The 57671-nt window shown below is 54.0% G+C and carries 36 protein-coding genes and 1 tRNA gene (1 of these 37 running past the window's edge); 15 read left to right on the forward strand and 22 right to left on the reverse strand.

Annotation, left to right across the window (positions count from 1 at the left end):
• The 6 genes from E0L35_RS13795 to hutI form a co-directional block, all read right to left on the reverse strand.
• On the reverse strand, positions 1-8892 hold an 8892-nt coding region (locus E0L35_RS13795), incomplete at its 3' end, for a malectin domain-containing carbohydrate-binding protein (RefSeq protein WP_249362142.1).
• Positions 8893-9969: 1077 nt separating this feature from the next.
• Positions 9970-11316 (reverse strand): Na+/H+ antiporter family protein, encoded by a 1347-nt coding sequence (locus tag E0L35_RS13800; RefSeq protein WP_022524079.1) that lies wholly within the window; start codon positions 11314-11316, stop codon positions 9970-9972.
• A 76-nt stretch (positions 11317-11392) separates the two neighbouring features.
• Entirely contained in the window at positions 11393-12928 is a 1536-nt protein-coding gene (hutH, locus tag E0L35_RS13805; RefSeq protein ID WP_022524080.1) for a histidine ammonia-lyase, read from the reverse strand.
• Between the two features lie 65 nt (positions 12929-12993).
• The gene (gene hutU, locus E0L35_RS13810) at positions 12994-14673 is read right to left on the reverse strand and encodes a urocanate hydratase (RefSeq protein ID WP_138800563.1); all 1680 of its coding nucleotides are present in this window, start codon (positions 14671-14673) and stop codon (positions 12994-12996) included.
• 83 nt (positions 14674-14756) lie between these two features.
• A complete protein-coding gene (gene hutG / locus E0L35_RS13815) occupies positions 14757-15704 on the reverse strand; it encodes a formimidoylglutamase (RefSeq protein ID WP_138800564.1) in 948 nt (315 codons plus the stop codon).
• Complete coding sequence (hutI, locus tag E0L35_RS13820) at positions 15694-16908, reverse strand: imidazolonepropionase (protein ID WP_138800565.1); 1215 nt, start codon at positions 16906-16908, stop codon at positions 15694-15696. The genes hutG and hutI overlap by 11 nt, the downstream gene beginning before the upstream one ends.
• A 313-nt stretch (positions 16909-17221) precedes the next feature.
• Here hutI and E0L35_RS13825 point away from each other — a divergent pair, with 313 nt between their 5' ends.
• The gene (locus tag E0L35_RS13825) at positions 17222-18544 is read left to right on the forward strand and encodes a YjiH family protein (protein ID WP_138800566.1); all 1323 of its coding nucleotides are present in this window, start codon (positions 17222-17224) and stop codon (positions 18542-18544) included.
• Positions 18545-18629: 85 nt separating this feature from the next.
• Here E0L35_RS13825 and hutC read toward each other — a convergent pair whose 3' ends face one another.
• Entirely contained in the window at positions 18630-19343 is a 714-nt protein-coding gene (hutC, locus tag E0L35_RS13830; RefSeq protein WP_089692053.1) for a histidine utilization repressor, read from the reverse strand.
• Positions 19344-19723: 380 nt separating this feature from the next.
• Positions 19724-20032, reverse strand: coding sequence for an Arc family DNA-binding protein (locus E0L35_RS13835; protein ID WP_138800567.1), 309 nt, complete (start codon positions 20030-20032; stop codon positions 19724-19726).
• Positions 20033-20259: 227 nt separating this feature from the next.
• Here E0L35_RS13835 and E0L35_RS13840 point away from each other — a divergent pair, with 227 nt between their 5' ends.
• Together E0L35_RS13840 and E0L35_RS13850 are read left to right on the forward strand one after the other, a co-directional pair.
• Positions 20260-20721, forward strand: a complete 462-nt coding sequence (locus E0L35_RS13840) for a hypothetical protein (RefSeq protein WP_138800568.1) — start codon at positions 20260-20262, stop codon at positions 20719-20721.
• Positions 20722-21638: 917 nt separating this feature from the next.
• Complete coding sequence (locus E0L35_RS13850) at positions 21639-22343, forward strand: hypothetical protein (RefSeq protein WP_138800569.1); 705 nt, start codon at positions 21639-21641, stop codon at positions 22341-22343.
• A gap of 820 nt (positions 22344-23163) precedes the next feature.
• Here the strand turns inward: E0L35_RS13850 and E0L35_RS13855 are convergent.
• Entirely contained in the window at positions 23164-24339 is a 1176-nt protein-coding gene (locus E0L35_RS13855) for a Fic family protein (RefSeq protein ID WP_138800570.1), read from the reverse strand.
• 831 nt (positions 24340-25170) lie between these two features.
• On the opposite strand from E0L35_RS13855, the gene E0L35_RS13860 reads away from it, so the two are divergent.
• Entirely contained in the window at positions 25171-25467 is a 297-nt protein-coding gene (locus tag E0L35_RS13860; RefSeq protein WP_027958990.1) for a type II toxin-antitoxin system HigB family toxin, read from the forward strand.
• The gene (locus tag E0L35_RS13865) at positions 25467-25826 is read left to right on the forward strand and encodes a transcriptional regulator (protein ID WP_138800571.1); all 360 of its coding nucleotides are present in this window, start codon (positions 25467-25469) and stop codon (positions 25824-25826) included. The genes E0L35_RS13860 and E0L35_RS13865 overlap by 1 nt, the downstream gene beginning before the upstream one ends.
• A gap of 563 nt (positions 25827-26389) precedes the next feature.
• Here the strand turns inward: E0L35_RS13865 and E0L35_RS13870 are convergent.
• From E0L35_RS13870 to E0L35_RS13885, 4 genes are all read right to left on the reverse strand, one after another.
• The gene (locus E0L35_RS13870; RefSeq protein WP_138800572.1) at positions 26390-26824 is read right to left on the reverse strand and encodes a GNAT family N-acetyltransferase; all 435 of its coding nucleotides are present in this window, start codon (positions 26822-26824) and stop codon (positions 26390-26392) included.
• A gap of 659 nt (positions 26825-27483) precedes the next feature.
• Positions 27484-27560, reverse strand: a tRNA-Arg gene (locus E0L35_RS13875).
• A gap of 77 nt (positions 27561-27637) precedes the next feature.
• Positions 27638-28585: an AEC family transporter gene (locus E0L35_RS13880; protein WP_027958987.1), complete on the reverse strand. Its 948-nt coding sequence runs from the start codon at positions 28583-28585 to the stop codon at positions 27638-27640.
• A gap of 144 nt (positions 28586-28729) precedes the next feature.
• Complete coding sequence (locus E0L35_RS13885) at positions 28730-30697, reverse strand: diguanylate cyclase (protein ID WP_138800573.1); 1968 nt, start codon at positions 30695-30697, stop codon at positions 28730-28732.
• 327 nt (positions 30698-31024) lie between these two features.
• On the opposite strand from E0L35_RS13885, the gene E0L35_RS13890 reads away from it, so the two are divergent.
• The 8 genes from E0L35_RS13890 to E0L35_RS13925 all read left to right on the forward strand — a co-directional run bounded on the left by E0L35_RS13890 (position 31025) and on the right by E0L35_RS13925 (position 46603).
• Positions 31025-33031 (forward strand): capsular polysaccharide biosynthesis protein, encoded by a 2007-nt coding sequence (locus tag E0L35_RS13890; protein WP_138800574.1) that lies wholly within the window; start codon positions 31025-31027, stop codon positions 33029-33031.
• Between the two features lies 1 nt (position 33032).
• Positions 33033-34274, forward strand: a complete 1242-nt coding sequence (locus E0L35_RS13895) for a capsular biosynthesis protein (protein ID WP_138800575.1) — start codon at positions 33033-33035, stop codon at positions 34272-34274.
• Complete coding sequence (locus tag E0L35_RS13900; protein WP_230804088.1) at positions 34271-35104, forward strand: SDR family NAD(P)-dependent oxidoreductase; 834 nt, start codon at positions 34271-34273, stop codon at positions 35102-35104. The genes E0L35_RS13895 and E0L35_RS13900 overlap by 4 nt, the downstream gene beginning before the upstream one ends.
• Complete coding sequence (locus E0L35_RS13905; protein ID WP_138800576.1) at positions 35097-36707, forward strand: LTA synthase family protein; 1611 nt, start codon at positions 35097-35099, stop codon at positions 36705-36707. Before E0L35_RS13900 ends, E0L35_RS13905 begins: the two co-directional genes overlap by 8 nt.
• Positions 36704-44146, forward strand: a complete 7443-nt coding sequence (locus E0L35_RS13910; RefSeq protein WP_138800577.1) for a type I polyketide synthase — start codon at positions 36704-36706, stop codon at positions 44144-44146. Before E0L35_RS13905 ends, E0L35_RS13910 begins: the two co-directional genes overlap by 4 nt.
• Positions 44143-45465 carry an aminotransferase class I/II-fold pyridoxal phosphate-dependent enzyme gene (locus E0L35_RS13915; protein WP_009288306.1) on the forward strand — a complete coding sequence of 441 codons (1323 nt, stop codon included), beginning with the start codon at positions 44143-44145 and terminating at the stop codon, positions 45463-45465. The genes E0L35_RS13910 and E0L35_RS13915 overlap by 4 nt, the downstream gene beginning before the upstream one ends.
• Positions 45466-45500: 35 nt before the next feature.
• Complete coding sequence (gene rfaH / locus E0L35_RS13920; RefSeq protein WP_022524098.1) at positions 45501-46022, forward strand: transcription/translation regulatory transformer protein RfaH; 522 nt, start codon at positions 45501-45503, stop codon at positions 46020-46022.
• 71 nt (positions 46023-46093) lie between these two features.
• On the forward strand, positions 46094-46603 hold the full coding sequence (locus E0L35_RS13925; RefSeq protein WP_039860446.1) for a transposase: 510 nt from the start codon (positions 46094-46096) through the stop codon (positions 46601-46603).
• Between the two features lie 206 nt (positions 46604-46809).
• On the opposite strand, the gene E0L35_RS13930 is transcribed toward E0L35_RS13925, so the two are convergent.
• Positions 46810-47094, reverse strand: a complete 285-nt coding sequence (locus E0L35_RS13930; RefSeq protein WP_138800578.1) for a hypothetical protein — start codon at positions 47092-47094, stop codon at positions 46810-46812.
• A 307-nt stretch (positions 47095-47401) separates the two neighbouring features.
• Here E0L35_RS13930 and E0L35_RS26280 point away from each other — a divergent pair, with 307 nt between their 5' ends.
• Positions 47402-47578: a hypothetical protein gene (locus tag E0L35_RS26280; RefSeq protein ID WP_171051153.1), complete on the forward strand. Its 177-nt coding sequence runs from the start codon at positions 47402-47404 to the stop codon at positions 47576-47578.
• A gap of 177 nt (positions 47579-47755) precedes the next feature.
• On the opposite strand, the gene E0L35_RS13935 is transcribed toward E0L35_RS26280, so the two are convergent.
• The 6 genes from E0L35_RS13935 to E0L35_RS13965 all read right to left on the reverse strand — a co-directional run bounded on the left by E0L35_RS13935 (position 47756) and on the right by E0L35_RS13965 (position 53647).
• Entirely contained in the window at positions 47756-47995 is a 240-nt protein-coding gene (locus tag E0L35_RS13935) for a DUF2442 domain-containing protein (RefSeq protein WP_022524100.1), read from the reverse strand.
• Between the two features lie 317 nt (positions 47996-48312).
• The gene (locus E0L35_RS26285; RefSeq protein WP_171051154.1) at positions 48313-48606 is read right to left on the reverse strand and encodes a hypothetical protein; all 294 of its coding nucleotides are present in this window, start codon (positions 48604-48606) and stop codon (positions 48313-48315) included.
• Positions 48607-48988: 382 nt separating this feature from the next.
• Entirely contained in the window at positions 48989-49762 is a 774-nt protein-coding gene (gene cysQ, locus E0L35_RS13950; RefSeq protein ID WP_138800580.1) for a 3'(2'),5'-bisphosphate nucleotidase CysQ, read from the reverse strand.
• Positions 49763-49899: 137 nt separating this feature from the next.
• Entirely contained in the window at positions 49900-51804 is a 1905-nt protein-coding gene (gene cysN, locus E0L35_RS13955) for a sulfate adenylyltransferase subunit CysN (RefSeq protein ID WP_027958949.1), read from the reverse strand.
• Positions 51804-52706 carry a sulfate adenylyltransferase subunit CysD gene (gene cysD, locus E0L35_RS13960; protein ID WP_027958948.1) on the reverse strand — a complete coding sequence of 301 codons (903 nt, stop codon included), beginning with the start codon at positions 52704-52706 and terminating at the stop codon, positions 51804-51806. The genes cysN and cysD overlap by 1 nt, the downstream gene beginning before the upstream one ends.
• 200 nt (positions 52707-52906) lie before the next feature.
• Positions 52907-53647 (reverse strand): helix-turn-helix domain-containing protein, encoded by a 741-nt coding sequence (locus E0L35_RS13965; protein ID WP_027958947.1) that lies wholly within the window; start codon positions 53645-53647, stop codon positions 52907-52909.
• A gap of 184 nt (positions 53648-53831) precedes the next feature.
• Between E0L35_RS13965 and E0L35_RS13970 the strand changes: the two genes are divergently transcribed.
• Positions 53832-55559 carry an SLC13 family permease gene (locus tag E0L35_RS13970; RefSeq protein WP_138800581.1) on the forward strand — a complete coding sequence of 576 codons (1728 nt, stop codon included), beginning with the start codon at positions 53832-53834 and terminating at the stop codon, positions 55557-55559.
• A 257-nt stretch (positions 55560-55816) separates the two neighbouring features.
• On the opposite strand, the gene E0L35_RS13975 is transcribed toward E0L35_RS13970, so the two are convergent.
• Together E0L35_RS13975 and pgm are read right to left on the reverse strand one after the other, a co-directional pair.
• The gene (locus tag E0L35_RS13975; protein WP_138800582.1) at positions 55817-56437 is read right to left on the reverse strand and encodes a phosphoribosyltransferase; all 621 of its coding nucleotides are present in this window, start codon (positions 56435-56437) and stop codon (positions 55817-55819) included.
• Positions 56438-57150: 713 nt separating this feature from the next.
• Positions 57151-57671, reverse strand: the final stretch of a protein-coding gene (pgm, locus tag E0L35_RS13980) for a phosphoglucomutase (alpha-D-glucose-1,6-bisphosphate-dependent) (RefSeq protein ID WP_138800583.1). 1075 nt of this gene lie beyond the right edge of the window; the window shows 521 of its 1596 coding nt (coding positions 1076-1596); its start codon lies beyond the right edge, outside the window — the gene reads right to left on this strand; its stop codon occupies positions 57151-57153.

The raw sequence follows: 57671 nt of genomic DNA on the forward strand, positions 1-57671 counted from the left end.
GACGGTGTAATTGGTCGCTGCGGTAAAGTCCTCGGCCTGGAGGCGTATGGGTGTTGTTGGCGCGACCTCGTCATCCTCTGTCACTGTGCCCGTTGCCGTCGCAGCAGCGGGATCGATAGCAAACGCCGCGTCTGCAATCCCATTCAGGATGACACTGACCTGCTCCGGACCATTGGCTTGATCATCGTTGGCGACGTCAACCGTCAAACTGCCGACGCCGCCGGTGAAGACCACCGTGCGGGGCTCGACCACCCCATCAATATCCACGCTCAAGGCCACCTCGCCGCTAAAGCCTTCCGAGGCGGTAAGGCCGAAGCTTAGCGTGGTGGAGCCCTCGTCGCCGTTTTCGACCATTGAACCGGCGTCGGTAATACCGATTACCGTTTGGCCAACATCATCTTCTGTCACTGTGCCCGTTGCCGTTGCAGCCGCGGGATCGATAGCAAACGCCTCGTCTGCAATCCCGGCTAGGATGACACTGACCTGCTCCGGGCCATTAGCTTGATCATCGTTGGCGACGTCAACCGTCAAACTGCCGATGCCGCCGGTGAAGACCACCGTGCGGGGCTCGGATGTACCATTAATAGTGAGATCCAGAGCCACCTCGCCGCTGAAGCCTTCCGAGGCGGTAAGGTCGAAGCTTAGCGTGGTGGCACCCTCGTCGCCGCTTTCGACCATCGGATCAGCATCGGAAATACCGATCAAGGTCGGCGCCGGTGGCTCGACAATTCCCGCGGGCACAAACTCGATATAGTCGATGCGCGCATATTCAAAGGGTGCCGCCGTGCTTGCCAGGTCCAGAGTAGCGTCGTCACCCACCGTGACGTTTTCGAAAGTCACCGTGCGGAAGCTTGCTGCCTGAGCAGCATTGCCACTGGTGGCGTCGTTATCGAAGATCCAGTCGCCGCTGAAGCTCTGACCCTGGGCATTACCGATGCTCAACTGCGCCGTACTTTCGCCGTCGTTTTCGTCAAAATACCCGACAATCACGGTATAAGTGCCCGACGCAACCGCACCGGCTAGCGCGTAGCTGGCCGTGCCCGACTCACCGCCCTGCAGCCGGATGCCTTGACCCTCATCCGCTGCGCCGATGTTCTCGACGGTGTAATTGGTTGCCGTGGTAAAGTCCTCGGCCTGGAGGCGTACGGGCGTTGTTGGCGCGACCTCGTCATCCTCTGTCACTGTGCCCGTTGCCGTCGCAGCCGCGGGATCGATAGCAAACGCCTCGTCTGCAATCCCGGCTAGGATGACACTGACCTGCTCCGGGCCATTGGCTTGATCATCGTTGGCGACGTCAACCGTCAAACTGCCAACGCCGCCGGTGAAGACCACCGTGCGGGGCTCGACCACCCCATCAATATCCACGCTCAGAGCTACCTCGCCGCTAAAGCCTTCCGAGGCGGTAAGGCCGAAGCTTAGCGTGGTGGTCCCCTCGTCGCCGTTTTCGACCATTGAATCGGCGTCGGTAATACCGATTACCGTTTGGCCAACATCATCTTCTGCCACTGTGCCCATTGCCGTCGCAGCAGCAGGATCGATAGCAAACGCCTCATCTGCAGTCCCGGCTAGGATGACACTGACCTGCTCCGGACCATTGGCTTGATCATCGTTGGCGACGTCAACCGTCAAACTGCCGACGCCGCCGGTGAAGACCACCGTGCGGGGCTCGGATGTACCATTAATAGTGAGATCCAATGCCACCTCGCCGCTGAAGCTTTCCGAAGCGGTAAGGCCGAAGCTTAGTGTGGTAGAGCCCTCGTCGCCGTTTTCGACCACCGGACCAGCATCTGTTATGCCAACCAGTACCTGAGGTGTGGCCTCTTCGGTCGAGGACACCTGGAGATAGTCGTAAGAAATGTCGAAAGTATCAGGCGACTGACCGCCGGTGGATGTTTGTATAAAGCCTACGCTGACGCCCTGAGCTTCATCCTTAATTGCTGAAGCCAACGGATCAGTCAGCGTTATTTCTCCCGAAGCACCGTCAATTATATTGGTATTATTCAACGTCAATACAGAGCGAGTGAGTGCCTTAACTTCGCCGGATGTAGTATCTACGACTATTTCAAGCATCAGCTTCACTGAAGCTATGTCGCTGTAGACAACACCACTCGGTAAGGCAAAGGTCGCGCCTGGAACAGCAGGTGTTGCTCCCTCTACCTGTTTATTTTCATGGGCGAGCTGGAAAGCAGCGGTACCGTTCGCACCGAAAATCCATTTCACTAGATTGTCTTCCGAAAGACTGACCGCAACACCACCAGCCTGGTAGTTAAGTGGTGCCTGCAGGCCCTCTTGCTGATCATCGAAGTCCGGCATAGCAAAACTTGTCTCAACGATAAAGCCACCAGGATTCTTCACCCCTACCGCATATGCATCCTTCTGAGAATTGTTGTTGGTATAGTGATCACCTGTATCGGCTACAATATTGAGTGTGCCATTCTCGACACTTGCTGTACCGCTCTCGACAGCTCCAGCAGAATTACTCTCATTTGCCCGGCCCATTAACCCCGTCAGGCCAGCCTCATAAGGACTCGCGGTGTCTTCTTCAAAGTCAAGCAAGAAGGTTTCGCCAGCCGCTAAAATCATGCCATTAGCAGCATCGTATGGGAAAAGGTCGTCATCATTATTAACGCCGTCTTCATCCAGGTCGTCCGGATTGGGCACAGAGCCCTCATCGTCTTCGGTCACACTACCCGTTGCTGTGGCCGCCGATGCATCAATTTCAAACAACCCTGTGCTATTGACTGCAACCAAAGTGACTGAAATTTCGCTAGTACCATTAGCCACATCGTCATTAGGCACATCAACCGACAGGATGGCGGTGCCGTCGCTGAAGTTCAACGTATCCGTCACGGTCGCGCCATCGATGCTCAGGGTCAATTCCACCTCGCCACTAAAGCCATCTGAAGCGGTGAGGCCGAAGTTCAGTGTCGTGAAGCCATCGTCTCCATTCTCGATGATGTCAGGAGCATTAACGATAGCCAGAGTAGTGGTGGGATCCGTTGGCTCTGAAATGAGATCCGGCGAGGTCACGTTGAGATAATCCCAACTAGCCATGAACGACTCTATGGGATCGTTGTAATCAGTTGAAGTGACCCCGACTGCCGTTGTTGAGTTCGGATCAGTAAGATTACTTAGCACTGCGGGTGGCAACACCTCAGGGGACGCCGTTGCGAAACCTTCGGTTGCCTCGGCACGCAAGCCCCCCAGAACATTTTCGTTAGTATCGAAGAAAGTAACGATAGGAGTCACAGTACCGGCTGTCTTGTTGACGACTAGCGTCAGTTCTACAGAGGCAATATCATTCAGGGTTGTTGAGGCATTACTCAGCATACTCGCAAGCGGAATGACTGTATCAATGGCGCTTTTGGACCAGATTTGCACCCCGTTACCGCCATTACCACCGAACACTAGCTTGACGAGCTCATTATTGCCCTGACTGCCAAGACCGAAGACTATGCCTTGCTGGGCATAGTTCGGGACAATATCAGTTGGTAACTCTTGGGCTGCGAGCGCGGCAGGGAAGGGATTATCAAAGCGCGAGGTAATGTTTATCGTCTCTAACGCTGGATCGCCCAGTGCCACATACTTGATAAAGTCATTCGCACTCGGGGCAGCCGCTTGTGAAATGTCGCCATTGGATGTCCAGACGACCAGTTCGCCCCCCTCCACAGTCGTGAAGACCGTATCATCTACAACGTCACCCAGCGTGCCATCAAAACCGCCTTCCTCAAGTGGCGATCCGGGATTCTCGAAATCAAGTTCGAGAATGACTCCATCGCTCGAGTAATTCACATAAACCGAACTAGCCGTTGCGCTGTTGCCATTGTTATCGCTATCGAGTACTGCATTGGCGGCGACTGAAGCGGTGATTGTCCCGGTTTGCCAGCCGCTCTCAGGGGCGTCAAAGGTATAGGTGGCAATGCCACTGGCGCTATCATAAGCCACCAGCGAAGGAGTAACTAACGCACCAGCGGCAGAGGAAACAGTGACATCGGTAGCACCGATCTGTGTGCCAGAAATGTTGCCATCGTCAGTGTACTGGACAGTGACAATAACCTGTCCATCGCTCGATTCCGGCGCTTCAATCGAAAGAATGCTGGCAATCGGTATACCGCTGTCGACTGCCTGATAAATAGCTATGGCGTTGAAGCCCGGCTCGCCGTTATCCGCATTGACATCAATAACGATCTTGCCATCTGTCACTATAACGTTTTTGGTAAGAACGGTTGGCTTGTCGGCTCCTCCCGCTGCTGTAAAGGCATCGAAGTTCTCGGCAAACAACTCGCCTTGTATCGTATAGTCCCCCTGGCGCTGGCCGGCCTGGGTTTGATAAAGCTCAGCAAAATGCAGCTCCACCACATATAAACCATTGGGCACTTCATAGGTTGCTGTGTATGAGCCAGCGGCAGAGTCACGATAGGTGTGGTAGGCAGAACCATCCAGATCGACCCCACCACTGTTGCTACCGGTTGCTCCGGCTTTACCATCAATATTGCTGCCTGTTTTTGTACTCGGCGAGTAATACGCGGGGTCATCCGCCTCAAGATCGATACCCAGGATCGGATCATTGGTGATGGCACCTCCATAAGTATTTTTATCATCACCTTCGAGACTATTATCGATAGTGTTGCTGGTTGGTCCAACGTTTATCGCTCTTTGTAACGCTCCCTTGACGAGCTGTTCAAGGTTCCGGGCAATAATGACATCCGTTTCAAAAGCAGCGATACCAAGGCCTGCAGTATCAGTAAAGCTACCTGCAGCAACACCAACCTTGAAAGCACCATTTTCCCAAGCATTAGAACCTGCCGGCGGAGAAATGGTGTACTGGATAGTAGCGGTCTTGCCATCATTGCTGAGTGTAATAGCATCGTTATCAGCCAGGGAGACGGCACCAGGCTCATAACCGGTAAAAATCAGCTCATCACCATTGATAGAATCAACATTAATTCCAGCGTTATCGGTAACCACTACTGTGGCCAAGATGTCACTGTCGTTATCGAAAGGTTGATCGATCATTATCGACACGACTTCCGGTGGTGTTACATCTTCAGGTGGCACATAGGTTCCACCAACTTGCCAGACCACCAAACCGCTGATTTTGGCCTGGTTGATCGAGGCATCGAAGCCAATGTTGAGAACACCATCAGTGACGGTAACGGCGTAGGTCTTGATCACTTCGGTTGCTGCGCTACCAACATCGCCAATAATGTCATAGTCATCTTCCACCAGCGCATCTTCAATGCTGATGTCAAAGACACGCGCTCCGGTACCACTGCTGTTTTCCACACCATGGTAAATTTCGGCGAAGTACATATCGATCAGGTATTCACCGTTCTCGACCGGAATCGAGTAGCCCCATTCGCCGGCATCTTCTGCCGAGCGCTCAGACTGATGCAGCTCATCGGGGACACTGCCGTCGATGTCGACTACGTTGACATAATCTTTGGAGGTGACACCGCTAACCCAGCCATTAACCTCAGCGTTGGTCATGTCTGAGAGGAAATCAATTGTCTGGTCACGTACGGTGACGTTGTTAATATCGGGGCCCCCCGAGCTGATCGCAGCAACCGCGGTCAACGCAGGTACAGTGGTAATGCGCGTCCCGTTGGCGGTGGACGTGAAGCTGAATACTGACTCGCCAGTACTGGGATCGAAGTCGTCAAAACCTTCACCACTAAAAGTGATTGCTGTTTCGTTATTGATAGTAATGATCGCGGATCCAGCTTGATAGGTTACGTCGCTGGCATCGAACGAAGCACCCTGAACAACGACTTCATCGTCGGGTGTGAAGTCGGTGATTTCAGTACCGTTTATAGTATCGAGCGTACCTTGGAAGCTGTCGGCTCCACCGCCCCCTGTAAACGTATTATTGCCACTCCCGGCGATCATCACGTTGTCGCCGCCATTACCAGTGGCATGAAAATCTGCCATGGTGCCGGAGCCATCGAAGTTCTCGACGCTGTCATCCAGCGGCGACAGTACGGTATCGGTTCCGGTATAGATAATAGTGTCAATACCATTAGAGCCTTCGGCCCCCACACCGCCAGCCGAATCTGCCTCAATCTCATTACCGAAGCCATTTATTTTGAGGTTTTCGAAGTTAACCGGTGCAAGAGGCGCACCTTCACTGGTTTCAGCTAGGAAGCCAAAAGCAGCTCCAGAGGGGGCCTGGGAATCACCATCGCTGATGGTATGATTACCTGTCAGGACGTCACGTAAAACACCCTCAGGCAGCGTAAAACCATTCAGAGGCAGTTCGGTAAAGGCATCCTCGCTATTGAAACGGTAGCCCGCGTAGAGGGCGAAGCCGTCAGCCATATCAATCTCTAGGTATAATTCAACCTGCGTCACAGCAGTATCTGTGAGTGCTGGCACCGCCACTTGAGCCAACGCCTGATAATTGTTGTCGTTGATTTCATAACCAACTTCAAAGCCAGCTCCTCCGTTTACCTCTCCAAACACAAGGCGTACGAAGTTGGCCTGAGTACCATCGCCAAACATGAGCCCGGTCAGTTGGCCATCTGCAACACCGCCATTATCGGCAACCCAGTTGAGCACCTGTGTTGTTGCCACCAGACGCTGAACATCACTGCTGGGATTGACACCTACATGCATAGCATCACGAACGCTATTTGCAGGACCGACCACACTGCCCGGCACAACCTCCTTGATTTGGAACAGCGCGGCATTGGCACCGGGAATGATATTACCGCCGATATCATAAAGGCCGGGAAGCCCCTGATCCGGGTTGGCATCCTGGTTCGGCGTCGCACCATCAAGTGCTGCGCCCATCAAACCAGTATCACCAATGGTGCCGGGATAGGGAGCCTCGGTAGGCTGAAAATTCATGACGATGGCTTCGCCTGGCGTCAGCGCGAGACCATTTGCAGCGCTGTACTCAAATGGATCATGAATATGGTTAATGCCGTCAAGATCATGATCAGTCGGATCAGCGGCTTCACTGCCGGCGAGAGGAACAGCGCCATTATTGGGCTGTAGGATTTCGATTTTGGTACCACTTCCGCTGTAAACAGTTGCCCAAACAGAACCACGAAACGCTGCCTGGTTATCCCATGCAGATAGGTCATCGCCAATAGAAGCCAGCCCAAGAGGACTACCTGACAACGTCAATGTGATCCTCTCAGCAGCTTTTACCCCGCCGCTACCGCTTGCGGTTTGCATGACGCCATTCTCATCCCGCCCCATCACGATGAGGTTGCCACCGCCCAACTGTACTGCCATAAGAGCGCCGGACATCTTCGTCTCACCATCATCAAAAACGGTCGACGTATATTCGGTCAAGCCATTGATCGACCCTGTACCTGAGTCAATTGCGCCATCGTTATATCCTCCTTCGAGATAGTTGCCTTCGATAGCGTTAAGTGTGGCCACCACGTCATCAATATCTGCCGGCACCCCAGCGGTTCCGAGTACATCGGATCCTCCGATACTCGGCGGCGTCTGGGTATAGTCGCTAGTCAGGTACGCCTCACCATTTTCGGTAATGTAATACAGCTCTCCAGGAACTAAGCTAATAACGCGGCTTGTAAGATCCCCAGAAGACACGCCGTTAGACTCATCCTCAACGGTAACCAGCCAGTCGATAACACTGTCGTAGTGCTCTTCAGATACCAGCAGGAAAGCGTCCTCAACCCCATTTTTGGGCGTAAAGAGGAGCCCAGCTTCACCGCCACTGGCACGTGTCGGGTTCGGGTGGCCGCCGTAAACCAGGGTTAAAGGATCGTCAAAGTCAGGATGCGCCATTACGTAGGTGGCGGCGCCCGCCTGACCAGCGGAAAGAACCCGGCCAGCGAGATCGTCTGATCGAGTGATTTCGTGAAACTGATCGAGGTTTTTAGGATTCCAAGCTTCAGTATTGATGCTGTCACTACCACTACCATCACCGTTATTAAGATTGGTAGCTATATAGTTTTCATCTTGTTCAGCATCGATATTGCCACCATTATCCCCCGCCTCCCCAACAGGGCGACCGCCCCAGCTATTATTAGCGCCGTTATCATAAGTCCAGACGCGTCCATCTTCGGTAACTTCTACATCATAGGCATTACGATACCCCGCAGAATAAATCTGCACTGGGCCGTTAGGGTCTATTTTTCCCCCGTTGAAGCCATCATTACCACCAAAGGGGTCAGTGAGCGCTTCTTCGCTCGGGGAGCGTGAGGGGTCGTTTAAGGTAGGAATGTCATAGACGTAATTGCGGCCATCATCGTTTTTGATCTCCATGGATTTAAGTTGATCAAGATCGACCTCTAAAATCGCCGCACTATAGGCCGTTTCCTGCTGTCCAGAAAAATTATTCGAAGGTGCACCAGCATTGGCATTCCCCCCGTTAGCAACGATGAGCCTCTCACTTAGTAAACGACCGTTATCGTCAAACTCTTGTATGACTTCCAAACCATTAAGAGAGTGATTCTCTTCGGAACGAGCAAGTCCCCGGACAAGATCTAGTGCTTCCCATCCATCTACTGTCTGCGTTAGGCGCGTAATGATGCCAGAGTTTGTATCGAGACCTGTGTCAGAGCCACTACTCCCAGCACCAATGCGATTATCACTAGATGTCACATAGATATTGACTGCCGGCTTTCCATTAATTATGACCGGGTCACCGTTTTCATCATATTGCGGGGTTACATCAATACCCGTAACTTGACGATTGTTAGATCCCCCCTCGGTACCATCATCGTTATGGTTAGGTAATTCCTTTACTAAAAAAACAGTTTCAGCTTCAACAACATAGAAACTTGCCGTACTGTCACTATCTGCTGTATTAGGATCTCCAAATGCTACGGTTAAAACCTTGACATCACCACTCTGCTCAGTGATATAGAGGCGACCATCTGCCCCCCACACCAGTGCGGTAGGTTGGGACAAGGTAATTTTTCCGTTGAGATCTAAACTGCTTTGAGAAAAATTATTCGTAACCATGATGGGAGGATCCTTTTAACTGATTATTTTAAAACAGCTTTCGGGCAACAAATTAACTAAAAATTACTAAAACAGAACGCAAGCCCTACTTCGCATCATGAACTTTAATCTGCAAGCAATTTTCAGCTTCATTAGTTTTATCAACAATGCTAAAGCTACGCGGCAACAAACGCTGCTGCATAGCTTCCACGCAAAGCCACGCACTGGTTAAAAAATAGTTCGGATAAAAAAAACATCAACAGACTTATTATAAAAATCAGGCCAACTAACCAAGAAAACAAAGTTTAGGTTTTATTTTTTACTGTTACCAAGCAAAAGAAACATTAAAAATAATACATTTTCCGTTTAAAAAATGACGCCAACTAATGCTTTTTTACAGTAGAAACCTAACTATCAAGGACTAAAAACATACCATTCCAGGCCACATCCAGAAGCTAATGCACTGATTTCTTATTAACAAAATCAATCAAGAAAGCTTCCCTTACTTTATTTTAAACAACTGAATAACCGAGGAAATACATTTGACCACCTCGTTTGAACAAAGCATTGTTTAAGCGAGTGTATGCATTAGCCCTTTTAAATGACTGGGAACTTATTCGTGCAAGAAAAAATCAAGTGGTGGAAATCGTCTCTAATAAAATCGTAAGTTGGTAGCTATAGTTTTCGTGACGTACAGCTATCCAGCCGTGCCACTCAGCAGCAAAGACGACCAAATAAACGATAAGCATTTAAAGGCAGTCACTGTATTTCATCCGCTGGTATAGAAGGCGGTCTCAATAATCAAGCGCACACGACGTGACTTCCACTCCAGTTCGATCTACATCGTCCAGGCGTGATGGATGTCAATGGCATCTAATTAGCAGATAGAGTTTGGCGTCCCTGGCGGGAGTCAAATCAACCGCCCGCCCTGCCTAACACGCCAACGCCCCGCACAAAGGCGGGGCGTTGGCCATACGCTGTAGAATGGTTAGTTAATGCTTAAGCGTCGCGAAATTGTATTGCGGTTCGATCCAGTTAGTGGAATCAAAGCACCATGGCAGCAACCCAGCCGAACACAATCAACGGGATGTTGTAGTGCAGAAAGGTAGGCACCACGCTATCCCAGATATGGTCATGCTGCCCATCGGCGTTAAGGCCTGCGGTGGGGCCTAGGGTGGAGTCTGAAGCGGGTGAGCCTGCGTCGCCCAGGGCGGCGGCCGTGCCTACCAATGCCACTGTCGCCATAGGCGAAAAGCCAAAGCTCAGTGCCAAAGGCACATAGAGCGAAGCAATAATGGGAATGGTCGAAAACGAAGAGCCAATGCCCATGGTGATAAAGAGACCGACCAGCAGCATAATCAATGCGGCCAGCCCTTTGTTGTCACCGATAAGCTCGGCAGAGCTCGCCACCAGCCCTTCCACCTCACCACTGGCCTGCATCACACTGGCAAAACCTGCCGCTGAAATCATGATAAAGCCGACCAGGGCCATCATGCGCATCCCCTCGGTAAAGATACCGTCCTGCTCGTGCCAGCGGAAAACGCCACTCATGGAGAGCAAGGCAAACCCAAAGATGCCGCCAAGTACCATAGAGCCCGTCATCAGTTGCACGGTGACCGTACCTACCAGGGAAATAACCAACATGGCCTTTTGCCACCCGGCTAGAGAAAGCGCGGCCTCTTGGGGCGATTTGTCACCATGGGCCAGCTCACGGTCTTCGTAGTCACGCCCCTTGCGATAACTCCAAAACACCGCCACCGCCAACCCTAATGCCATTCCACCAATGGGAATCGCCATCGCCAGTGGCACCATTTGACGGGTCACTTCCAACCCCAGCGCCGCGCCGCTTTCGTTGAGGTTCGCGAGCAGTATGTCATTCAGAAATATCGCCCCAAACCCCACGGGCAATAACATATACGGCGCCGTGATACCGAAGGTAATCACGCAAGCCACCAGTCGCCGGTCAAGCTTCAGATGATTCATCAGCTTTAGCAGCGGCGGCACCAGCACTGGAATAAAAGCAATATGGACAGGAATCAAGTTCTGCGAGCTGACTGCCGCGGCTAAAAGCGCCGCCAGCAGTGTATAGGTGACCGTTCGGCGGCTACCCCCGGACTCGTCTAACTGGAAACGTCCAATCGCCCGGCTGGCCAGCAGCTCGGTGATACCTGAACGGGATAAAGCAACGGCAAACGCCCCTAACACTGCATAAGAGAGCGCGATGGTGGCGCCATTACCCAACCCCTCATTAAAGGCGTCAAGGATCTCACCAATAGGCATACCCGCATATAACCCACCTACCAGCGTGGCGACGATAAGGGCAAACACAACTGAAACGCGAGCAAGACTCAAGCCGACCATCACTAGGATAGCCAGAACGATAGCATTCATGAAAAACCTACTTTGTTGTTAGATGGTAATAATGCGTTCCCTATGGCCTAGCGCCACAGGGAACGCATGAAACGCCTTAAAACTGGCTTGGCAACGTATGCGGATGCGCCAGCGGGCTTAACGTGCGCTCACGTATTAGTTCGCTAGCGGCTTCGATATCGGGCGCGAAGAAGCGATCCTGCTTGTAGTGGCTAACGCGCGCACGTAGCAGTTGCCTGGCTTGCTCTAGCGGCTGGGTAGTGGTCAAGCCCTGGCGCATGTCCAACCCTTGGCACGCCCCCAGCCATTCGATGGCTAAAATGCCGCACACATTCTCCGCCATTTCCCACAACCGCTTACCGGCGGCAGGCGCCATTGAGACATGGTCTTCCTGATTAGCCGAGGTAGGCAGGCTGTCGACACTATGGGGGTGCGCCAAGGCTTTATTTTCACTCGCCAGCGCCGCGGCGGTGACCTGGGCAATCATAAACCCGGAATTGACCCCTCCGTTCTCGACCAGGAATGGCGGTAGCTGCGACATGTGCTTGTCCATCATCAAAGAGACACGACGCTCGGCCAGAGAACCGATCTCGGCGATGGCTAACGCCAGGTTGTCAGCGGCCATGGCTACCGGTTCAGCATGAAAATTACCGCCGGAAATAATGTCATCCTGCTCGGCAAATACCAGCGGGTTATCAGAGACCGCGTTGATTTCCGCCGCGAGCACCTCGGCTGTCTGACGAATCTGGGTTAATACCGCACCCATCACCTGTGGCTGGCAGCGCAACGAGTAGGGATCCTGGACTTTATCGCAGTTAGCATGGGAGTCACCGATGGCACTCTTTTCGCCGAGGAGATGGCGGTAAGCGGCGGCCGCGTCAATCTGGCCGCGCTGGCCACGCACTTCATGAATCCGAGCGTCAAAGGGTGAACGTGACCCCAAAGTGGCTTCTACGGTTAGCGAACCGCATACCGTCGCCGCCGCAAACAGGTCTTCGGCGTCGAATAGCCCCCGCAGGGCATAGGCGGTCGATACCTGCGTGCCATTAAGCAGCGCCAGACCCTCTTTGGGTGCCAGCGTGATTGGCGCCAGGCCAGCGATTTCCAACGCCTTTTCGGCGGAGATCCACTCGCCTTTGTAGCGGGCTTTGCCCTCGCCTAGCAGCACAACGCTCATATGTGCCAGGGGCGCCAAATCACCGGATGCCCCCACCGATCCTTTAAGTGGAATATGTGGGTAAACCTCGGCATTGATCAGTGCCACCAGGGCATCCAATACCTCACGGCGGATGCCGGAGAAGCCTCTCGCCAGGCTATTGACCTTAAGCACCATAATCAAACGCACCAGGGCGTCGTCTATCGCCCTTCCCACACCAGTGGCATGAGAGAGCACCAGGGAACTCTGTAACGATTCAAGATCTTCGTTGGCAATGCGGGTCTGGGCCAATAAGCCAAACCCCGTATTAATGCCATAGACCGTGCGGTTTTCACTGACGACCCGGTTAACGCAATCGACGCTTCGCTGGATATCTGCATTGGCGCTTTCCGGTAACGTGACAGGCACATGCGCTTCGTGGATCTGGCGGGCTTGGGCAAGGGTCATTTTGCCAGGCTGAATTTCTAGATGTTTCATTTATTCGCCTTTAGAGACAGGAAGGTGGTCATCCCACCTTCTCAACTGTTGTATTTGTGCGGGCTTTACTGATTGAGCATCGGCAAATCAAGACCGTTTTCGCTGGCGCACTTTTTAGCAATGTCATAACCAGCATCGGCATGACGCATCACGCCAGTGCCCGGATCGTTGCGCAGCACACGGCCTAAGCGGGCGTGGGCATCATCGCTGCCGTCACACACGATCACCACGCCAGAATGCTGGGAGTAGCCCATGCCAACCCCACCGCCATGATGTAACGACACCCATGTGGCACCGCCTGCGGTGTTTAGCAGCGCGTTGAGTAACGGCCAGTCGGAAACGGCGTCAGAACCATCCATCATCGCCTCGGTTTCGCGGTTGGGGCTGGCAACGGAACCCGAATCGAGATGGTCGCGACCAATAACGATCGGTGCTTTTAGTTCGCCGTTCTTCACCATTTCGTTGAAGGCCTGCCCCAGGCGGGCACGGTCTTTAAGCCCCACCCAGCAAATGCGTGCTGGCAACCCCTGGAAGCTAATGCGCTCACGCGCCATGTCGAGCCAGTTGTGCAAGTGCGGGTCATCGGGAATGAGTTCTTTGACCTTCTGGTCGGTCTTATAAATGTCCTCAGGATCCCCAGAGAGCGCCACCCAGCGGAAGGGGCCGATACCCTGGCAAAAGAGAGGACGAATATAGGCAGGCACAAAACCCGGAAAATCAAAGGCGTTGGCAACCCCCTCCTCCATTGCCATCTGCCGAATGTTATTGCCGTAATCAAACGTGGGCACGCCCATTTTCTGGAAGTCGAGCATCGCTTGCACATGCACCGCCATCGATTGCTTGGCCGCCTTCACAGTGGCCTCAGGCTCAGACTTGCCCCGCGCCACGTACTCTTCCCATGTCCAGCCGGAAGGCAGGTAGCCATGCAATGGGTCGTGGGCACTGGTCTGATCCGTGACCATATCCGGTTTGATGCCGCGTTTAATCAGTTCCGGCAGCACATCAGCGGCGTTACCACACAGGCCAATAGAAATAGCCTTACCTTCGGCGGTATAGCGCTCAATACGCGCCAGAGCGTCATCAAGGTTGTCAGCCTGTTCATCCAGGTAGCGGGTACGCAAGCGGAAGTCGAGGCTCGCCTGCCGACACTCAATATTCAGCGAACAGGCACCGGCCAACGTAGCCGCCAACGGCTGAGCGCCGCCCATACCGCCAAGCCCGGCGGTCAGAATCCAACGCCCCTTAAGCTCACCGTCGTAGTGCTGGCGGCCCGCCTCAACAAAGGTTTCATAGGTGCCTTGCACAATGCCCTGGGAGCCGATATAGATCCAAGAACCCGCCGTCATCTGGCCGTACATCATCAAGCCTTTGCGATCCAGTTCGTTGAAGTGCTCCCAGTTAGCCCAGGCAGGTACCAGGTTGGAGTTGGCGATCAATACCCGAGGCGCATCCTTATGGGTTTCAAAGACGCCGACGGGTTTACCAGACTGCACAAGCAGGGTCTGGGTATCTTCCAAACGCTGTAACGTTTCGACGATTTTGTCGTAGCACGCCCAGTCACGGGCAGCGCGGCCGATGCCGCCGTACACCACTAAATCCTCGGGGCTTTCGGCTACATCCGGATGAAGGTTGTTCATCAACATGCGAAGCGGCGCTTCGGTCAGCCAGCTTTTACAGCTGAGCTGAGTACCGGTCGGCGCAATGATCTTACGTGAAGCATCGTGACGTTTATCGTTGGTTGGCATGGCGTCATTCCTTGTGTTTCTGTTCGTTATTCGTTGGTCTAGAGCGGTGCCCTGGTCAGTCATTCAGGGTTAGCTGTCTAAATTCAGTTATCTAAGGTCAGCAAATGCACAAGACGAGCCGCCGCTCTGGCGGTACGGCTGTCGATATCCAGGCTGGGGTTAAGTTCTGCCAAGTCCGCCAGGCGAAGCTTGCCGCTGTCACGCACGGCTTCAATCAGCGGCTCGATCAAGGCAAGCGAAACACCGCGTGCAGCGGGCGCACTGACGCCGGGGGCTTCGGCAGCAGGGAGCACATCCAGGTCGATGGTCAGATAAAGGTGGTCGCATTTGGCGATGAAGCGCTGCATGTCTCTAACGATAGAATCAAGGCGTAACGCATCGATCTCGCTATCTTCCCGAACCAATGTTCCGAGCGCGGCGGCGCTGGTAAATAAGGCGCGCGTATTAGCAGCGCGACTTACCCCCAGGCAGGCGTAGCGAAACGACCAATCCCACTCTTGGCACTTATCGGCAATCTGGGCGAAGGGTGTGCCTGAGGAGCGAATATGCGCTGGATCGCGCAAATCAAAGTGCGCGTCCAGGTTTATGATGCCAATCCGCGGTGGCGTCGTTTTTGGCATAAAAAACTGCGCCAGACCCAGCCAGCTAGCGTAGGCCACTTCATGCCCGCCACCCAGCACAATAGGCAGGTGGCTAGCGGTTAATAATGATGTCAGCCGATCAGCAAGCGTCTGTTGCGCTGCCTCTAACCCATCATCAACACAGCGCACATTGCCGGCATCGTAAGCAGGCGCGGTGCGATGCCAGGCCAACGGCGCCAGCGCACGGCGTATCGCACTAGGACCTTCAGCAGCGCCGGTGCGGCCCTGGTTACGCGCGACGCCGGCATCACTTTCGAAGCCCAGCAGTGCACACCCCGGCACGGCGTTGTTGGCTAACGGCTCAATACGCTGGTGCCAACGGTCACTATCGGGTTCAGGATCCGTGCGCCCCTGCCAGAGCGACATATCAATAGACGTATCAGCGGCCATGGGTTAACTCCCCCTGGTAGACGCGCTGCCGTAGGCGTCCTGGCTGCACCGCGTACGCCAATTCAGCAGGTGTCTCAATATCCCAGACACACAAATCAGCCACCGCGCCTTCGTGAAGCTGCCCCTGCCCTTTCAACCCTAGCGCGGCAGCACCATTGGAGGTCATCCCCGCCAACGCTTCCTGGGGCGTCATGCGAAACAGCGTACAAGCCAGGTTGAGCATTAACGTGGGCATAAATATCGGCGAGCTGCCTGGGTTGGCGTCGGTAGCAACAGCCATCGGCACACCCGCTTCGCGCAGCCCCACAATGGGCGGCTGCTGCGTTTCACGCAGGGTGTGGAAAGCACCGGGAAGAATAACGGCCACGCTGCCCGCTTCACGCATGGCAGCAATACCGGCGTCGTCGAGATACTCAATGTGGTCAGCGGATAATGCGCCGTGGTGGGCTGCCATCGCAGCACCCCCCAAATTTGAGAGTTGCTCGGCATGCGCTTTGATGGGTAAACCATGAGCTTGGGCGGCTTTGAAAACCCGCTCACACTGCGCTACTGAAAAGGCGATTTTTTCACAAAAGACATCGACGGCATCGGCCAGCCCCTCCGCCGCTGCGGCAGGAATCATTTCATTGCAGACCAGCTCGATATAGCCGTCGCTATCGTTCTCATACTCCGGCGGCAAGGCATGGGCACCTAACAGTGTCGTAAACACGCGTACTGGCAACTCTTCACCTAGACGCCGGGCCACCCGCAGCATCTTCAGCTCATTAGCCACGTCTAACCCATAGCCCGACTTGATCTCGACCGTAGTGACGCCTTCCTCAACCAGCGCTTTAAGACGTGGCAAAGCGGCATTGAAGAGCGTTTGTTCACTCGCTTCCCGCGTCGCCAAAACGGTACTCAGAATGCCCCCGCCACGGCGGGCAATGTCTTCATAGCTTGCGCCTTCCAAACGCGCCTCGAATTCGTCCGCGCGGGCGCCGCCAAACACCAAATGGGTATGGCAATCCACCAGGCCGGGCGTCATGACGCCGCCCCACCCCATATCATGACAACCCTCGGCCTGTGACTCATCGAAGCCACCCATGGGCGTCATGGTGACAACACGCTCACCTTGAGTAATGACGGCCATGGGCTCCGGCAACGTTTTCAGACCATCGAAGACACTGATATCGCGCCAAATGTAGCGACGTTTGTTATTAGCCATGGAGGTCTCCTTGGAGCAAACATAATGTATATACAATTAAGCCCACCCGCTAATCCTTCGTCAAGCAGTGAAACAACAAAACAAGCGCTCATAAAAATCTAATAAAAACTCAAAAAATAAAATAAAACATTTAATTAACAAGTAGTTAATTAAATAAAAAGAAGCGAATCAGAAGTACATGGCGACCACCAAATTAGACTAATGTCTATTTTTAAAGCGCTATACGTAAATGCCACATAGGGGTAGCTTATTGTATATACATGACAAGAAACCAAGCTCATAGCTATGACAACCAAACAACGAGAGGCGCCCCATGCACCCTACAGACCTACCCACTAAGCAGCGAACCAACGCTGTCACTATCTTTAAACTGTTTGTGCCTAGCGCTCTGGGCATCCTGATCTTTTTTGTTCCCATCGAGATAGCGGGGCGGCGTACTATCCTGCTCGATCATATGGTCACAGGACTGCGTTCGTTGATGGGGGAATACAGCGGCATCTATGCTTTAGCCATGATCGTGGCGGGTGCCGCCTACCCACTGTTCAAAGGCTATTGGCGGCGAACACTGACCGAAAGCATTTTTACCGTGCTGAAAATCATTGGCGTCGTTGTTGCCGTCATGGCGTTAACGGGTTGGGGTCCTGCGTTTTTGCACGAACCGGACATGTTGCCCTTCCTGTTCGAGAAACTGGTGATTCCGGTAGGTTTGATTGTGCCAATCGGCGCTATTTTCCTGGCACTGTTGATCAGCTATGGGTTGCTGGAATTGATTGGCGTACTGGTTCAGCCGGTCATGCGGCCCATTTGGCGAACCCCTGGGCGCTCGGCAATCGATGCCGTGGCTTCGTTTGTAGGTAGTTACTCGATCGGGCTATTGATTACCAACCGGGTTTATCAAGCGGGGCAGTATTCCGCCCGGGAAGCCGCCATCATTGCCACTGGTTTTTCCACGGTGTCGGCAACGTTCATGATCATCGTGGCCCGTACGCTGGACCTGATGAGCATTTGGAATTTGTACTTCTGGCTCACCCTGGTGATTACGTTCATCGTCACGGCTATCACGGTGCGGCTGCCGCCTCTGGCAAACATGGATGACCACAAGAGTGACGGAGAACCGGAGCCAATACCGGGGAAGCGTTTGAGCACGGCCTGGCAAGCAGGTACGGAGATTGCAGCCAAAGCGCCCAGTCTTCACCGCAGCGTAGCGCTCAACTTTAAAGAAGGGTTGATAATGGCCATCAGCATCCTACCGTCGATCATGTCGGTAGGCCTGCTCGGGCTTCTCATCGCCAAATACACGCCATTATTTGAATGGTTGGGATGGTTGTTTTACCCCTTTGTCGCCATTTGGGGGCTGGATGACGCCGCGGCGCTGGCGCAGGCATCTGCTTCCGGGTTGGCGGAAATGTTCTTACCGGCGCTACTGATGGCCGAGGCCGAATTCGTCGCCCGTTTCGCTGCAGGCGTGGTGTCAGTCTCCGCCGTGCTGTTCTTTTCTGCTTCCATACCCTGCATTCTTTCGACCAGCATTCCGCTTTCAGTAGGCCGCATGCTAATCGTATGGTTTATTCGCGTTGCCTTGAGCTTGCTACTTGCGGTGCCCTCAGGCTACCTGGTGCAGTCACTGACGAGTTGAATCCCAGTCCAGTTGAATACCCCCATTAACGAGATGCCACGAGGTCGAACAAATCGGCCTCGCTGGACTCTTGCTTAACTTCAATTTAAGCGCTTTTTCTTTGCAGGGAGGAGCGTAATTTATAGCGGTCTCCAGGATGGATCAGGCGGGCATAACTTATCAAATGCTCTTCCGACCAGGTACGCCGCACCATGCTCAAGCAAGGCGTCTGGGTATCGATACTTAGCCATTTGGCGGTTTGTTCATCCACGAGCACCGCTTCAACAATGTGTTCCATATCCGTCATGGGACAAGCGGCGACCAGCACCTCGTTAGGTGTATGGCGTGAAAAATCGGTATCAAGATAATCCGGCACCCAGCGTGGGTTAACGTAGCGGTTCTCAAGCTGAATCGGAATGTCATTCTCATAGTGCACCAAGAGGGTATGAAACACCCGGCTCCCAAGCCTCACGCCTAACCGCAGTGCAACTTCATCGTCTGCTTCAATCGCCTCTTGGGTGATGACTTTATTGCTGTACCGATGCCCACGCGAAAGCACTTCTTCGGCAATGTTGTATACCTCCACCAAAGAGGATTCTACCTTACGGTCGGTAACGAAGGTACCGACACCGGGTTGACGTACCAGGTACCCTTGCTGCACTAAATCTCTAATGGCTTTATTGGCCGTCATCCGGCTTACGCCAAAGTCCTTCGCCAGCCGCTCTTCCGTAGGTATCTGATGATTCAGTTGCCAATCACCGCACTGAATCTTATCCAACAGATGTTGACGGATCTGCTGGTAGAGAGGAGGACGCGTCATGAAGCTCCTTTTCGATTAAGACCGTTTGTCTATACAGCTATCTTACTAGCCTTGGTTAACAAAGCACACTGCCGCCAGGTCAACGCCATTGACCAATCATGTATGTAGCGCAAACGCCACCCACGGCTGCTTGTGCTGCATGACAATGAAGCTGGTTCATTCGCTACCTGTACGTGTTCTCGCGGTCTGGAGGAAATCGTTTATACCTTCGAGTCATTCATTTATTTTGAATGGGGAAAAAGCACATTATCTAGCGCATCTGAACCTTTTCAGCTTTTACGCCAAATAATAAAAAGCGACCTGAACAAAGCTCAGATCGCTATCTCCATCATTTAGCATGAATAACCAAAACCTTTGGACATGTGGAGCTTGTACCAACCTCACTCACCTTTTTGCTGGCTTGCCTCCAGGTGGCGCAACTCCCGATCAAGCTGACTCATTGCAGCCTCTAGCTGACGCTTCACCTCGCTGAGGTTTCTATAATCGCTGTTCGGCATGGTTTCCTTCTCCTCATACCCCACCCTTTCGAGTGCTTTTTCTCGACCATCTAGCTCAACCGTGCGGAGCAGCCTGGCGACTATCTCAGCATTCATGGATCGATGGTTAGTGTCGGCAGCCTCTTTCAACCAGTTCCGTAACTCGGGCGGCATACGGAGTTTGTACTGTGTGTGGGTATCGTGAGTTGTCATTTCTTAATGATGAACCAGACCGGTTCTTTACAGCAATGGCACCCATCGGGTACCATTTTGAACCCATTGGGTTCATTGGGCAAATCCGGTAGGTTCTGCAATTTAAAAAACGGCTTGAGACAGAGCTCAAACCACGGTTTGAAAGCAAAGTTCAGAACATGTGCTGCGCCTGAAATGACTAGTGAGTCAGGTGGAGTGAGAAATGAAGCAGCTTAAGGAAAAAAGCTATGCATAATGCCAGCTATATTCACGACCTAGAGAATATGTGTGAGTTAATTGAAAACGGAATGTCTACCGATGAAGAGGCGGTATACCTAACCTTATCCATTTCACATATAGCCATTAGCTTTGCCCCAATGGATAACAAATCCACATCAGAAAAAGAAGTAGAAGTAAAAATCAAAAATATTGATAAAGCAATGGCATTGATTGCCAAAGCTTACAACGTGCTTGGTAATTATCCAGAATTACAGTTGCAACTAGGAAAGCTACACAGCCTTTTCAAGGTCTTACTAATACAACAGCTAAGTTGTGGCATAAAACTTAACGACATAACGCGCAAGGCTAAGCACGGCAAACATGCTGCTAACATACCACTCGGAGGTCACATACAAGACAACACCGTAAAACTGGAAAATACCACGGAATCGATTTGCCACATCACTGGCGACTTGAAACCTAAGGAATAATTTTCCGTACTACCTCCCTGGGTCATATGGGGTTGTCGTTGCTATTGGCCGAAGGAGGTCGGTGAAAAAAGGTAAGCTCCAGCCCCTCTTTCAAGCTCAAGCTCTGGCATGCAGCTAGCCGCAACTCCACAGGCCAACATCCATTCAAGCAATAGATCCCCTGCCCTGATTCAATGAACCGGTCAACATCACACCTAAAGCTGGTAAATCCCCGCCGACCGAGAACTACCGTATCAAATGCATCGGCAAAGGCTTGCCTGATCTTGGTACTGGGAGCATGAATCCTCATCGCTTTCAGCTTGCGAAAGCAACTCAAGAATATAAGCGAAGAAAGTTATTTCCTGAAAGCACACACTTACCCATACCACAAAATCATTGATTAGTTTGGTGTCGTCACAGGCCAGCTATCAGGGATAAATCCGCATAGTTATCGGGTCTCCGGTGTAACCCGGGGAGACTAGAGAGAGTGATATGGCGTCTTGGAAGGATCAAGACCTAACCATCAAGCCATTGATTAATATAGCTTCAATAAAGTATAAAAAATCTTCGCATACCTTATCACATATCATTTATCAGTTGGCTGGATGTATTTTTCTCGATTTCCCACGATGGTGACTAGGTTTAAGGGGGCCTCAATCGAGGGGTGCTCTGATCTCCGGTTCATCCTTTTCTGAATAGCCTTTTGAACCTGAGCATTTCTGAGCAAGCGAATGGCGTTAATTTCTGCGGCATTACCACGAGCAGAGTAAGCAGCTCTCTAGTATGCCTTGGTGGCATTCAGGTCAATCAAATGCTCATCAACGAATCGAGACTGCCAAAGGGGCTGTCGAGTTGACGCCTCGGTAGTCTTCATATCAGCTCTTTGCTGAGAACACATTGAAAGAATGAGACGGTCTTAATTTTAAGAGGGCATCTGAATGGGCGGCAGCATCATCGAAAGTTTAATAATGGCAGTACCTATACTAGGTGTAGCTGTGGCGTTTATCTCGCATTGGCGCGGACATAAGCTGAGTCGAAGCGCGATCAAGATGAATGTAATGGTGAGGATCGTAGACTTCGGAGCTGACTATCGCTCTCAGGCTGCGCTTGAGGAAGGACTTCAAAGGACGCTGAAGCGGCTTTTCCACCTCTATTCTGGGCAAAGCGTCAATGGCGCTCTGGTGTGGGCGGTACTAAGTCATCACCCAAGAGCTGATGCCCTAGACTTGTTGGCGTTAGCGCATGATGAAGTCAGGATAGATAAGACGTCAGGCAAGATCCGGCACAAGCGACCAAGATGGAAGCTCGACAGCACCGAGGCGGTGCTTTTCATTATCTATATAGCTTTGTCCTTAGGCTGGTATCTGATGATAGGGCCGGGCCTACGCTGGCTATATGGAAGCCCTGACAGCATGGCCACTTCTGACAAAATTTGGGCGACTATTGCCGTGGTTTTATCAAGCTGCTTTGTCATCCTCTATGCTAGGTACTGCTTTAGGTATGTTGCGAAAGTGCGAGCGGTGAGGGAGCTTACACAAACTAAGCGAATGAAGGCCTCAAGGTCTCTCCGGATGAGGTGCCTTGACGTGCAGCGCAAGGTGAAAGCGCTGCCGGCCCAGATGAAGAAGCTGCTTTTTAGCTAAGGCCACCATTAGACCATGCTGTCAACGCCAGTGAAGGTTGTCCGCACCTCCTTTACGGACTTATAGCATCGGCGTCGACAAGCTATAGAGGACTTTAATAAGTCCAGATGATGCAACGAAAATTGCATCGTCAATTTGCTGGCGCTTCCCTCACCCATCGCAGGCACACCCTCTTGGCTGACGACAAGTATAGTTGCGGTTAATGCAAGAGTTACCGCAAGCTTTACCCTTTCGACAAACACGACAACAGCCGCCTTGGACTATAGTCAGCTCATCAGGGATCGCGTCAAACGATAAGGTGCACTCTGCTTCCTCATTGCCAACTTGAAGGTCTGCTTGTCCAATCCAGCCGCCATAGCTATCTAGTGGCTGTTCAGCACTCAAGGCTCCAGCGAAGCATAGCGCCAGCACTAATATGATTACTCGCACGGTCATGACTATTCCCTTTAGTTATTATGTGCCAGCGCAGTATAGACGGGAATGCTCGCAGCACGTCTCTAGATTGTTAGCAGCCAGGCCTCATAACCATGCAACAATAATGGCATCAGCAACGGGCGCAAAATTGCTCAGATGGTAAAAATCATCATGCGAGAGCAAGCTTTTACTCGCGACTGTCTATTTTGACCGAGAATAGTGGGAACGGCGGGAACAGGCTGGATATTCAAGCAAATAGCGCTGGCGCTAGCTCCAAGCCGAGATTCCAGCTTTAAGTGCCAGCGCTATACTAATTTAGAAGCAGATTTTCCTTGCAGCCTTAGGATTAAGGTGAAAGTAAAGGCCGTTACTACTCAACACTTGCTTCAAAGGCACTCACTATCCCTTAGAGCCCTTCAACTTGAGGTGGAATAAATCCATTATCAGATAGAGCTTTTATGACACCTCTGACTAGAAAGCTATTATCAAAACCAATCGTATATTGTCGAGCCCCTTCAGCTATAGGCCTAAGCATTCCAGCTTCAACAAGCTTTCGTACTTGGTATGTTCTTTGAGGGGATTTTGAGCCCTTCATTACAGAAGCAAGGTCGCTTGCTTTAACAATTTGTCTTTCAATAGCCAAATTTAGAATATCTTTCTCTTGTGCCGTTATCAGCTCTCTTTCTCGGGCATTCTCTAGCGCTGGCCACAAAATATTCTCTTTCAAAAATGTATAGTCTGAAAGCTTATCCAGCTTTTTCAGCTCATCTAGAACCCCTTGCAAAACGTATACACACCAGTCATGTAGTGCTTTTGGGGAGCCTGAATCAGCAAGCGATAGCATTTCATAATAGCGTTCTCGATCATTGCAAAAAACAGCCGTCGGGTTGAGCACACGGCCTGTGACCGTCTTGCCCATCGAAACGTTAAAGCCATATTTTATCATCAATGCATAGGTTAATAAGCGAACTACTCTCCCATTTCCATTGGTGAATGGATGTATCCACCCAAATCGATGATGGGCTAAAGCTACTTTCATAAGATCGTATTTTTGTTGATCGCTATTATTTATAAAGTTAACCAGCTCTTGCATGTACTCTCCGACCCGAAATGGCTCTGGAGGAAGATGGCTAGACTTGGCTATTCTGACTTGACCTGTTCTGTAAGCACCTGGAGTTTCATCGCCTTCTCGCTCAAGGCCATCTATTGCAAGTTGATGTAACTCTCTTATAAAATGTTCTGATATGGGATAATCAGGTTCCAGCTCTTCCTCAATGTATGACATAGCCCTTTCGATGTTAGCTATCTCGCTCAAGTGATCACTCGAACGTTGCGTACCCTCTAAAGTGCTTTCCACATAATCAGCCAGTGTAGTGTGGTTACCTTCAATTCTTGCCGATCCCAAGCTTTCCAATATATGGAAAATATTTTTAAGCTGAAAAAATGTAGGTGCTGGCGTACTCCCACCAAGCTGAAGCCTCCTAAGGTACTCAAGCTCAGTCAGTACATCGACGAGAGGTGAATCGAAGGATGGATTTAGAAGCACCAGGTCATGATGATGAAATGAAGCAGGGTCACTCATTATCTCAAATCCCCTAAAATTTTATCTCAAAAAAATGAATAAAAAATACTAAAAAACATAAACTTACAAAAAATTATGTAAAAAATAACTGAAATCACGTACAAAAATATGTTGAATCCATCTGCACAACAAGTCAAATGACGGGCTACATATTTAGCCTAAACACGTCGTCATGCGCCCGGACACACTTCTAGCTGCGCACCTATCGTGCGTACCAAGCTGCGTACCGATTCGTACTTTTCGCTCGTAAGAAAATTCGTGCCTACATTTAGTTAACAGTGCTGGCTGTTCACCCTTCGTGTTAACTAGCCATCTGATGGATACCACCATGGATACCAGGAGGCGGATACTGGCGATCTGGTGGAAACCGGCACCAGTGCAGTTGAGAACACCAGGTTGGCGGCCTAAGCAATCTCAACATTCATCAACATGCGGCGGTTAAACCGCGCCAGCAACATGAGGTTTTTGAGGAAGCTGGCCCAGCTTGAGATAGGCTTAATATCCCTACTTTATCTTTCCCTAGATCGACGCCGGTTAGCTCGGCGATAAGCTCAGGAAATCGCTTGGATAGCTGATCTAATGCTAGCAGCGAGTTCGCTATTCGCTGTATCGGTACGGGATTTTTGGTCGAAAAATATATATTGAGCGGTATATCGATATAAGACGGATCTGCTTCCGGCGCCATTGGATTCCCTTAAAGTATTTGTCGGCACGCCTCTACGGGCGCTCTAACCGATCTTGGCTCTAAAGGGTGGGGTGGTGCCAGTTTGTTAAAATAGAGCTTGACTCCCAAAACAGGAGAACCCAAAATATCCCAAAATGGGAGAAAGCATGAGAGTCATAGCAAAGCGCACACTGAAAGAGTTTTGGGAGCAGGGCTATGACGACGCCAAGACCCCATTAACCGAGTGGTACAACATGATGCTAAAAGCATCCTGGGAAACGCCACAACAGTTGAAGGCCGACATTGGAACCGCCAGCATCCTTAAAGGTGGCAGGGTTGTTTTCAATATCGGTGGTAACAAGTACCGAGTCATACTCTCCATTCGGTATGAGCAGCAAATTGCTTGGGTTCGTTTTGTTGGCACCCACGCCCAGTACGATAAAGTCGATGCGGAGACAATATAATGAACATCCAGCCTATCCATAATGATGCCGATCTTGACCGCGCATTTGCTCGTCTTGAAGAGCTTTGGGCTGCTGAGACAGGCACTCCTGAAGCGGACGAAATCGAAGTGCTCTCAATCCTCATAGAGAAATACGAGGATAAACACTACCCCATCGGGCCGTCTGATCCTATTGAGGCGATCAAATTCCGCATGGAGCAGCAGGGCCTAACGCCGCGTGATCTTGAAGCATACATCGGCTCGAGCGGCCGAGTGTCAGAGGTGCTGAACCGTAAGCGCAAACTCAGCCTTCGCATGATCAAAAACCTGCATGAGGGGCTTCGAATCCCTTATGAGAGCTTGATGAGTCAGGCCACTTAATTATTCAGCCCCGCATTAGCAGTTTTTTATGCCACAGTGACCGTATTAGATATACCACAGCTTGAAATGTCCGCCATCCAAGGGCTCGAGTTCAAATGCTGGAGTTTTCCGTATACCAAAACATCCACCAAAGCATACATAACACCATGATTCGGTTACATAATACCAATCATAGCGCATGCAGCATTCCCGCTGCCTTTGTCGCCATATCCGCTTTGGATTGATAGCTGCCTTGAAGAGGAAGTGTAACGTGCACACGGCCTTGGAAACCCCATCTTCATGTGCACGCGAGATCGAGTAGCGCGTGGTAAGCGAAGCGCACCCGCGGGAGCAGCGCGAAGCGGTGTCGTGGTTGGTTCGTGCATGTGGCGTTGCTTGGGCGCCACGGGGCGCCGGTCACATACCACCTTCTTTTGCCGATACAGCGTCCTTACTTAGCGCGGTGTGCTGGCGGCCACGGATCTTATCTTCTGAGCTGCGAAGCGATAGCGCGCCCTAAGTCGCGGTTAGGGCGAACGCCTATGACTGACAAAACTGCCGCTAGAGCAACCTTGAATGTTTGGTTATGAATGCGCTGTCTGATACCGCATTTCAATCAGTTGATGTTCGCCAACGACTTCTACTTCCTTGATGAACTCAAATCCAAACCTTTCGTAGTAATCTCTAAGGTAAGTGTGAGCATGGATCTCAATGGAAGTGACACCTAACTCCTGCGCATATTGCATCATTGCCTGGACAACTTTCGAAGCGACGCCCATTCCTCTACATACCTCACTGACCGCTATCCTGGCCATGGTAGAAGAGCCGTCTTCTTTCACAGTTAGTCGGGCCGTTGCAATGGGTTCACCGTTGTTCGTTACCAGCGCGTGGAATGATTCCTCATCCAGTCCATCCAGTTCCAGCTCTGCAGGAATCTGCTGTTCACGTGTAAACACCTGATAACGAATACCTTGAGCCTGCCTGATCAATTCAGAATCATTACCGATAGTGACTTCCATTGCTGTTTTTTCTCCAAAAAATAATAGATATAAAGTAGCACATGCGTCTCTCCCGCTTGAACGGGTGGGCGACAGCCAGAGCTTGGATTCCTAGCCCTAACATACCAACGCCCCGCACATTGGCGGGGCGTTGGTCATACGCTACAGAATGGCTGGATTAGGCTTGGGCACTATCCAGGTCGTCCAGGCTCGGAACATACTCCATTTGCCGCGGTGGCAGGGTTTGGCTCTTGCAGGCAGTGTTGGTTGGATGGCACTGGGCGTCGTTCCGCCGCCATCCGCGGGTGCCTCATTCGCTCGTACCTCGCGAGATTCGTTACCACGCGCTACGGTTAGTGCACATAGCTGATTTTGTGGGTCAGTTCATCTCGCCTGTGTCTTCCTCCAGCGTTGCCTATCCAGAAACGCGAAGCAGGCCATTGATGAGCGCCAAATTGTCATCTGACGGAGTATTAGTACTAGGTTTGGTTTGGTTGAGTTTATCTGTCGAACAGTTAGTGCCATGGCGGTATACCGAGCATCTTCGAATGGGGGTATATACCATTCTGTATACCATTTAGCAGCGGGATTTGGAAGGAACGACGAGGAGTAAAAAATCATGTATTTCAGAGTATTGTACTCTTTTTTAGGCCTTCCCAGGACTTGTAAAGAACCCCAGTTGGCGTCCCTGGCAGGAGTCGAACCTGCGACCTGCCGCTTAGGAGGCGGCTGCTCTATCCTACTGAGCTACAGGGACTAACGTCGTCCAAACTTGCGGGCGCGTAGTATAACGCGTCAGCTTAGGCAGGGCCAACCGAGTTGCGCTATTCAACTCTATATCCAGCCGAGTAAACGCAGCGCAAAGACGCCCAGCGTAACGGTAATGCTCGCCATCAGGGTGGTAATGGCGATGATATTGGCGGCCAGAGCCACATTGCCGCCTATTGCTTTGACCATTACAAAACTTGCGGCAGCGGTGGGGCTGGCAAAGAACAGAAACAGTAAGCCCAGCTGTTCGCCGGAAAAGCCCACCAACCAGGCCGCCACGGTGGAGAGCACCGGTAGTGTTACCATCTTCATCAAACTAGCGCCAAGTGCCACTTGGCTGCTGTCACGCATGCTCGACACGGAGAGCGTCGCACCAATACAAATCAGCGCCAACGGTAGTGTTAACGAGGCAAAATAGTTTCCTGAGGTAATCACCCAACTGGGCAGCGGGATCGAGAGCGCGGTAAAGGGTAATGCTGCAAATACGGAAATAATGAGTGGGTTTTTCGCTACATGTTTGAGCAGGCTGCGCCAATCGGTGGATTGACCAGGTTGGTAAAATGCCAGCACGATGACCGAAAGCGCGTTATACATCACGATGACCACGCCCAGCAAAAGACTGCCCGCTGACAGGCCATAGTTACCGTACATGCCCGCCGCTAGCGCCAAACCCACTATCCCACAATTGCCGCGAAACGCGCCTTGAACGTAAATACCACGATCCTGAGGTGCTACACGGTAGCGCGCCCAGCCCCAACTGAATAAAAACTGCCCCAGCGTTGCCACAGCAAAAAACAGCATCAGCGAAATGTCCAGCGCAACGCTTAGGTCAGCTTTAATCAAACTAAGGAAGATCAGCGTGGGGAGTGTTGCTTTGAATACCAGCGCAGAAGCGGTCGAGACGAAGGCACTATCAATCCATTTCAAGCGCTTAAGGCCCAGGCCTACAAACACCATCGCAAAGACAGGCAGCGTGACATCCAGCGTGCGGGCAAACAGTTCAAGTAGGTTCACAACAGTATCTCAGTCAGCCTTGATTTTAAAAACTGGCTTTTAACGACAAGTTCAGCATCTGCTTATACTCTACTGCTGGACATGTTTTGTCGACTGCTAAGCACGCCAAGCCGCTGCGCAGGCTTAGAGTGCTTATATGAGAAACTATTTGGGCGAATCGAAAAGCGCCATTACGTCATCGTTATTGTGAGGCATATTGACAACTACCCCATCGCGTCCCATCCCTTTGGCTTTGTAACTACCGGCATCGGCCCGTGCCAAAACGTCAGACACATTAGAATCCTCTTCATCAAAGGTGGTAACGCCAATACTGAGTGTAACCATGTACTCTTTGCCTTCATGGGTAACAGAGATTTCCCCTACCGACTGACGCAGGGATTCAGCGATTCTCCTTGCCTGAGCCAAGGTGCAGCTGGGGAGCAGCACACCAAACTCATCTCCCCCTTGGCGCGCCACATGATCGCTACGGCGGACTTCCCAGGCAACCACCTGAGCAATGCGGCGCAACATCTCATCGCCTAGAGCATGGCCACCTTCATCATTGATAGGTTTGAAGTGATCCAAATCAAACAACAAAAGAGCTGAAGGCGTGCTGGTTTTTTGGAAATCGGCAAAGGCTTCTTCTAGGCGGCGCTCAAAGCCCCTACGATTCAACAGGCCGGTTAACGGGTCATGTTCAGCTTCCCAGCGCTGAATGGCTTCCTGCTCCCTACGCTCGGTAATATCTTTAACTACACCCACTAAACCAAGGGTATGGCCATCTTGAGAAAGCGTGACTACCCGCGCATGTATATCTAGCCAAAGAAGTTCGTTATCACTGCGCAAAAAACGCAATTGGCGGACAAAATCACTACCGGTGCGCAGGCTATGTAGCCACATGTCTTTAGCCCCATCACGATCAGACATGTGGATCTGCTTAAGCCAAGATTCCATAGGCGAACCTGGAAGAATACCCAGCATATCGAGTAGCGCAGGGTTCATGTAAGTAATGTCACCTTTCATATTAGCGACAAACATACCCTGCGGCGCGGCATTCAGTACCGAGTCAAGAAACGCCTCGCGCTCTTGAAGATTGCCTAACAACAGCTGCCGTTCATCTTCCACTCGGTTAAAGGTGCTCGCCACCTGCTGTAGCTCTTGCATTTTGGTAGCCAAACTGACGCTCTCACGGTGCCCTAAACCCACCTCGCCAATCTGTTTCTCCAAATGCCTCAACGGTGTAAGCACTCGTCCCAACATCCACCACAGCAAAGGGAACATAAGTAAAACAAGCACAACCCATGTCCACCAAAGCTGCTTGATAAAATCTGCTAGGGGAAGTTGTGCTTGGGAAATAGGCACGTAAAGGCCAACGATCCAACCAGCAGGCCAAATCTGCGCATAAGATTGCAGCCCCATTTCCCCGCTCACAAGCCGACCTACAGCATCACCTTCCCAACCATCCAGCGCCAAATCCAGCCATGGGTTCAATGCCTTACTGGGTACAGAAGCATTAATTAATGAATTTTCAGGATGGTATAAGACTTTACCCGAGGCAGTAGCAACACCTGCATAGCCTTTTTCACCCAAGCGAACTTTAGCTAAACGGCTAAATATCCCTCCTGAATCCAAGCTAAGGACACCTCCAATAAAACCGTCAAACTCGCCTTGCTTGGTAAATCGTGGCACGCCCACTAGCACCATCGGCATACCGCTCGCACGACCGACAAAGGGCTCGCTAACATAGGGTCGGCGAATACCACGAAGCATATGAAAATACTCAAGCTCAGAGGTGTCGAGCCCTACGCGACCAACGATTGCAGGCCAATCAGCAATAACCTCACCATCACTGTTAGCAACCACAATCCCCTCAAACAAAGCTAGTAGGCTATCGTTCTGCTGCAGTTGATAGCTGATCCAGCTCGCATCCTCTGTGGTGCCAATCATTTCGCTTAAGCGTTCTAATGCTTGGAAGCGCATCTCAATTTGTTGGGTCACCTCATCAGCAAGTAGAGTGGCTTCATAGCGCAAGTGCGACATATTAGTCTCTTGCACCATAGTCTTTCCGACTTGCCACGCCATACCCAGCACCAACGCGATCAGCAACAGCAAAGTAAAGGAGAGCCCCAGCAAAAGGCGCCCCTTCAAGGAACTGAAAGAAAATAGATTCTTTAGCAGACAGGCAAAGCGCACCGACTATCCTTTTTATGCATACTTTACTTTAATTCCAGATCCTAGAGAACGGTATTAAGGGCACATAGAGTAAGCGAATCTACCAAAAAAGTGACAACCATGCGCGTTGAATAAATCAAACTTAAGGTAATTTTTTTTATCATGCAAATAGTTGCTATGCATCGAAAAAATAGTGAGTACTCACAACGCCTGAATTGATAACCCCCTCCAATTAACGTATGTTCGCCCGCCTACCCCTAATCCTGTTACCTCAAAGCGGCCTCATGTATGGCGAAACGAACGGCAGGTTACACGTCCCCAGGTATTCGCAAGCTGGCTACCTTGCCTGCGCTACTGCCCGAATTTGACCAATTCGTCCGAATAAGCTCCCTTAAAAAGATGCCCGAGGCAATGATTGGATGGGGATTAAAACCCACCAGCGTAAGCGCTAGGCAGTATGCCCAACGCCATCAACTGATCTATATCGCATTAGAAGATGGCTTTTTACGCTCGTTAGGGCTAGGCGTAAATGGCTTTCAGCCGCACAGTTTGGTAGTCGATGAGACCGGCATTTATTACGACGCCTCACGCCCTTCTGATTTGGAAAACTGGCTCAACACAACCAGTTTCAACAATGAAGAGTTAGAGCAGGCTGAACGATGCATGGCATTGATCGCTCGCTATCGGCTCTCCAAATATAACCACTCCCCCGATCAGCCGATTAACGATGCCAGCCGGGCGAGTGTATTAGTGGTCGACCAAACCGCTGGGGATGCTTCAATTAACTATGGGGGCGCTAGCGCTAGTAGCTTCAACCAGATGCTTGAGGCGGCATTAGCAGAGCACCCCGACGCCGAGATATTAGTCAAGATTCATCCTGACGTTATCGCGGGTAAAAAACAGGGCCACCTACTTAACGCCGCAGACCACCCGCGCTGCAGGGTCATCGGTGAAGACCTCAACCCCTGGGCGCTATTTGACCAGGTTGACCACGTTTACGTCGTGACCAGCCAGCTCGGCTTTGAAGCACTGCTGGCCGGAAAGCAGGTGCACTGCTTTGGCATTCCGTTTTATGCAGGTTGGGGGCTTACCCATGATCAACTGCCCTGCCACCGCCGTCGTGTAAAGCGCACCTTAGTTGAGGTCTTTGCCGCCGCCTATTTACGCTATTGCCGCTACGCTAACCCTTACACTCAGCAGCCTGCCACGCTGGAAGAGACCATTGCCTTGATCGCCGATCAAAGGCGCCAGCAGGAGCGCTATCGGGGAAGCTGGCGAGCATGCGGGTTCTCTACTTGGAAGCGTCGCTTTATTGGCGACTTTCTAGGCGCCTTCGCACGCGTGAACTATCAAGCGAAGCTTCCCGAGAGCGAGCAGCCCGATGAACGGCTGCTGGTATGGTCAAGCCGTATTGATGCAGACTTTAAATGCCAGCACGCCCAACACATGGAGAAGCTATGGCGCATGGAAGATGGGTTCATTCGTTCAGTGGGGCTGGGAGTCGATCTTACTCAGCCGTTGTCGCTGGTGATTGATTCACAGGGTATCTACTACGACCCCAGCCAACCCAGTGATTTAGAGACGCTGCTCAATAGCGCCCCCTTTAGCGACGACCTGCTGCAACGTGCGCTGCAGTTACGTAAGCGATTAGTGGCGCTCAAACTCTCCAAGTACAACGTACGTGGAAAGTCGGGGATCGAACTGCCCAAAGGGCGTTACACCATACTGGTGCCTGGCCAAGTAGAGAGCGACGCCTCGATTGCCACCGGCTCGCCACACATTAACACCAATAGCGGGCTGTTAAGGGCAGTGCGGGAAGCACATCCAGATGCCTTTATTGTCTATAAAGCCCATCCCGATGTATTGAGCGGTGCGCGTGTCGGAGCACTCGATACCGATGCCAAACGCCTGTATGATCTAGACGCCAGCGATATCGACATCGCAACCCTTTTAGAGCGCGTCGATGCAGTGCATACGATGAGCTCTTTAACCGGCTTTGAAGCACTTTTGCGCAAACGAGAAGTCAGCACCTACGGCCTACCGTTTTATGCTGGCTGGGGCTTAACTCAGGATGCGCTTAGCTGCCCACGCCGTACGCGTTCACTCTCGCTGGATGCCTTGGTAGCCGGTACCCTGATTCTCTATCCCGGCTATGTAGACCCAACGACTCGCCAGCTATGCAATGCTGAAACCGTCGTCAGCCTGTTGGAACAGGCAAGAGCACACAAAAACACCCTTACATGGAAACAGCATCTCTACCGCTGTTATCGTAATTTGTTGATCGGAAGGCATTGAGTTGAAGCATCAGAAGCGTGCATTCTTATTTTTGCAGGGCGTTTGCTCACCTTTTTACCAGCGCTTAGCCAAGCGCCTGGTGAACGATGGGCACCGTGTCGTTAAGGTCAACTTCAATGCGGGCGATATCGCCTACTGGCAGCGCACCCACGGCCAAAGCCATCTGTTTCGTGGCCCTACCGCTGAACTACCTGGCTATATCAAGTCACTCTGGCAGCGGTACGCGATCACCGACCAAGTAGTATTTGGTGATCGTCGCCCGATTCATCGCCCAGCAGTGGATAACGCCGCCGCGGCCGGTATACGCACCCACGTATTTGAAGAGGGCTACTTTCGCCCGTTCTGGATCACACTGGAGCGCGAAGGCGTTAACGGCCACTCGCTACTGCCCCGTGACCCAAGTTGGTTTTATGAAACCGGCAAAGCACTGCCCGAACTACCCGCCCCTGTGCGTTTTCGCTCCTCGTTTAAAATTCGCGCCATGCACGATGTGGGTTACCACTTGGCCGGGCTAGCCAATCCGCTGGTTGCGCCGCACTACCGCAATCACGCGCCGATCACCGCGCCGGTCGAGTACGCGGGCTACCTGAAGCGCTTTGCTCAGTTAAAAGCCGCTTGGAAAAAACGCGATGCCGAACGCATCAAAGCGTTGATCGAAAGTGGCCGCCCCTACTTTATGCTGCCGCTGCAGCTAAATAGCGATGCGCAAATTCGCGATCACTCTCCCTACGCCAATATGCAGGAAGTGATGGACGATGTGATGGCTTCGTTCGCCAAGCACGCGCCCAGCGATTCTCAGCTGTGTATTAAGAACCATCCTTTGGATATGGGCTTGGTCAATTACCCCAAGATCATCAAGCAGCTTGCCGAACGCCATGGTCTGCATGGGCGCATCGTCTATCTAGAGTCTGGGGATCTCAACGCCCTGCTCAAACACGCCAAGGGCAATGTCACCGTTAACAGCACCGTGGGCATCGTTTCACTGGAGAAGAACTGCCCCACCTACGCGCTTAGCGACCCGATCTATAATCTGGATGGGCTAACCTATCAAGGTGGCTTAGCGGATTTTTGGCAGCAGCCGCAGCCGCCTAACAGCGAGCTATTTGGTTATTTTCAAAAGACCGTGATGCATGCCGTTCAAGTTAACGGTGGCTACTACTGCCAGCCCGGTATCGATTTAGCCGTGGATAACGCCGCCCGCATACTCGAAGCCTGCCCATCGCCGTTGGAGAAGCTTCTGTGAACGTTGTTGTGAAAGAAGCTGCAAAAGAGGCTGAGAGCCCATCTCTACACTCACGCTGCGTGCTGATCACTGGCGCCACCGGCGCGATTGGGGGCGCCTTGGCAAACGCCTATGCCGATCCCAGCACCCACCTAGTATTGCACGGACGCCAGCAGGAGAAGCTAGAGGCGCTTGCCACCACTTGCCGCCAAAAAGGTGCCCAGGTCACTCTCTCAACCATCAATCTAACCGATGACCACGCCCTGAAAAGCTGGCTAGCCGAAGTCTGCGCCCAACAGGTACCGGACATTTTGATTGCCAATGCGGGCAAAAACACCCACCCCCAAGGGCCTGATATCTTAGAGCCCTGGGCAGACGTGCAGGCGCTGTTGGATATCAACCTGAAAACCCCCATCGCCATGGTGCAACACCTAGTGCCAGCCATGCAGACCCGCGGCAGCGGTCAATTGGTGCTGATCAGCTCGCTTGCCGCATGGCACGGTTTACCGACTACCCCCAGCTATAGCGCCAGCAAAGCAGGCATCAAAGCCTATGGCGAAGGGCTGCGCGGGCTACTCGCGCCTCACGGTATCGGCGTCACAGTGGTCATGCCCGGCTATGTTACCTCACCGATGTGCGAGGCCATGCCCGGCCCCAAACCCTGGGAGTGGCCGCCCGAGCGTGCGGCCAAGGTCATTAAACGCGGTATCGCCGCAAACCGTGCGCGCATCAGCTTCCCCTTCCCACTTAATTTTGGCACTTGGTGGCTGGCGGTACTGCCCGCAGGGGTTTCGCAATGGTTGATCGAGCGACTGGGCTTCAACCACTCAGGAGACACACCCCATGATTAGCGCGCTGATATGGCCGCTACTCGTGGGGCTATTGATCAGTGGTCTGTTTGAAGCCCTGCTTAGCCCTCGGCCGCGCCCATTTTGGCAGCGTGGAGTAGCGGCCAATAGTGTCCACCTTGGCTCATGGCTTCTACTTTTCGGGCTGCTGGTATTGTTACTCCAGCGCCCCTGGTTTGCGGTGATGGTGTGTCTCTCGCTGCAACTAGTCGTAGTACAGTCGAGCAACGCCAAATCGCATACGCTCAACGAGCCGTTTATCTGCCATGACTTTGAATACTTCTGGGACGCTATCCTGCACCCGCGCCTTTACGTGCCCTTTTTCGGCGTAGGTTTGGCGATTGCCGCCAGCAGCGCCGCCGTAGTGGCAATTGGTGGATTCTTTTACTGGGAAGGGTCGCTGGTCACTAGCGAGGGCGCCAACCGCTTTCTAACCAATGCGCTGGGATTAATAGCCTTGGGCTCGCTGCTGCTTGCTGTTAGTGTCCGCAGGCTGCCCGCCATCGTCTTACAGCCCATAGACGACATGCACCGTTTAGGGCTTTTCGCTAGCCTATGGTCCTACGGCGTGGCGCTAATGCGCGCTCCCGTTCCGACGCCAGAGCAATCGCCCTTCCACGCTTTAACACCGGTAGCGAGCGCGCATCAGGGCAAACAGCCACTGCCCAACGTGGTGCTGGTGCAGAGTGAATCGTTTTTCGACCCTCGGCCCTGGTGTGAAGAGGTCGATGCCAGCCTGCTTCACCATTTCGACATCACTCGCGCAAACGCCACCCTGCATGGCGCATTAAACGTGCCCGCCTGGGGTGCCAATACAGTGCGTACCGAGTGCGCGGTATTAACGGGCATTGCACCCGACCACTGGGGCATTCGCCAGTTCAACCCTTACCGCACGCTTGCCCGCCATCCAATGCCCAGTTTAGCGAGCGCGCTAAAAGCGGCAGGCTATCGCACGGTTTGTGTGCATCCGTACCTGGCGAGCTTCTATTTTCGTCACAAGGTGATCCCCCAATTAGGCTTTGACCACTTTATAGATATCAATGCCTTCCAGAGCAGCGACAAAAACGGTCAATACGTTAGTGACCAGGCAGTGGCACGAAAAATTGGACGGCTGCTTGAAGATGACGATAATAGACCGCTATTTGTATTTGTTATCACCATGGAAAATCACGGCCCGCTACATTTAGAAGCACCGAACCAAGCAACGTTAGCCGATACGCTGCCCGGCGCTCCTTGGCCGTTACCCGATCATCTGCGTGACTTAGCGGTCTATTTGCAGCATTTGAGTGAATCCGACAAGATGTTGGTAAGCGTTAAAAATTCGCTGAATACTGCAAAGCGACCGGGCCTGCTAGGCTGGTATGGGGATCATGTTCCCATTCTTCCTGAGGCGTATGCACACTTCACGCCGCCTGATGGCCGCACTCCCTACATGGTATGGTCAACAGAGAGTTGGGTAACAGCAGGGGTAGGGGCAGCAAACGCTTACGAGCCATTTGAGCTAGCCGCAAACGAACTTGGTGTCCAGTTATTCAAACAGGTGTTTGGACACGATATAAGTAGCGATGTGATCAAGGTAGAACCAGAACCTCAGGAGCAAGAATGACTAAACGCGTTGCCATCATCGGCGCCGCCCATCGTTTCCCCGGCACCACCCCTGAAACGTTCTGGCAGGATCTGCAAGCCGAAAAAGATTTAGTGACTGAAGTGGCCGCTGACCGCTGGAGCCACGACGTTTTTATGCACCCGGATAAGCGCCACCCGGGTACCAGCGTGACCTTTGCCGCCGGTAGCCTGGGCGATATCAGCGGGTTTGACGCTGAGTTTTTTGGTATTTCGCCTCGTGAAGCGGCCAATATGGATCCTCAGCAGCGCATGCTTCTAGAGCTCGCCTGGGAAGCCATGGAAGATGCCAGCATTCTGCCCAGCTCCCTGCGCGGCAGCCAGTGCGGGGTATTTTTGGGCGTGGCCAGCCTCGACTACTCTTATCGCATCGCGGACGATATGGCAGCGATTGATGCCTCCACCGCTACTGGCAACACCTCCAGCATCGCCTCGAATCGATTGTCTTACGTGTTTGACCTGCACGGCCCCAGCATGTCGCTGGATACTGCCTGCTCGTCCTCCATGGTGGCCTTTCACCAGGCCTGCCAATCGATTCGCAGTGGCGAAACCAGTATGGCGCTGGCGGGCGGCATCAGCCTGCACCTGCACCCCTATGGCTTTATCATCTTCTCTAAAGCCAGCATGCTTTCACCCACTGGCCGCTGTCAGGTATTCGATGAAGCGGGTAACGGCTATGTGCGCTCGGAAGGCGGTGGCATTTTCCTGCTTAAGGATTACGACCAAGCGGTAGCCGACGGCGACAATATTATTGCCGTAGTAGCAGGCTCCGCGGTGAACACAGACGGTCACAAATCTGGCCTAACGGTGCCTAACCCAAGCGCCCAAATTGATCTAATGAAGCGCGCCTATGAACAGGCGGGCATCTCGCCGGATGAAATCGACTACCTGGAAGCCCACGGCACCGGCACCGCCGTTGGCGACCCGATTGAAACCCGTGCGATTGGTGAAGCACTCGGCCAGCAGCGCAAAACGCCGCTGCTGATTGGCTCGGTAAAGAGCAACCTGGGCCACCTGGAAACCGCTTCCGGCGTAGCGGGTCTGGCCAAGGCGCTCTACAGCATTCAGCACCGCGAAGTCCCGGCCACGATTGGCATCCGCAAACTCAATCCGCGCATTAAGTTTGATGAGTGGAACATCTCAGTGGTCACCAAAGGCCAGCCGCTGAAAAAACAAGGCCGTCTGGTTATCGGCGTGAACTCCTTTGGGTTTGGCGGGGCCAACGCCCACGTTATTTTGGAAAGCCCGCCTGAACGGGTCAAACCTGAAACGCAGGCGCCAGACTCACCGCTACCGATTCACCTTAGCGCCCGCAGTGAAGCCGCGCTCAGCCAAAGCGCCGAAACGCTCGCCAACTACCTGCGCGAGAACGACTTACGCGAAAGTAGCGACATCAGCCTGTATGACATCGCTTATACGCTGTTCCACCACCGTGACCGGCATAGCCATGGCGCACTGCTGTTTGCACAAACGGCTGAAGAAGCCGCCACGCAACTCAGCGAGTTTGCCGCGGGTGAAACCAACAGCGTTACCACACTCGAGCGCTTGCCCGACGCAGTAGGCCCAGTGTTTGTTTATGATGGCAACGGCTGCCAGTGGGAAACCATGGGGCACGATCTGCTCAGCGATTCGCCGGTTTTCGCCGCGGCGATTGATCGAGTCGACGCACTCTTTCAGCAGCACGGGGATTTCTCGTTACGCGCCGAACTGGAAGGCCGCAATGGGGAGAACCGTTTCCCGCTAACTGAAATCGCCCAGCCAGCGCTGTTTGCACTGCAGGTGGCATTAACTGAGTGGCTGCACGACCAAGGCATTACGCCCACGGCAGTATTCGGTCACAGCGTAGGTGAAGTGGCCGCCGCCTGGGCCTGCGGTGCGTTGAGTCTGGAAGATGCGGTCAAAGTGATTTACTACCGCAGCGACTACCAGGGTAAAACCCGTGGCCTTGGCGAAATGACCGCGGTGGCCATGAGCGCTGACGACATCGCCGCGTGGCTAGAAAAGCCCGAGTTCAATCAGGTATGCCTGGCAGGTATTAACAGCCCGAAAGGCATTACGCTGGCGGGAGATAGCCAACAGCTAAGCGCTTTGGAAGCCGCCCTAGGCGAGCAGGATGTTTTTGCCAAACGCCTGCCCCTGGACTACGCCTTCCACAGCCCCGCGATGGACAGCATCCAAGCTGGGGTCATTGACGCGCTGGCCGATATTACCCCGAGTGCCACGCAGATTCCCTACTACTCCACCGTTACCGGTAAGCTGAGTGACGGGCTTGAGCTGGATGCCACCTACTGGTGGAAAAACATTCGTGAGCCGGTGCTGTTTGAAGCCGTCGCTATCGCGCTGATCGAACAAGGCAATAACGTCTTTGTAGAGATTGGCGCCCACCCCATTCTACGCCGCTACCTCAATGAGTCACTGCGCCAACTGGAGCGACCAGGGTTGGTATTCGGCACCATTGAGCGCCACAAGCCCGGCCTTGAAGGTTTGCAACGTAGCCTAAGCCAACTACTGCTGAGTGGTCTTAACCTGACTAGCAGCCACTTCCCGGTGGTCGGTCAGCGTGTGCCGCTACCGCGCTATGCCTGGCAGCGCAGCCACCATTGGGTACACGGCACCAATGACGGCCAAGGCCTGCTGTCACGCTATTATCAGCACCCACTGCTGGGCTACCCGTTAGCGCAGCACGAACACACCTGGGAGAGCCAGCTCGACACCCAACGCCAGCCCTGGTTGGCCGACCATGTGGTGGGCGAAGGCGCGGTGTTCCCCGGTGCCGGTTTTGTGGAACTGACGCTGGCGGCGGCGCTGCAGCTAAAAGACAGCCCGTTGCTGGATATCGAAGAGTTGGAAATCCGTGCCCCGCTGCTGCTGGACGGCCCCTATGGCCGCACCATGCGGCTTAGCTACCTACCGGAAGATGGCCGCCTGGAGATCCACTCCCGCGAACCTGCCACCGGGGTAGAGTGGCAGTTGAATGCCGTGGCCCGCACCATGCGTGAAAGCCGTGGTTTCCTGCTCAACCGCACAGCGCCGGTGATGCCTACTCGTGCCCCGGACTACACGCTGGAAGATCACCTGCAGATGGCTGAGCGTATTGGCCTTCACTATGGCCCTGCCTTTCAGGCTATCTCCAGGGGCTGGATTGACGGCGATGCAGTGATTGGTGAAATAGCCCTGTCGGATGAAGTCCAGGCGCAGCTCAGCACATTGCACGTGCACCCCGGCATTCTGGATAGCGCCTTCCAGATGTTTATCCCACTGCTCGCGCAACATAGTGAGTTTGCCACCCAGCTCGCCTTTGTGCCGGTTCGCGTGGAACGTATTCAAGTGAATGCCCAGGCAGGCGTGCCGGTTATCGCCCGCGCCGTGATGGGTAAGCGCGCACCGCACTCCTTTACCGCCGATTTCGAGCTGTATGACGCCGCCGGTAACGCCGTTGCAGTACTGAGCAAAACCCGCTTCAAAGCGATTCGACTCAACCGCGCCCATCATCAGCACTTCAGCTATTTGGATGTTGAACTGACGCCGGCGCCGCTACACGCAGAACCGCTGGCACTACCTGCCGATGCGCTTGCTCGCCTTGCAGATATTGCCAATGTTTACGGCGAAAGCACCGGCCAGCGTTACGGCAACGAAGTCGCCCCTCTGCTCGATAGCCTTAGCGAAGCCTTTGCTCAGCAGGGTCTCGGCGTCGATAGCGAAGAAGCACAGCACTCGCCGGACGTTATCTGGCAACTGCTGGTGCAAGACTACCCCGACTACTTTGCGCCCATTCACCTGGTGGGCCGATTAGGGCTTCACCAACAGGCGCTGCGTAGCGGCACAAGTGACCTGGAAACCCTGGGCATTAGCCACGACCACTTGGCGCGATTAAACCGTGTGTTAGTGGGCGAAAGCGGCTGGCAAGCGTTGGCAGGCGAGTTAGCCGAGTTAATCGATGCGCTGATCGCAGAGCTCCCCGCCGGGCAGCGTTTGCAACTGCTCGAAGCAGGCCCCAGCGCGCCAGCGTTGGGCGAACGCCTACTGGAACGCAGCGCTCAAGCGCTGTATCACGACCTTACCCATTACCGCGTGATCACCACCCTCGACAGCACGCGCCATCAGGCAGAACAGCTGCAAGAGCGTTTCCCGCTGATGGATATGCAGCACCTTGGCCAAAACGAGGTTGCTGCGCTAACCGCCCCCATCGGTGTTGAAAAGGCTCAATTGGCGTTTGTAAGCGTGGATATCACCCACCCGGCCGCCACGCGTCAGTTAATCGAAGCATTACCTGAGCAACTCGCCCCTGGCGCCCAGGTCATGCTGATTGGTATCGCCCCAAGCCGCTGGCTGGATGATCTGCTGGCCACGCCCGGCATCGACCAAACCGCCTTGGAGCAAGATACGCTCATTAGCTGGCTAAACGACCAAGGCTTTGTGGTCTCCGCGCCGATGGCGCTGGAAGAGAGCGACAGCGGCGCCTACCTGCTCCACGCCCACTACCCGTTAGCAGCGGCAGACGACGAGTCCAATACGGCCCAACGGCGTCACTTGGTGGTCGCCGACCACAACAGTGAAGCGCTGGCGGCCAATCTGGTCGAGGCACTGCAATCGCAAGGCGCTTCCGCGCTGCTCAGCGTTAGTCAGAGTGCGCCTGCTGAGCTGCTGGCTCATGCACTGTCTCAACCTGCATTGGCTCAACCTGAAATGGCCCAAGCCGCACCTGATAATCAGGGCGAGCTAACCCTCAATGTGGTTGACCTGCGTGGCCTGGGCGCGAATAGCACTGAAGCGCAAACCGCCCGCTGTAATCACGCTCTGCAGTGGACGCTAGCCTTAGAGCAGCACTCGCTTGCTGCCTCTTTGTGGTTGGTGACCAACGGGGTAAGCGCTCTCTGGCAGACAACGTCACCCGCCAGCGCGACAGACGCCCCTGGCGATGCCGTGCTGTGGGGCTTTGGCCGCTCGCTAGCCAACGAAGCCGTCGGCCATAGCGTCTACCTGCTGGATATACCGGCAGCGGTCAGCGAGCCTGCGTTACACGCCTGGGCCACCCTACTGACTCAACCAGATAGCGAAAACGAAGCGCTGATCGATAACCAGGGCCATCGCTTTGCGACGAGGCTGCGCACCCTGCCCGCGCCGCACCCAGCTGCGGAAGAGCAGACCAATGAACAGACCAAGCAGCCGCATCAGGCGATGTCACTAGGCTTTGCCATGCCCGGCCAGCTGCGCCAATTAACCTGGCGCCCGCGCCCGTTGCCACAAGTCAGTGCCGACGAGGTGGAAATCAGTGTTAAGGCCACCGGGCTTAACTTCCGCGATGTGATGTACACCCTGGGTTTGCTCTCCGATGAAGCGATAGAGAACGGCTTCGCCGGCCCCACCCTCGGCCTTGAGTTTTCAGGCGTGGTCAAGGCCGTGGGCAGCAACGTCACCCACGTGGCGCCGGGGCAAGCCGTGGTCGGCTTCGGCCCTGCCAGCTTTAGCGACAAGGTCATTGCCAACCAGCACGCCGTTGCAGCACTGCCGGAAGGCATTAGCTTTGCCGCCGCGGCGACGATTCCGACGACCTTCTTCACGGTCTACTACGCGCTCAAGCATCTGGCGCGAGTCGAACCTGGCGAAAAAATCCTGATTCACGGCGCCGCGGGCGGCGTGGGCATTGCAGCGCTGCAAATAGCCCAGTGGCTGGGAGCGGAAATTTACGCCACGGTGGGCTCCGAAGAGAAGCGCGACTTCCTGCGTCTGATGGGCATCGAGCGACTCTATGACTCGCGCTCGCTCACCTTCGCCGAAGAAATCCTGGAAGACACCCAGGGCGAAGGCGTGGATGTGGTGCTCAACTCTCTGGCCGGGGAAGCGATCAACCAGAACCTGCGCGCCCTGCGCCCGTTCGGCCGCTTCCTGGAGCTGGGCAAACGCGATTTCTACGAAAACACTCATATTGGCCTGCGCCCGTTCCGCAATAACCTCAGCTACTTCGGTATCGACTCCGACCAGCTAATGAAGGTGCAGCCTGCGCTTACACAACGCCTGTTTGGCGAGATGATGGCGCTATTCAACGACGGTACCTTAAGCCCGCTGCCGTTTACCTCGTTTAGCCACACCCAGGTAATCGACGCCTTCCGCTATATGCAGCAGGCGCGCCAGATCGGCAAAGTGGTGGTGACCTATGAACAACCCATCGCGCCACCCAAGAACGAGGTGTTGGGCACGGCAGCGATGCAGCTCTCCGCAGATGCCAGCTACCTGGTCACCGGCGGCCTGGGTGGCTTTGGGTTAAGAACTGCTCAGTGGCTGGTAGAGAAAGGCGCGCGGCAGTTGATCCTACTCAGCCGCAGCGGCCCCACCAGTGAAGAGGCTCAGGCAGCCATTGCGTCGTTTGAACAGCAAGGCGTTACGGTACTCGCCGCCGCCTGCGATATTACCGACCGCACTGCGCTGGCCGATGTGCTGGAGCGCGCCAAGGGTGAACTAGCACCGCTGCGGGGCATTGTGCACGCCGCCACGGTGATCGACGACGGTTTGATTCGCAACCTGGATGCCGAGCGCATTCAGAAAGTGTTAGCACCCAAAATCGATGGCGCCCGCCACCTGGACGCACTCACCCGCGAGGCGGAACTGGAGTTCTTCGTGCTCTACTCATCGGCCACCACCCTGTTCGGCAACCCCGGTCAGGCCAACTACGTGGCCGCCAACCACTGGCTGGAGGCGTTCGCCGCCAATCGCCGTGCCGCAGGGTTACCAGCCACCTGCGTACGCTGGGGCGCCATTGAAGATGTCGGCTTCCTGGCTCGTAACACCCGCACCCGTGATGCGCTGCAAGAGCGCCTGGGCGGTTCCGCGCTACGCTCGGATGACGCGCTGAAAGTGCTTGAGCAGATGCTGCTGGCCCCTGGGCCAAGCCTAGGTGTGCTGGAACTAGAGTGGGGTGCGCTTGCTCGCTTCCTACCCACTGCCGAAGCGCCGCGCTTTAACGAAATTGCCCGCGCCAGCGACGACGACGGCAGCGCGGATGCAGATGACGACATCAGCGCCCTGCTCGCCGACCTCTCACCCGAGGAGCTGCACAGCACGGTCACCGATCTACTGCGCGCCGAGCTGGCCAGCATTCTGCTGATTGATGAAGAGAAGCTCGATATTCACCGCTCGGTCTACGATATGGGCTTCGACTCTCTGATGGGCGTTGAGCTAATGACCGCTATCGAGAACCGCTTGGGCGTTCAGGTGTCAGTGATGGTGCTCAGTGAAGCATCGACACTCGACAAACTGGCGGGCGTGCTGATTCAGAAAATGCATCAGCACGACGATGTTGAAGACGCTCCGCAAGATGCGATAGCCTCACTGGCCGCACAACATGGCACTGAAGATTTAGGCCCTGAAGGGCTCACCACTGAGCCTGCGTCCGCTTCCTCATCACCCGCGACTGAGACTCCATGACCGCTAAGCGCTCTGAACTGAAACAGCAATTGTTGGAACAAGCACGCCGGCGTACTACGCCGCGTGCTGCCAGCGCCACGCCCTCTTCCAATGGGCAAGGCGGAGAGCAACGCACGGTGCCCGAGCGCTTCACGCGCTTTGATGCCCAGCCCGGCTATCAGCAAATCGCCATGATGCGCCAGGCCGCCGATCAGTTGGGCCTGGTCGACCCATTCTTCAAGGTCCACGAAGGCACCGCCGGGGCGACCAGCGTGATCAATGGGCAGACCTGCATCAACTTTGCCAGCTATAACTACCTCGGCTTTTCAGGCGACCCGCGTATCAATCAGGCCGCCTGCGATGCCGTGGCGCGCTACGGCACTTCGGTCTCCGCCAGCCGCGTGGTCTCCGGCGAACGGCCTATCCACCAAGAGCTGGAACAGGCCCTCGCCACTGCCTACAACGTTGAAGATGCGGTGGTGTTTGTGAGCGGTCACGCCACTAACGTCTCCACACTGGGCCACCTGCTGGGCCCTAAAGATTTAGTGCTCCACGACGAGTACATCCATAACAGCTCGTTGGTTGGCACGCAGCTTTCCGGCGCCAAGCGCATGTCGTTTAGCCATAACGACCCCGCCGCGCTGGAAGCCCTGTTGGCCCGGCATCGGCATCAGTTCGAACGCGTTCTGGTAGTGATCGAAGGGCTCTACAGCATGGATGGCGACATCCCTGAGCTGCCGCGTTTTATCGAACTGAAGCAACGCTATCAAGCCTGGCTGATGGTCGATGAAGCCCACTCTTTTGGGGTCATGGGCGACACCGGCCTGGGGCTGCGCGAGTATTTCGATATCGACCCGCGCGACGTGGATATCTGGATGGGCACCATGAGCAAAACCATGGCAGGCTGCGGCGGCTATATCGCAGGCAGCAAGCCGCTGGTGGAAACACTACGTTACCTGGCCCCCGGTTTTCTCTACAGCGTGGGCATGCCCGCCCAAGTCGCCGCCCCCTCACTAGCCGCGCTGCAGCTGATGCAGCAAGAACCCGAACGGGTTCAGCGCCTGCATGCTATTTCGCGCTACTTTCTTGAACAGGCCACTGCCCGCGGCTTGGATACCGGCAAAAGCATCGGTGCCGCGGTCGTACCGGTGATTATTGGCAGCTCCGCAGCGGCTGCCCGGCTTTCTAACGCATTGTTAGAACAGCACATCAACGTACAGCCGATTCTGCACCCAGCGGTACCCGAAAAAAGCGCACGGCTGCGCTTCTTTCTCTCCTGTGAGCATACCCAGGCGCACATTGACCAAACGCTTGATGCACTCACCGCGCTACTGCCATAATTTTGTAACGCTTTTCCAGACGCAAGGATGATGGTATGGATGTTTACAATGACCAGGAGGGCGCAGCAACGCCCGCCTGGTACGTTATTCAGTGCAAAGGGGGCGAATCATTTCGCGCTGCCGAACACCTCGCCAACCAAGGTTATGAGGTGTTTCACCCTGTCCTGAAGAGCCAACGCAAGCGCCAGGGAAAGCTCACCACGGTGACCGAGCCGCTCTTCCCCTACTACCTGTTTATCTGTTTGGATCAGTTGGTCAGCAACTGGCGTCCGATTCGCTCTACTCGCGGGGTGCTACGCCTGCTGACCTTCGGTGACAGGCCCGTCGCCGTGCCCTCACAGCTTGTCGAGACCCTACGCGCTCAGCCGCACAGCAAGGAAGGGATTCACACCTACTTCAGCGCTGGCGAGAAAGTCACCATCACCGACGGCCCCTTCAAAGACCTGGAAGCCATCTTCACCCGCCTTAAAGGCGAAGAGCGCGCCATCGTCCTGCTCAACGTGCTCAATCGGCCACAGTATTTGGAAGTACCGCTAGACACCCTAAGCAAGCCGTAGGCTGCCCCACCGCTAATAACGATGCGCTACAATGGGCCTTTATAAGCCAATTATTTTGCATGGAGGCACGGGTGGCAACCTATCGACGCGCGCATGTTCCTGGCGGCTGCTACTTTTTTACAGTCGTCACCTACGCACGACAACCCCTGTTGGCGGATCGTCTCAATATTGAAGCCCTTGGTCGTGCCTTCCGCACAGTTCGAGAAGAGCGCCCCTTCGTAATGGATGCGTTCGTACTTCTCCCTGACCACCTCCACTGCCTCTGGAGGCTGCCTGAAGGCGACGCGGACTACTCCTCACGCTGGCGGGATATCAAAAAATACGCCTCACAGGAATTCTTCTTCCCGCCCGGCACCCATAACGCCTGGCAGCGCGGCTTCTGGGAACACGTCATTCGCGACGAAAACGACTGGCAACGCCATATGGATTACATCCATTACAACCCCGTCAAACACGGCTGGTCTAGAGCGCCCCGCGACTGGGAATGGTCAAGCTTTCAACAATGCGTACAAAAAGGCTGGTACACCCCCGACTGGGGCACCCAACAAGCCCCCGACGTCGCCGAAATGGATTGGGAGTGATGGCGAAAACCCCGGCACCGCTGCGCGCTGCTTCCGCGGGTGCGCTTCGCTTACCACGCGCTACTAGATCTCGCATGCACATGAAGGTGGGGATGCCACCGGAATCGAGTGATTATCGTAGCGCGGGGTAACGAGAAAGCGAGTTCAGCGAGCGTTTCGAGGCACCCGCGGGAGGCGTCGGGACGACGCCCAATGGCACCGAACCTTCATCGCCTACACGGGCCAAACCCGGCACCGCTTCGCGATGCATCCGCGGGTGCGCTTCGCTTACCACGCGCTACTAAATCTCGCATACACATTGAGGTGAGGATTCCACCGGAATCGAGTGATTGTCGTAGCGCGTGGTAACGAGAAAGCGAGCTCAGCGAGCGTTTCGAGGCACCCGCGGGAGGCGTCGGGACGACGCCCCGTGGCAACCAACCATCATCGCCTGCACAGGCCAACCCCGGCACTGCTTCGCGCTGCTCCCGCGGGTGCGCTTCGCTTACCACGCGCTACTCAATCTCGCATGCATATGAAGGTGGGGATTACATAGGTGTGTGCACATGGCCGTGGCACATAATCATGCCACCGGAATCGAGTGATTGTCGTAGCGCGTGGTAACGAAGAACGCGAGTTCAACGAGCGTTCGTAGGCACCCGCGAAAGGCGTCGGAACGACGCCCAATGGCACCGAACCATCATCGCCGACACGGGCCAACCCCGGCACCGCTGCGCGATGCATCCGCGGGTGCGCTTCGCTTACCACGCGCTACTAGATCTCGCATGCACATGAAGGTGGGGATGCCACCGGAATCGAGTGATTGTCGTAGCGCGTGGTAACGAAGAACGCGAGTTCAGCGAGCGTTTCGAGGCACCCGCGGGTGGCGGCGGAACGACGCCCAGTGGCACCGAACCATCATCGCCTACACGGGCCAACCCCGGCACCGCTTCGCGCTGCTTTCGCGGGTGCGCTTCGCTTACCACGCGCTACTAGATCTCGCATGCACATGAAGGTGGGGATGCCACCGGAATCGAGTGATTATCGTAGCGCGTGGTAACGAGAAAGCGAGCTCAGCGAGCGTTTCGAGGCACCCGCGGGTGGCGGCGGAACGACGCCCAATGGCACCGAACCATCATCGCCTACACGGGCCAAAACCGGCACCGCTTCGCTCTACGCTACCTTTTGAGAGTGAGTTTCCAGCATTGCAGCAATGCTCAAGTGGTAATCAATATCCGGCCATTCAATACCGGTGGCGTCACAAATAAACAGGTAATGCCGCAAGACCTTCACAGAGGCCTGCTCAAGTTCTGGATACCAGCTCATAGGCGTTGAAATGCGCCGCCCATCACTCAATTCGACATGAAGATAATGGTCGTCAAAATGGACTTCTTTACCTGATAAACCAGTCATTCCACACCTCCAAAAATTCCTGTCTATGCAAACTTACTAGCTCAAGACACTCCTTGAGCTCTTGCTTCTTTAGTGACGAATAAATTACCACACTCGTCTCAGTCTCAATTTTAGCCCAGCCTCCTGCCTTCATCACATGCACATGTGGCGGAGGATGCTCATTTGCATAGAAAAAGAATTTGAAACCTTTTTCATTAAGTAGAGTTGGCACTTCATTATCTCTTGCAGTGATGCTAGAAGCATACCAACCCCCTTGCACATCGTCACTTATAAGCCTAAGTGAATACGGCTCTCCAACACATTCACAGCCAACTACATTATTGCTTCAACATCACCATCTCACCAACCCCTGCACCGCTGCGCGATGCTTCCGCTGGTGCGCTTCGCTTACCACGCGCTACTAAATCTCGCATGCACATGAAGGTGGGGATGCCACCGGAATCGAGTGATTGTCGTAGCGCGTGGTAACGAGAAAGCGAGTTCAGCGAGCGTTTCGAGGCACCCGCGGGAGGCGTCGGGACGACGCCCGGTGGCACCCAACCATCATCGCCTACACAGGCCAACCCCGGCACCGCTTCGCGCTGCTTCCGCGGGTGCGCTTCGCTTACCACGCGCTGCTAAATCTCGCGTGCACATGAAAGCGGGGATGCCACCGGAATCGAGTGATTGTCGTAGCGCGTGGTAACGAGAAAGCGAGTTCAGCGAGCGTTCGTAGGCACCCGCGGGAGGCGTCGGAACGACGCCCCGTGGCACACAACCAACTCCGCCTACACGGGCCAAATCCGGCACCGCTTCGCGCTGCTTTCGCGGGTGCGCTGGCGCTTACCACGCGCTACTCAATCACGCCTGCACTTGAAGACGGGAATTCCAAGGGGGTGTGCATGTAATCACACCACCGAAATCGAATGAGTGCACCCGCGGATGGCGGCGGAACGACGCCCATTGGCACCCAACCAACCTTGATGTCAAAACTTAGATCGGTGGCGCCTTGGCTTAATGTCCCCACACCACAAAATAGGGGTTGAGCTTTTCGCTGGGGTTGGCGTAGCTAAGTGCAGTGCCTTCCAGGGTTTCTACCCGGCCGCCTGCTTCGAGCACTACCGCATGAGCGGCGCCGGTATCCCATAAACAGGTGGGGCCCAAGCGTGGGTAGGCATCGGCGAAACCTTCGGCAATGATGCACAACTTTAACGAACTACCCATGGGTAGCATGGTGTGCTCACCCAACCGTTCCAACCAAGCGGCCAAATCAGGGCTGGGGTGCGAACGACTACCCACCACGCGCCACGTTACGCCCTCTTTAGGCTTGCCTGCCACGGAAATGGCCTTACGACTACCATCGGCTTCAACCTTAAACGCGCCCAGCCCCCGCGCGGCCACGTAACCAACCTCAAGCGCAGGCGCGGTCACTACGCCAAGCACCGGCTTACCATTTTCAATCAGGGCAATATTGACGGTGAACTCACCGTTACGCTTGATGAACTCTTTGGTGCCATCCAGCGGGTCGACTAGCCAATAGCGGCCCTCAGCATCAGCACCGGAAAAGCCCTCGATGTCCTCTTCAGAAAGGATCGGGATCTGCACCGGCAGCGCCTGTAAACCGCGCATAATAACGTTGTGCGCCGCTTTATCAGCCTCTGTTAACGGGCTTTTATCTTCCTTCTCTTCCACGCTGAATTCGCGGGCGTAAACACTCATAATGGCGTCGCCAGCTTCGCGAGCTATGCCTTCAACGGCATCCAGCAGTGCTTGATCAATAAGCGCCATAATCTAATCCCTCTATAAGACTTTGTCCTTAAAGACTTAGCCCTTAAAGATTTAGTCTTTAAGACACAGCCTTTGCATAAAAAAAGCTGCCAAGCAGTGGCCAACCTCGCCACCACCTGACAGCTAGCGCATTCAAATCAACTAATCATTCCGCGTTCGCGCAAGGCTGCGATCACGGCGTCGGCCGCTGCTTCCGCGTCCATTTCGGATGTTTTCAGATGAACATCCGGCGCCTCAGGCGCTTCATAAGCGGAATCAATCCCCGTGAAGTTTTTCAGCTCTCCACGGCGAGCCTTCTTGTAGAGGCCTTTCGGATCACGCGCCTCGACGACATCCAGCGGAGCATCGACAAAAATTTCGATGAACTCACCCGCTTCCAACAGATCCCGCGCCAACTGGCGCTCGCTGCGGAAAGGCGAGATAAACGCCGACATCACAATCAGCCCGGCATCCACCATCAGCTTGGCGGTTTCCGCTACCCGGCGCACGTTTTCAACACGGTCGGCATCGGTAAAGCCTAAATCACGATTCAAGCCATGGCGCACGTTATCGCCATCCAGCAGATAAGTATGCTGGCCGTGGGCAAAGAGTTTTTTCTCGACCAGGTTAGCAATGGTCGATTTACCCGCCCCGGAAAGCCCGGTGAACCACAGCACGGCGGGCTTCTGGGCTTTTGCCAACGCACGTGCCTGCTTATCGATATCCACATGCTGCATATGAATATTCTGGCTACGCCGTAAGGCAAAGTGCAGCATGCCTGCGCCAACCGTATTGTTGGTCATACGGTCGATGAGGATAAAGCCGCCGGTATCGTGGTTGTCCTTATAGGCATCAAAGGCAACGGCACGGTTAAGGCTTAGGGTACAAATACCAATACCGTTCAGATCAAGCTGCTTACTCGCCGTGTGTTCCAGGGTATTCACATTGACCTGATACTTGATATCCGTCACGGTCGCCGAAACCGTTTGGGTGCCCAGTTTCATCAAGTAAGGGCGGCCCGGCAACAGCGGCGCTTCGTGCATCCACACCAGGGTGGTTTCAAACTGATCGGCAGTGTGGGCTGGCTCATCTACGCCGGAAATCACATCGCCACGGGAAATATCAATTTCGTCTTCCAGCAACAGCGTGATGGATTGCCCGGCAACCGCCTCTTCCAGATCACCATCCAGGGTATAAATCCGCGAAACAGTGCTGGTTTTGCCAGAAGGCTGAACGCGGATTTGATCACCTGGGCGAACCACACCGCTAGCCACCATACCGGTAAAACCGCGGAAATCCAGGTTGGGCCGATTGACCCACTGCACGGGCATGCGGAAAGGAGAGCGCTGAAGGTGCTCCGCATCCAGCTCGACGGTTTCCAGGTAACCCAGCAGCGTCGTACCGTGGTACCACGGCATTTTAGCGCTGTGCTCGATGACGTTGTCGCCCTTCAGCGCCGACATGGGAATGAAGGTGATGTTCTCCAGCCCCAGCTGTTTAGCGAAAGCACGGTACTCTTCAACGATTTGATCAAAACGCGCTTTGGAGTAGTCGACCAAATCCATCTTATTAATGGCCACCACCACGTGGCGCATGCCCATTAACGACATCAAAAAGCTATGGCGGCGGGTTTGCGTCAAAATGCCGTGGCGTGCGTCGACCATCAGAATAGCCGCGTCGGCAGTAGAAGCCCCCGTGACCATATTGCGAGTGTACTGCTCGTGCCCAGGGGTATCCGCCACGATGAACTTGCGCTTTTCGGTAGAGAAGAAACGGTAGGCCACGTCAATGGTAATGCCCTGCTCGCGCTCGGCGGCCAGGCCATCCACCAGCAGCGCAAAATCCATCTCGCCGCCCTGGGTGCCGTATTTTTTCGAGTCCGCTTCAATGGCCGCCAGTTGATCTTCAAACAGCAACTTGGACTCAAACAACAGTCGGCCAATCAGGGTACTTTTGCCGTCGTCCACGCTGCCGCAAGTAATAAAGCGCAACAAACCTTTGTGCTCATGGGCTTTCAGGTAGCCTTCGATATCGCCAGCAATCAGGTCAGATGAGTGAGACATTAAAAATACCCCTCTTGCTTCTTCTTCTCCATGGATGCCGCGCTATCGCTATCAATCACTCGGCCCTGGCGTTCCGATGTTTTGGTCAACAGCATTTCTTGAATAATGGCAGGCAAGGTATCCGCTTCTGACTCAACCGCACCGGTGAGCGGATAGCAGCCCAATGTGCGAAAACGTACTTTACGCATCATCGGCACTTCCCCCGGCTCTAACGGCATGCGCTCGTCATCGACCATAATCAACGCGCCATCGCGCTCCACCACCGGCCGCTCAGCCGCATAGTACAGCGGCACAATGGGGATATTCTGCAGATAGATGTACTGCCATATATCCAGTTCGGTCCAGTTGGAGATCGGAAAGACGCGAATCGACTCTTTGCCATTCTTACGGGTGTTATAGAGCTTCCATAACTCCGGGCGCTGATTTTTAGGATCCCAGCGGTGCTGTGCGGTACGGAACGAAAAAATACGTTCCTTGGCGCGAGACTTTTCCTCATCGCGCCGGGCACCGCCGAAAGCCGCATCAAAGCCGTACTTATCCAGCGCCTGCTTCAAGCCTTCGGTCTTCATTATGTCGGTATGAATCGCCGAGCCGTGGGTAAACGGATTGATGTCCTTCTCGACACCTTCCGGGTTGATATGCACCAGCAGATCCATACCAATCTCTTCCGCCATATTGTCGCGGAATTCATACATGGCCCGGAACTTCCAGCGAGTATCAACGTGCAGCAGCGGGAACGGCGGCGGCGAAGGTGCAAAGGCTTTACGGGCCAAGTGCAGCATGACCGCCGAGTCTTTGCCAACGGAATAAAGCATTACCGGGTTTTCAGTCTCGGCAACCACTTCGCGCATGATCTGAATGCTTTCCGCTTCCAGTCGCTGTAAATGGGTGAGTGATGTCATCATCTGTCCCAACAATTGTGTGAAAAAACATAGCGTGAAAAAGTTTGCTCTCAAGTGCCAGGCTCTGTCTGAAAAGTCGGCGAGCGAAGACCAGACAAGGCAAAAATCGGCGAAAAGACGGAGTTTACGTAGTGTAAATGAGTACTTTGAGCCGATTTTTAACGCCGTATGGTCGAGCGCAGCCAGTTTTCAGACAGGGCCTAGGAAGCCAAGCCCATATCGGCAGGCACCGGCACTAACCAAAACATCGTTTGTTGCGCCAACCAAGCCATTACTTGCGGGCTGGCTGACAACCAAGCGCCATGAAATACCAAGGCGACTGGCCTGTTGCTTTCTTCACTCTTGCCAATGAGCGCCTGCATCGCGGCCAGATAATCATCTGCCACGGGTGGGCACTTAAAACAACGCATCCACAACCGGCCACGGGGGCCGTGAAAATAGAGCTGATAAACCGGACGCTGTGGATGCGCTACCCGGCGCACACCGCCCTGCCAACGCTGGCTAGCCTCTTCTAACCTGTCAAACCGCGGCGCAACGGCCTGCCGATACCACCGGCCCCGCTGCGAGCGTTGCTTAGCCAATGCGCTTAACGGCCAGGGTTCATGCTTCAAACCTTGGCTTTCCCACCAGTGTTCAATACCGCGCTGGGTTAACTCAACGCCATGCTCATCGCGTAAAAAAGCCACAAGGTCAGCGCTGCTCCAGCCTGGCTGTTCAGCGGGGGGCGAGGCATAAAGCGCCTCCCACAACCGTTGTTGAATAGCGGCATCAAGCACATTGGCCTGCCCTTTTAAACGACCGCGGGGGCGTACCGGCACTGCCGCCCAGCCACCTTCACGAAACGCCTTCCAGGCCGCCGAAACGGTCGGGGAAGAAAGCCCGGTTTGTTGGCTTACCAACGCAACCGTGACCCCATCCAAGCGTAGCTTTACGGCTTGCATGCGGCGCTCATTGAGTGCTTCAGGCGATAAATGTTTAATGCTCAAAATTATCGCTAACCACCTGTATTAAATATAATTTTCAATAATTATCAGATCAAAAATTGGCAATCATTAGACACCATCATAAAAGCCTGCGTAAAATCCAGCAAGTGAACCATGAAGTTACCGCTTTTAAGGACCCACCATGACCCCCTGGGCCGTTCTGTTTTCTATCGCAATTTTATTAGCGCTGTTAATTAGCGGGCGGGTAAAACCCGCCATTGCGTTTGTTACCTTAGCCGCCATTTTTTTGCTACTAGGGTTTGTCGATACCGCCACCCTGCTTACCCAATACACCAACCCGGCGCTCGCCACACTGTTACTCTTGCTGCTGGTATCGCTGGCGCTTGAACGTTCGCCGCTGCTGGACTGGCTTTCGCGCCACTTATTAAAGGGCCACCCGCGGCTTGCTACCGCACGCTTAATGGGTAGTACGGCGGTACTTTCCGCTTTTTTGAATAACACGGCCGTGGTGGCTGCCTTTCTCGGCGCTATTTCGCGCCAGCAGCGTATCGCGCCATCCAGGCTATTAATCCCGCTCTCTTACGCCTCCATCTTGGGCGGCATTACCACCCTGGTGGGTACGTCCACAAACCTGGTAGTGAACTCGTTTAACTTAAGCGCCAGTGGCAGCGAGCTGGGCATGTTCCAATTTAGTTTGGTGGGCATCCCTGTGGCGCTGGTGACCCTATGCGTTCTAATGTGGCGCGCTAATGCCTTACCGCACCATCAGCTCGAAGACACCAGCGAAAAGCTCTCCTACTTTCTAGCCGCCGACCTGGAGCCCGACTCGCCGATGATCGGCAAAACCATCGAAGAGAACGGCTTGCGCAGCCTGGAAGGGCTCTACTTACTGGAAATAGAGCGCCACGGACGGCTGATCAGCCCTGTGGCACCAGACGAACAACTCCTGGCCAATGACACGCTGGTGTTCACGGGAGAAGTCGGCAAGGTGCAAGCGCTACAGCGTTTTCCAGGGCTGCAGCTATTTGGCCATCAGGCCGACAATCTATTAGCGACGAATTTGGTAGAGGTGGTGATTTCCCACGAATCCGAGCTTTCAGGCAAAACCCTGCAGGATGTGGATTTTCGCAGCATGTTCAGTGCAGGGGTGGTGGGTATACGGCGAGGAGAAAAACGTTTGGAGGGGCAGTTGGGGAAAATCCCACTTCGCGTGGGGGACTGCTTGCTGCTAGCGGTAAGCGCTGATTTCCGGCAACACCGCAACCTAGACCGCAACTTCCACTTACTCAGCGGTAGTTTCACCAGACCGCAATTGAGTAACAGAGAGAGCCTATTCACCGTGGGCGGCTTTGCAGCAGTAATTGCCTTGGCTACCGCTAATCTGCTGCCACTGTTCCACGGGCTGCTGATACTGCTGGGCGGGCTACTGCTAATGAAAGTGATCAGCCTGGCGGAACTGCGCCGCCGTTTCCCATTTGAGCTATGGCTGATTATTGGTTCAGCGTTAGCGATTGCCCAAGCGCTGGAAAACTCAGGCGCTGCGAGCTTGTTAGCCAGCGGTATGCAGGGGTTGTTCAGCGGCTACGGGATCTATGCCGCATTTATGGGTTGTTACCTACTAACGCTGCTACTCACAGAAACCGTGACCAACAACGCCGCTGCCGCGCTGGCCTTTCCGGTGGCCTGGAGCACCGCCCACGCCTTTGGTGCCGACCCACTGCCGTTTGTGATGGCCGTAGCGTACGGCGCCAGCGCCTGCTTTCTAATCCCGTTTGGCTACCAAACCCACCTAATGGTGTATTCACCCGGCCGCTACCGCATCACGGACTTCCTGAAGATCGGTTTGCCGGTTAGCGTCACCTACTCAGCGGCGGTATTGCTGATTACGCCGTGGGTGTTTCCATTTTAGGTGAAGGGTATGAGGCGTGAAGGGTGAGGGCTTTCGTAGCGCGGCGTAAGCGTCAGCGCACCCGCGAAAGGCGTCGGCACGGCGCCCAAGGCACCAAACCAACCCCGGCACTGCTCCGAGGATGCGCTGACGCTACTAATGACACACAAGGATAAGAGAGGGCGGACGCACAAATTCAATCCTAACCACAAAAACAATTATGGATGAGCGTTCTCAGTGTTTGAAGTAACGCCTTTAGAGAGACATCTAAACACTATTTACTTGCCACTCGTTCCTGAATAATTTTTTGATAACAAGCGCTTAGCTGTCTCTTTTTCTGCCTTAATGCATCGATTTCGGATCTCGTCAGCGGTTCTAAAGCCGACGAGATAACTTGCTTCGTTGGCGGTGAGTGCTGCAGTGTGTATTCCGAAGATATTTTTGATTTCATCACCAAAGCGATCCTCCAGTAGTCGAGTATGCTTTTTTATCGCTCGAAATTTTGTTGAACGTCCTGCATTTACAAGCAGTATAGACCCAATGACACTACCACCGTTCATTAATAAATAATTGGCTAACTCTGCCAAAGTACTGCCCATACTGGTAACGTCATCTACTAATACATAACAGCCACCATGCTGCACGGCCCCCTCAAATGACGGCCTTGCAATTAGCCTTTCCATCGGATCGGCACCGGTATGAAAGACTTTTTGTAGTTGAACGATGTCAGTCTCACTACTACCGCCTAATACTTCAGCACACATAAGTGAGAGAATTAGGGGTAAAGCATTATCACCTGAAGCCTCTTTGGCGTAGGGTGAAACAAAAATAGTCTCTTCAGAAAACTCACCTTTGAGCGAAACTAAAAAATCAAGTGCCAACTCATCTATAAGCTGCAAGGCAGCCTCAGCACTACCTGATTTCGCAGACCTATAATCAGGGTCTTTATGTCCATGTCATGACTAAAGCAATGAAAATGCTTTGCTTGGTCTGGAAAGGCATACACCCTATCCATTTCCATTACTCACAATTAAGCCCTCATATGCACTACACAACATTACTTATAACTCACCCAAAAATACAACAAATCCATAGCGCGTGGTAACTCTAAGGCATTTACGTATGGCGGCGGAACGACGCCCAATGGCGCGGAACCAACCCCCAGCACCGCTTCGCGCTGCTTTCGCGCCGGGCCGCCGCTGCGGGTGCGCCGTAGGCTTACCACGCGCTACTAAATCTCGCCTGCACTTGGAAGCGGGGATTCCAAGGGAGTGTGCACGTTATGCATGTGGTCGTGGCACGTAAACACACCACCGAAATCGAATGAGTCCATGTACCCGTAGCGCGTGGTAACGAAGAACGCGAGTTCAACGAGCGTTCGTAGGCACCCGCGGGAGGCGTCGGGACGACGCCCAGTGGCACCGAACCAACATTGCCTGCAAGAGGCCAAACCCCGGCACCGCTTCGCGCTGCTTTCGCGCCGGGCCGCCGCTGCGGGTGCGCCGCAGGCTTACCACGCGCTACTAAATCTCGCATGCACGCGAAGGTGGGGATTCCACGGGCATGTTATGCACATGGCCGTGGCACAAAGCCCAACCACCACCGCGGGTCTCTACCCCTTCAACACCCCTGCCAATAACGCCTTGGCATTTTCGATCAGTTCATCCAGATGCTGGGCGCCTTTGAAACTCTCGGCATACACCTTATAAAGCGATTCAGTGCCACTTGGCCGAGCAGCAAACCAACCGTTGTCGGTGGTGACTTTAATGCCTCCGATAGCGGCAGCATTGCCGGGCGCCGCGACCAGCACAGCGGTGATTTCATCGCCTGCCAGGGTTTTCTCGGTGACGCTCTCAGCGCTCAGGTTTTTAAACGCCGCCTTCTCTTCAGGTGAACAAGCGGTATCCACGCGCTTATAGAAAGGCTCGCCAAAGCGCTCGGTGAGCGAGCGGTAATACTCGCTGGGCGTTTTGCCCGTCACTGCCATAATTTCAGCCGCCAGCAAACACAGCACAATGCCATCTTTATCGGTGGACCACGCCTTACCGTCGCGGGTCAGCAAGCTGGCGCCGGCGCTCTCTTCACCGCCAAAGGCCAACCAGCCTTCATGCAGGCCATCGACAAACCACTTAA

Origin of the sequence: Halomonas sp. ATBC28, from assembly GCF_005937175.1 — a bacterium.
Lineage (GTDB): Bacteria > Pseudomonadota > Gammaproteobacteria > Pseudomonadales > Halomonadaceae > Vreelandella > Vreelandella titanicae.

Bases quoted from the DNA above. Each gene is read 5' to 3' on its own strand.
- E0L35_RS13800 (WP_022524079.1), bottom strand. From the start codon at position 11,316: ATGAATGCTATCGTTCTGGCTATCCTAGTGATGGTCGGCTTGAGTCTT.
- hutH (WP_022524080.1), bottom strand. From the start codon at position 12,928: ATGAAACATCTAGAAATTCAGCCTGGCAAAATGACCCTTGCCCAAGCC.
- hutU (WP_138800563.1), bottom strand. From the start codon at position 14,673: ATGCCAACCAACGATAAACGTCACGATGCTTCACGTAAGATCATTGCG.
- hutG (WP_138800564.1), bottom strand. From the start codon at position 15,704: ATGGCCGCTGATACGTCTATTGATATGTCGCTCTGGCAGGGGCGCACG.
- hutI (WP_138800565.1), bottom strand. From the start codon at position 16,908: ATGGCTAATAACAAACGTCGCTACATTTGGCGCGATATCAGTGTCTTC.
- E0L35_RS13825 (WP_138800566.1), top strand. From the start codon at position 17,222: ATGCACCCTACAGACCTACCCACTAAGCAGCGAACCAACGCTGTCACT.
- hutC (WP_089692053.1), bottom strand. From the start codon at position 19,343: ATGACGCGTCCTCCTCTCTACCAGCAGATCCGTCAACATCTGTTGGAT.
- E0L35_RS13835 (WP_138800567.1), bottom strand. From the start codon at position 20,032: ATGACAACTCACGATACCCACACACAGTACAAACTCCGTATGCCGCCC.
- E0L35_RS13840 (WP_138800568.1), top strand. From the start codon at position 20,260: ATGCATAATGCCAGCTATATTCACGACCTAGAGAATATGTGTGAGTTA.
- E0L35_RS13850 (WP_138800569.1), top strand. From the start codon at position 21,639: ATGGGCGGCAGCATCATCGAAAGTTTAATAATGGCAGTACCTATACTA.
- E0L35_RS13855 (WP_138800570.1), bottom strand. From the start codon at position 24,339: ATGAGTGACCCTGCTTCATTTCATCATCATGACCTGGTGCTTCTAAAT.
- E0L35_RS13860 (WP_027958990.1), top strand. From the start codon at position 25,171: ATGAGAGTCATAGCAAAGCGCACACTGAAAGAGTTTTGGGAGCAGGGC.
- E0L35_RS13865 (WP_138800571.1), top strand. From the start codon at position 25,467: ATGAACATCCAGCCTATCCATAATGATGCCGATCTTGACCGCGCATTT.
- E0L35_RS13870 (WP_138800572.1), bottom strand. From the start codon at position 26,824: ATGGAAGTCACTATCGGTAATGATTCTGAATTGATCAGGCAGGCTCAA.
- E0L35_RS13890 (WP_138800574.1), top strand. From the start codon at position 31,025: ATGGCGAAACGAACGGCAGGTTACACGTCCCCAGGTATTCGCAAGCTG.
- E0L35_RS13905 (WP_138800576.1), top strand. From the start codon at position 35,097: ATGATTAGCGCGCTGATATGGCCGCTACTCGTGGGGCTATTGATCAGT.
- E0L35_RS13910 (WP_138800577.1), top strand. From the start codon at position 36,704: ATGACTAAACGCGTTGCCATCATCGGCGCCGCCCATCGTTTCCCCGGC.
- E0L35_RS13915 (WP_009288306.1), top strand. From the start codon at position 44,143: ATGACCGCTAAGCGCTCTGAACTGAAACAGCAATTGTTGGAACAAGCA.
- rfaH (WP_022524098.1), top strand. From the start codon at position 45,501: ATGGATGTTTACAATGACCAGGAGGGCGCAGCAACGCCCGCCTGGTAC.
- E0L35_RS13935 (WP_022524100.1), bottom strand. From the start codon at position 47,995: ATGACTGGTTTATCAGGTAAAGAAGTCCATTTTGACGACCATTATCTT.
- cysQ (WP_138800580.1), bottom strand. From the start codon at position 49,762: ATGGCGCTTATTGATCAAGCACTGCTGGATGCCGTTGAAGGCATAGCT.
- cysN (WP_027958949.1), bottom strand. From the start codon at position 51,804: ATGTCTCACTCATCTGACCTGATTGCTGGCGATATCGAAGGCTACCTG.
- cysD (WP_027958948.1), bottom strand. From the start codon at position 52,706: ATGACATCACTCACCCATTTACAGCGACTGGAAGCGGAAAGCATTCAG.
- E0L35_RS13965 (WP_027958947.1), bottom strand. From the start codon at position 53,647: ATGCAAGCCGTAAAGCTACGCTTGGATGGGGTCACGGTTGCGTTGGTA.
- E0L35_RS13970 (WP_138800581.1), top strand. From the start codon at position 53,832: ATGACCCCCTGGGCCGTTCTGTTTTCTATCGCAATTTTATTAGCGCTG.